At 64.4% G+C, this 57,671-nt stretch carries 22 protein-coding genes (1 of these 22 running past the window's edge); 18 read left to right on the plus strand and 4 right to left on the minus strand.

Annotation, left to right across the window (positions count from 1 at the left end; all coding sequences use genetic code 11):
* The 4 genes from BZL41_RS28795 to BZL41_RS02530 form a co-directional block, all read right to left on the minus strand.
* Positions 1-806 (minus strand): Hint domain-containing protein (locus BZL41_RS28795; protein ID WP_256578060.1); only part of this gene is annotated, 806 nt, incomplete at its 3' end.
* Positions 806-1,597, minus strand: coding sequence for a Hint domain-containing protein (locus BZL41_RS02520; protein ID WP_168190932.1), 792 nt, complete (start codon positions 1,595-1,597; stop codon positions 806-808). The genes BZL41_RS28795 and BZL41_RS02520, both read right to left, overlap by 1 nt.
* 5 nt (positions 1,598-1,602) lie before the next feature.
* Positions 1,603-38,817, minus strand: a complete 37,215-nt coding sequence (locus tag BZL41_RS02525; RefSeq protein WP_095597848.1) for a tandem-95 repeat protein — start codon at positions 38,815-38,817, stop codon at positions 1,603-1,605.
* Between the two features lie 101 nt (positions 38,818-38,918).
* The gene (locus BZL41_RS02530) at positions 38,919-39,884 is read right to left on the minus strand and encodes an efflux RND transporter periplasmic adaptor subunit (protein WP_371916470.1); all 966 of its coding nucleotides are present in this window, start codon (positions 39,882-39,884) and stop codon (positions 38,919-38,921) included.
* Positions 39,885-40,175: 291 nt separating this feature from the next.
* Here BZL41_RS02530 and BZL41_RS27710 point away from each other — a divergent pair, with 291 nt between their 5' ends.
* The 18 genes from BZL41_RS27710 to BZL41_RS28945 form a co-directional block, all read left to right on the plus strand.
* Positions 40,176-40,385 carry a hypothetical protein gene (locus tag BZL41_RS27710; RefSeq protein ID WP_143518007.1) on the plus strand — a complete coding sequence of 70 codons (210 nt, stop codon included), beginning with the start codon at positions 40,176-40,178 and terminating at the stop codon, positions 40,383-40,385.
* A gap of 88 nt (positions 40,386-40,473) precedes the next feature.
* On the plus strand, positions 40,474-41,367 hold the full coding sequence (locus BZL41_RS02535; protein ID WP_095597849.1) for a LysR family transcriptional regulator: 894 nt from the start codon (positions 40,474-40,476) through the stop codon (positions 41,365-41,367).
* 448 nt (positions 41,368-41,815) lie between these two features.
* Positions 41,816-42,034 (plus strand): AlpA family transcriptional regulator, encoded by a 219-nt coding sequence (locus tag BZL41_RS02540; RefSeq protein WP_095597869.1) that lies wholly within the window; start codon positions 41,816-41,818, stop codon positions 42,032-42,034.
* Between the two features lie 36 nt (positions 42,035-42,070).
* The gene (locus tag BZL41_RS02545; RefSeq protein WP_095597850.1) at positions 42,071-42,934 is read left to right on the plus strand and encodes a ParA family protein; all 864 of its coding nucleotides are present in this window, start codon (positions 42,071-42,073) and stop codon (positions 42,932-42,934) included.
* Positions 42,918-43,178, plus strand: a complete 261-nt coding sequence (locus BZL41_RS02550; protein WP_095597851.1) for a hypothetical protein — start codon at positions 42,918-42,920, stop codon at positions 43,176-43,178. Before BZL41_RS02545 ends, BZL41_RS02550 begins: the two co-directional genes overlap by 17 nt.
* Positions 43,171-44,850: a ParB family protein gene (locus tag BZL41_RS02555; RefSeq protein ID WP_095597852.1), complete on the plus strand. Its 1,680-nt coding sequence runs from the start codon at positions 43,171-43,173 to the stop codon at positions 44,848-44,850. The genes BZL41_RS02550 and BZL41_RS02555 overlap by 8 nt, the downstream gene beginning before the upstream one ends.
* 12 nt (positions 44,851-44,862) lie before the next feature.
* Entirely contained in the window at positions 44,863-45,423 is a 561-nt protein-coding gene (locus BZL41_RS02560; RefSeq protein ID WP_095597853.1) for a DUF2857 domain-containing protein, read from the plus strand.
* A gap of 2 nt (positions 45,424-45,425) precedes the next feature.
* Positions 45,426-46,616 carry an STY4528 family pathogenicity island replication protein gene (locus BZL41_RS02565; RefSeq protein ID WP_095597854.1) on the plus strand — a complete coding sequence of 397 codons (1,191 nt, stop codon included), beginning with the start codon at positions 45,426-45,428 and terminating at the stop codon, positions 46,614-46,616.
* Positions 46,617-47,079: 463 nt separating this feature from the next.
* Positions 47,080-50,454, plus strand: a complete 3,375-nt coding sequence (locus BZL41_RS02570; RefSeq protein ID WP_095597855.1) for a DEAD/DEAH box helicase — start codon at positions 47,080-47,082, stop codon at positions 50,452-50,454.
* Between the two features lie 194 nt (positions 50,455-50,648).
* Positions 50,649-51,422 carry a PFL_4669 family integrating conjugative element protein gene (locus BZL41_RS02575; protein ID WP_095597856.1) on the plus strand — a complete coding sequence of 258 codons (774 nt, stop codon included), beginning with the start codon at positions 50,649-50,651 and terminating at the stop codon, positions 51,420-51,422.
* The gene (locus BZL41_RS02580) at positions 51,419-51,934 is read left to right on the plus strand and encodes a DUF3158 family protein (protein WP_095597857.1); all 516 of its coding nucleotides are present in this window, start codon (positions 51,419-51,421) and stop codon (positions 51,932-51,934) included. Before BZL41_RS02575 ends, BZL41_RS02580 begins: the two co-directional genes overlap by 4 nt.
* Positions 51,931-52,329: a single-stranded DNA-binding protein gene (locus BZL41_RS02585; RefSeq protein WP_095597858.1), complete on the plus strand. Its 399-nt coding sequence runs from the start codon at positions 51,931-51,933 to the stop codon at positions 52,327-52,329. Before BZL41_RS02580 ends, BZL41_RS02585 begins: the two co-directional genes overlap by 4 nt.
* Before the next feature lie 663 nt (positions 52,330-52,992).
* On the plus strand, positions 52,993-53,667 hold the full coding sequence (locus tag BZL41_RS02590) for a polysaccharide lyase family 7 protein (RefSeq protein ID WP_095597859.1): 675 nt from the start codon (positions 52,993-52,995) through the stop codon (positions 53,665-53,667).
* A gap of 294 nt (positions 53,668-53,961) precedes the next feature.
* Positions 53,962-55,974, plus strand: a complete 2,013-nt coding sequence (locus BZL41_RS02595; protein WP_095597860.1) for a DNA topoisomerase III — start codon at positions 53,962-53,964, stop codon at positions 55,972-55,974.
* A 736-nt stretch (positions 55,975-56,710) separates the two neighbouring features.
* Complete coding sequence (locus BZL41_RS02600; protein WP_095597861.1) at positions 56,711-56,920, plus strand: hypothetical protein; 210 nt, start codon at positions 56,711-56,713, stop codon at positions 56,918-56,920.
* 25 nt (positions 56,921-56,945) lie between these two features.
* Positions 56,946-57,338 carry a hypothetical protein gene (locus BZL41_RS02605; protein ID WP_095597862.1) on the plus strand — a complete coding sequence of 131 codons (393 nt, stop codon included), beginning with the start codon at positions 56,946-56,948 and terminating at the stop codon, positions 57,336-57,338.
* Between the two features lie 79 nt (positions 57,339-57,417).
* Positions 57,418-57,621 carry a hypothetical protein gene (locus BZL41_RS28940; RefSeq protein ID WP_256578061.1) on the plus strand — a complete coding sequence of 68 codons (204 nt, stop codon included), beginning with the start codon at positions 57,418-57,420 and terminating at the stop codon, positions 57,619-57,621.
* Positions 57,618-57,671 carry the start of a hypothetical protein gene (locus BZL41_RS28945; protein ID WP_256578062.1) on the plus strand. 165 nt of this gene lie beyond the right edge of the window, so 54 of the gene's 219 nt are visible here — the first part of the coding sequence; the start codon lies at positions 57,618-57,620; the stop codon falls past the right edge of the window. The genes BZL41_RS28940 and BZL41_RS28945 overlap by 4 nt, the downstream gene beginning before the upstream one ends.

Consider the following 57,671-nt stretch of genomic DNA (forward strand, 5'->3'; position numbering starts at 1 on the left):
ATCGGCTTGAGTCCTTCCTTCGTGTGGACACGCGTTCCCTTGATGAAGCCCTCGCCGGCCTGGGAGCGGATTTCGTTATTGGTATCTGGCGGCTTGGCGGTGGCACCCGGCACTTTGCCCAACTCGATCAACGTCTGTTCCGTCAGTCCCTCGCCTTCCCGCGCGCCCTCTGGCCCTTCGCAATTCGCACTGCGGACCAAGAATCCCTTCGCACCGACGTAGTAGGTATGAAAATCCTCAACCTCAATGTTGTATACGTTTACTCGTAGATAGGGATCAGTACTTGCAAGTACCTCATCGGGCAGATAGGTATATTTCTTCTTTTCAGACTCAGCGATGACCGAGTAATTGGCATAATCGAAAGCCCTGCCAGGACCCCTAATGCTAACCGCCCCCGTGATCCAGCCAATACCTTCCTGAGCCGTTCGGTATACCGGCTGCACCCCACCGACGAAAGCCCGACCTCCGTCGCTTTGGCGCAGCCAAAGTTGGCGCTGGAGCGCATCGGCTCGTGTCCAGCCAATACCCTCTACCCAGAACGGGTGGCTTCCGGTTGCCACGATGAAATAGAAAGGATCCGAAGATTTCCACCCCTCAGGATGAATGCTGATGCGGACGATAGTCTGCCGCTCGTGCTCGAAGGTCCTGACCACCCGCTTGTACTCAGGACTACCGCCGCCATCTTCGGGACTGGAGAGTATCCAGTCGCCGACTTTGATCTCCTCAATCGGCTTGAGCCCCTCCTTCGTATGGACGCGAGTGCCTTTGATGAAGCACCCGCCCGGCTCAATCAACGTCTGCTTCATCAACCCCTCGCCTTCCCTGCCGAAGAAACATCGGCCCTCAGTTCCCGCCCAGGCTTGACACCTTCCCGTGCTCTCTCAGAGCCCTCGCAATTCGCACTGCGGACCCAGAAGCCATGCTTCCCGCCCACGTAGTAGGTGTGGAAATCCTCGACCTCGAAGTTGAAAACCGGTACCCGCAGATAGGGGTCGTCGCTCGCCAACACATCATTGGGAAGATGGAGGAGTTTCTCCGCCACGGAGTCATCGACAGCAGCGTAATTGGCGTAATCGAATACAGAACCATGCAGCTCAGGACGATTCGCACTGGTGACCCAGCCGATACCCTCTTGCCCCGTGCGGTATACCGGCTTTACGGCACCCACGAAAGCCCGACCGCCGTCACCTTGACGCAGCCACTGCTGGGACTTGAGCGCATCGGCACGCGTCCAGCCGATGCCTTCCACCCAGAAAGGATGGTTTCCTGTCGCCACCACGAAATAGGAGGGATCGGGGAAAACCCAGTCTTCCGGACAAATACTGATCTTGAAAATAGGCTGGGGATCATGCGCGAAGGTCCTGACTACGCGTTTGTATTCCGGCTGGCCAGAACCGTCTTCGGGGCTGGAGAGCACCCAATCCCCGACCTTGATCTCCTCGATCGGCTTTTTACCGTCCTTCGTATAAACACGCGTACCCTTGATGAAGCACCCGCCGGCCTGCGCCGGGTAACGAATGTCTTCGTCAACCTTGGACAGCTTGGCGGCAATGGCGCCATACGGCGCCTTGCCCGGTTCGATCAATCGCTGTGCCATCCGCCTCATCGCCCCTGCCGCCCGATGGGGAATACCAGCCCGGTGATATCGCCCAGGTTGCATTCTTCATCCTGTTGGCGCTGGCCGAGCGGCGGCAGCCAGGTGGCCGGCATGTCGAAGGCGTCCAGCGCAGGCGGTATGGCCTCCCAGTCGATCCGTGGCCGTTCGCCGTTGGGCGCCCTCAGGACGAGGTAACGGTCAGGCTGCGGCGCGGCAGGCTGGCAGGCCAGGGCCGACTGCATGCTGACGGTCGCTCCCGACGCTCTGCAGGCACCCGGCACCACCAGCAGGCCGATGCTCGCGCAGGTGCTTTCCCGGCCGTCCGAAACGGCGTAGGTGAAGCGGTCGGTGCCCACGTAGCCGGCTTCCGGGCGGTAGGTGTAGCTGCCATCGGCATTGCGGGCCAAGGTGCCGTGCGCGGGGGTGCCCAGGGTCAGTTCCAGCGTATCGCCCTGCGCATCGCGCACCAGCGTGGCGAAGTCGATCCGCACGCTGCCGTCGCGCAACAGCGTGAAGCACGCATCGTGCGCCGTCGGTGCGGTGTTGAAGGGCAGCACCCTCACCTCGATGTCCGCCATGGCGACGGCCTGGGCCTGGTTGCCCCGCTCGGTTGCCGTGGCCACCACCCTGAGCACGAAGTTACCGGTGAAGTCCTGGGGCGGCCGGATGCCAAGCCGGTCCAGACGCCAGCTGGTAACGTCGGCCGTGGTCGCGCCCTCCCTCGCGGTGAAGCTGCGTACGCCATCGGTCAGCACAGCGCCCACCGGCACTGCCTCGATCATGAGCGCCAAGGATTCGGAGCCATCGGTGTCATTGAGCGAAGCGCCGATGACGGACAGGCGGATGACCGAGTCCTCCTGCCCAACGTTGGCCGGCAGGGTTTCGGTGAGCGCGATGTCGTCGATCATCATGCCGCGGCCATTGGCGTCGAGCTGCGTGGCTTCGGAGACGATACGGATGGTCTGCATGCCGCCCGTGCCGGTGAACTGGACGCAGCGTTCCTGCCATGCCAAGCCTTGCCAACCGCTGGTGCTGGCATCCCCACCGATGCGCACGCCATCGACATAGATACCGATGCGCGTGTAGTCGGCGCCGTAACCCATGCGGCCGGCGACATCCAGGCTCAGGGTGTAGCGGGCGCCGGCCACCGTCTGCACGCTGCGCTCGATACCCAGGGTCTGGTGCATGTCGCCGGCGGCGCCATTGAGTTCGAGCCAGTTGTGGCCATTGCCCGGCGCGGCGGCAACGGGGCGTTGTACACCGCGCAAATCGGCCATGCGGTCGCTCTGGCTCCAGACCTCGAAGCCGTTGCGGCCACCGGCTGCCGCGTCGGGCTCGGTCACCAGGGTCCAGCCTTCGAGCACGGCTTGGCGGACCAGGGTGGAGTCGCCGCCGGAGAAGTTGGCGACACTCTCCCAGCCGGTGCGGAACAGTTCGCGCGTCATGGTGGGCGGCGTGGTCAGCACCAGCGTCGGCGCATCGGCTACCGGGTTCACCACCAGCCGCACCGTGGCCACACTGGAATCGACCTGGCCATCGTTCGCCCGGTAGGTGAAGCAGTCCTCGCCGCTCCAACCGGCTCGCGGGGTGTAGGTGAAGCTGCCATCCGCGTTGCGCACCAGCAGGCCATGCGCGGGCTGGGTGAGGATACGCAGCGCCAGGACATCGCCATCCGCATCGGTGGCCAGCGGTGTCAGGGTGATGCTGCGGTCTTCGTCCAACATCAGGCACTGGTCGCTGACGATCGGGGCATCGTTGACCGGCAGCACCTCGACGATGAGGTAGGCCGAGGTGCTGGCTTGCGCCTGGTTGCCCTGTTCGGTGGCCGTAGCGACCACCTTCAGGGTGAGGCTGCCGGCAAAATCCTTCGGCGGCGTGAGGCTCAGCCGGCCCAGGTTCCAGGCGGTGACGTCGGCGCGGGTAGCCCCTTCCACCGCGATGAACCGGTGCGTGCCGTCGGACAGCACGCTGCCCACCGGCAACGCTTCCAGGGTAACGGCCAGCGTTTCCGAGCCATCCACGTCGCGCAGGGCCGCGCTGACGGCGGACAGGCGGATGGCCGAGTCCTCCAGCCCGACATTGACCGGCAGCGTTTCGGCAAGGGCGATATCGTCGATCATCATGCCGCGGCCATTGGCATCGAACCGCGTGGCCTCGGAGACGATGCGGATGGCCTGCATGCCGCCCGTGCCGGTGAACTGGAAGCTGCGCTCCTGCCACTCCAGGCCTTGCCAGTCGCTGGTGCTGGCATCCCCACCGATGCGCACGCCATCGACATAGATACCGATGCGTGTGTAGTCGGCGCCATAGCCCATGCGGCCGGCCACATCCAGACTCAGGGTATAGCGGGCGCCGGCCACGGTTTGCACGCTGCGCTCGATACCCAGGGTCTGGTGCATCGCACCGCCGGAGTTGTTCAACTCCAGCCAGTTGTCGCCGTTGCCCGCCATCGCGCCGACCGTGCGCAACCCATGCCAGGCATCCATCATCCTGTCGCCCGTGCTCCAGATTTCGAAGCCGTTGCTGCCGCCACGGCTTGGGTCCGGCCGGGTGATCAGCGTCCAGCCTTCCAGTTCGCGGGCCTGTACCAGGGTGGACGTGTCATTGCGGTCGACCACCGACTCCCAGCCGGTACGGAACACCTCGCGGGCCTGCTGTTGCGGGTCGGTCAGTACCAGGACCGGCGCGTCGGCCACCGGGGTCACCACCAGCCGCACCGTCGCCACGCCGGATTCGGCCTGGCCATCGCTCAGGCGGTAGGTGAAGCGGTCCTCGCCGCTCCAGTCGGCCACCGGGGTGTAGGTCAGGCTGCCGTCGGCATTGCGTACCAGTACGCCGTGCGCCGGCTCATCCAGCACCTGTAGTTCCAGCTTGTCGCCATCCACGTCGACGTCATTGCTCATGGGCCAGAGGACGATGCTGGCGTCCTCGTTCAGGGTGGCGCAGTCGTCGAGCGCCAGCGGCGCATCGTTGACCGCCGTGATGGTCAGGCGCACCACGCCCGCCACGTTGGCCTGGCCGTCGCTCACGTTGAAGGTGAAGGCGTCCTCGCCGTGGTAGTCGGCCGCCGGCGTGTAGGTCCAGGTGCCGTCCTCGTTACGGGTCACCTGGCCGTGGCCCGGCTGTAGCACGGTAACCGTGAGCGGGTCGCCCTCCACGTCACGGGCCTGCGCCAGCAGGTCGAGCACGAGCCGGCCATCCTCCAACAGGGTCGCCGCGAGGGGGCTGACCACCGGGGCATCGTTGACCGGCGCCACGACGATGCGCACCTCGGCCACGGCGGAGTCCGCCTGTCCGTCGTTGGCGCGGTAGGTGAAGCGGTCATCGCCATGGAAGTCTGCCTCGGGGATGTAGAGGAAGCTGCCATCCGCGCTCAGCTCCAGCCGACCGTGTCGCGGCCCGCTGACCACCTGTATCCCGAGCGCATCGCCCTCCACGTCGCGGGCGCCCTGCAACAGGTCCAGGGTAACCGTGGTGTCCTCTTCCAGGATCACGTCGAGGTCCGTCACCTGCGGCGCGTCGTTCACTGGCGTTACGTTCAGGGTGACGCTTGCCGGCGCGGAAGCTAGTTCGCCATCGGTTACCCGGTAGCTGAAGGCATCGGTGCCGTTCCAGTCAGGATCGGGGGTGTAGGTGAAGCCGCCATCGGCATTCACCACGAGCTGGCCATGGCGGGGCCCGGCCACGATCCCAACGGTGAGCGCATCGCCTTCGACATCGCTGGCGAGGGCCAGCAGGTCGATGGCGAGGGCGCCATCCTCCTCCAGGGTGAAGCGGGCGTCGGCCGCTACCGGTACGTCGTTCACCGGGGAGACGGTGAGCGTTACGGTGGCCAGGTTGGATTCCAATTGGCCATCGCCGAGCCGGTAGGTGAAGCTGTCCTCGCCCGACCAGTCGGCGGCCGGCACGTAGCGCAGGCGGCCCTCGGCCGTCAGCGCCAGGGTGCCATGGGCCGGGCCGGTGACGACCACCGGCTGCACGCCCGCCTGGTCGGCGCCGAGGTCGTTGGCAACCACGTCGATGTCCACCGGCGTATCTTCGGTGGTGGCCGCCACGTCGTCACGCGCCTCCTGCGGCATGCCCAGGCGCAGGTCGCGCACGGTGACCTGGCTGCTGGCAGCGGCCGCGCCGCGCCCGAAACCGATCAGGTCGTAGGAGAGATTTACCACGGTGCCCGCAGCGATGCCGGACAGGTCCACCAGCACCGTGCGGCTGCCGTCGGCGTTGCGGATCGTGGTGACGCCCGAAGCCTTGTACTCGCTGCCGTCGGCCTGGAGGTTGAGGAAGGCGTCGTTACGGCTCAAGCCGGTACTACCCAGCAACGACAAGCCGGTGTTGGCATCGATCAGTGCCACTTCGAAGGCATCGTCGGGCGCGCTCTCGACGTCATCCAAGGCGATGCCAGCCAGGGTGAAGGACAGGAAACGGTCGTTCTCGCCGAGCACGAAGACCTGGTTGAGGCGGGTCTGGGCGGTGGCTGTTTCCTTGAGCGTGGCGGTACCGTTGGCAAAGTCGACCTCACCCTCGATAGCCCAGCCCTCTTCGGTCTCGAAGCGGGTGTTTTCCAGTGTGGGGTTGGCTGCCGTAGCGTATTGCGGAACGGGCGCAACGAGAACACGCGATATCTGCGGAGACGTGGTGACGATTCGCCCAATCTGCGCAGCCAACTCGCTTTCATCCACATCGGGCAGACGACGCAGCCCAGGGGTGACCGTCGCGGCCATCTCATCGTGCGCGTCGTCGGAATGCTCCAACCCCAACACGTGGCCCAGCTCATGGATCAAGACACCCAGCAGATCGATCTTGCCTGCTGCCTCGCTATCCGCTTTCGCCAGATATTCCAAGGACGAACCGAGTTGCGTGAACTCTTCGTTTTCCGAAGGCGTACTGTCAACGAACCAGCCCCAGCCGGCTGCATCGGGCGACAGGGTGATGTGGGTACCTGTGGTTTGTGCCACAGCCAAGGCGGGCAACGTGCTAATACTGAACGTGGCGCTGCCTAATTTCGAAGCCAGCGCACCGTGCTCGACCCAAAATTGCTTGGCCTGCTCGAATAGCCGTTGAGCACCAGCCCCATCCAATGGCATCCCAAACGCGTCACTTCCCGCTTCCTCTACACTCTGCAGCCTCGGCTCGGCGTCACCGAACCATTTCTTGATTGCATTGATGATGCCACGGCTCTCTTCCACGGGGACGAGAACGTCAGACTTCTTGAACAGCTTTTCGGCAAGAACAATTTGGCCATGCTCATCGATCGTTCTGGTGAAACCAAGAAGCTCATCAGAAAGTATCCGCTTTTCTCCGGCTCTCGTGCTATTTCCGACTGTGAAGTAGATATTTTTTGAGAGCCAATCTTCACCATACACTGCTTTAATGCTTCCATCATTGACTGCAGTCTTTAGGTAGTCCATGACTGCCTTCATGACACGCTCATTTTTAAACTCCAGAACGTGACTAAAGCCCTCATTCTGCTTCAGAGCAGCGCTCGCGCGACCGATGGCGTCTATTATCTGATCTTGCGCTTTTATCAAATCATCTAAATCGTCGCTGAGAATATCTTCCCAAGCCCCCCAGCCCTTGGAATCAATGGTAGTTTTCGACAAGCCAATAATCGACCCATCCGAACTGCGGATATAGGCCGCCCCATCCCCCAGCCTGATGAAATTCACCCCGCCAGCTTTTGGATTTTTATACAACAAGGTCCGTGCCAGGAAGTAGGATCCATCTTTGGAACGAAGCCCACCCTCTACACCATCTTGGAATGCTACCCATGCCGCATTGGGATTCGAAATAGGCTCATAAACCAGAATCATTCCTTGCGGTTTTTCCAAGGTATCCAACAACCGGCGCACATCCGAGGGCGTAAAGTAAACCTCTAGGTCAGGTGAGGTTAATGTTCCATCCGCTCGCTTCGCCGGTTTCAGCGAATTCTCAAAGCAATTAGTATTATGAACCCAAACCCCCAACTCACCCACATAGTAAGTATGAAAGTCTTCGACCTCAAAGTTGTAGACTGTACACTTATAGGCCCACTTATCTTCAATTTCCGGAGTTTCGTACCGGATACCGAAGTCCTCCACCCCCATAAAGTCGGATAAACTCCGCTCCCGACTCAGTTCCAGGTTTCTGTCACGAAGATCTATTAGACGCCCAAGTTCCGCATCCGGTCCCGCTGCAATCCAGCCCACACCCTCCTGCTTGGTTCTCCAAATCGGATCGACCATAGAGACACGCATCGTCTCTCCATTTGCAAGAAGAACGAGATCCAAATTGGTTAGAAGATCCGCGCGCCTCCACCCAACCTGCTTGGGCATGGCATCCCATTCTGCCTGATCCCACCACTCCTCCTTACGCTGCCCCACAACGTAGAAGGGGTGGCTACCAGTCACAATAAACGTTTGATCGACGTAACGTCCTTCGACTTTCTGGTCACTTCTAACTCTGACCCGATAAACCGCTTTATTTTCATGCTGTACAGTCCGAGTGACACGCTTATAAGCCTGCTCTCCCGTTTCCTCCGGCTGCGAAAGTACCCAATCGCCGACTTGGATGTCCTCAATTGGCTTGAGGCCTTCCTTGGTATGAATCAGAGTGCCTGCCGCGAAGCAGAACTGCTCCTTGGTCAGTGAGCCGTCCAAGGACCAAACACCCCGCAACTCAGCCTGTGCATCTTGAATAACTGCACGATAAAGCGCATCGCCTGCATACTCGCCGGAACGTGCTCTCAACATCTCGTCAAATGTCCGCACCGGAATAATCATATTCAACTGTGCTGCGAGGTTAGCGTCATCCATGGCATTCCGCGCAGTAATAAGAACGTCATTCTTGATCTGGACGGCCTGAAAAGCCTGTTCCATCAGCGAAGCCTTCTTATTCACCAGATCGGGTAGTTCTGATGCGAACGAGCGTTGCCATGCGATGGCTTCGTCTACCACCATGGAAGCCGTTTTCGGAATACTGATCAGTGCTTTTCCAGGAGTTTGCAATACGCCCCCTACGTGGTTGAGGATCCCACCGCCCGTGCTATCGGCTAGCGAGTTTATCAATGCCGTCGACTTGTTCGATATTGTTGGCTGGACGATCTTGGTCAGCGTAGGGTTCAGTTCGTTCGGGCTGTTCCATAGAACCTTATAGTTCCCTCGAAGCTCGCCGCTCATGATCGGGCCGAGCAAGGGAAGTCCTGCCCCCAATGCAGTGGCGACCGTCAGTTCTGTCAGCGCTCTACCTGCATAGGCGCTATCGAGTTTGCCGGGGTTGGTGATTTCGTAGCTGATAATCTCACCCTCCTTCTGAATGATGGTCATCAATCCCGCATCCGCTGCAGAACCGGCCACTGCGCCCCACATTCCAGAACCGAAGCGCGTGCTCAATCCGCTTGCCAGTCGCCCACCAACCACAACGCTCGCAATAGTTGTCGCCCCATCCACCACTGAGGCGGTCCAATAGCTCGCACTACTGATTTTGTCCTCGGAAAACTGTGTATAGCGCTCGGACTGTTTCTCCAGGAAACCCAGCGTGAAAAAGTTCCAGCCGTTATAGAGCAACGAGTTCGCCATGTATTCGAAGGCCGAGTAGTTTCCATCCTCTTTCGCCTGGGCGATCTGGTTGGCGGAGATTCCCAGCATGTCCTTGTAGATATTGTTTTCCCCACCACTTGCGCCGCTTGGTGGATAGACGATCGTCACTTCCCCGAGCCTGGGGAAGCGGCCGGGCACAGTGTAGGCACCGATGCCATAGATCCAGCTCATGCCAGCCTCATTCCCCAGTGTGTCATAGCGTTGGGGCATGGGTATCCGCTCGCCGCCACCATGGGCCGCGTCGAACCGGTCAATAGGTGTGCTGCTCTTCTGGCCGTCCTTCGTCGAGTCCAATGCAGCCTGAATCAGCGCCGAAGCGTTCCAGACGAAGAGCGAATAGTGCATGGCGCCGCCATTGAGCACGTCGTCGTACATCCAGACGTCGGCGTAGAGCTTGCCATCCGACCCCAATCGAAGCTGGTCGACAGCGCCTCCTACGATCGGCGTGGTGGCCCCCAGGTACTTGGGCGTGCCGAATGGGTCTTCAATAACGCCGATCTTGCCTCCAATCTGCTTACCGAGACCGTAGTTCTCGTAGTCCGTATAGTGAACGTCGTTGAAGTTGAAGTTGTAATCGGCCACCAACGCGTACTGCTTGCCGCCATACTCGACCACGACGTTACCCTGGGCACGCTGAATGTTCTGCTGGAACTTCGCATTCAACCAATTCGGGTTGGTGTCTTTCGGCGTCAGGTTGGTCGTGACGATCCTCGCTGTGCCATTCAGGTTGCCCTTGCCATCCAGCCCCATCGTGATGCCAATGAAACCGTTGTCGTAGTCTTTCGAGCTGGAAAGCACGAACTCGCCATCGTTCTTGCCAGCGCTGATCACGTTCGGGAAACGGCCTTTCCCATCAGACAACTTGGAGCCATCGACCACTACGACGGCCTTTGGATCGATGTGTCCGTACTGATCGATCTTGCCGATATCGAGCACATAGACGTTGCCAGGGGTGGGGCGGGTAGCGAGTTTCATCAGGGAGTCGCCGCCTTGCGGGGCCGTCAGCGCCAGGTAGCTGCCATTGTTGATGGCCATGTCCTGGAAACCATAGGGAACGGCACCCGCAAAGTTGATGTTCTGTAGTTCCCGGAGGAACAGGGAACTAAGCTGGTCGATATTGACCCGCATCAAGCGCCCGCCCGTCGCGCCATAACGATTGCCTTCGACCGCATAAAGCCAGTCACCTGCAACGGCCAGGCTCCTCAGCGGTGAACTGCCGCCGGACATATCCAGCGTATGGACGACATCCAGCGTCTGTGTGTCCAACACGTAAACCTGGCCGTTGCTGGCCGCAACGAAGGCCAACGTGCCGTCGTTCGAGAACACGATCTGGTCCTCGTAGCGACCACGCAGATTGAGCGCCCCGCCTTTTTCATCTCGCGTTATCTTGCGAATCAGGGTCTCCACACCCTCGGCATTGGTGCGGATGACACTGATGCCATCCGCCGTGGTCACAAACTTGTTGTCCGTGCCAAGCGACCACGCCTGGACCGGGTTGCTGTCCACGGCAAGGCTGCGTACCGACGAGCCGGCAATGGAAACTCTGGCCGTGCGCTCGACATATACGTCGTGCATCGACAGGGAAACGCCCTCGGGCAGATCGATCTCCAGTTCGGTAGCCGATAGGGACCGGGCTTCGAATCCCTGCCAGATCAACCCACGGTCAGGAGTCGCGCCAGGCTCCGAATAGCGATACAGCTGTTCGCCACGGGGCATCAGCCAGATCTTCAGCGCAAAGTTTTCGGCCGCCTGCGACGGCGGAATGAAGTCGACACCCGAGATTTTCAGTTTGCGGGTTGCGGGGTCATAGTCGAGCCCCGTGATTGTCGGCGTGTATACGGACGTTCTTGGAGCCTCGGGGAAGGTATTGGAAATCTTCGCGAGATCGAAATCCGTATGGGAAACCTCCTTCCTGAACGAGCCTTCCAGTGTGTAGGAGAAGGCATAGACAGGCGCAGCCAGGGAGGCGAGGACGCCCAGGGCGGCAACGCCCATGTACGGAGTGGGCGCCATCGCAATCATGCCCATCTGAGACCAGATGGCATTGAAATTGACCATTGCGCCGGCGACCTTGATTTCCCCGGTCTCCTTGACACTGGCTTCCTTGTCGATGGTCGTGACGACGAAGACACCGCCACTTCCGGAGATGCCGGAATATGGCGGGCTCGCGGTGCGTGCAACGCCATCTTCGCCAATGAAACCGTTATCCACGAGCCACCAGGTCTCATGGCTGACGCCACTCTCATCGGCGATCGTGCCCTTACGCCAGAACAGAACCTCTGTGCCCGCCGCCAGGGTTTTCGGTAGCCCGGTAGCCGGATCGGCGGCGGCGTGAACCTTAACCGCCAGTTGCAGGGGCAATGTCGCTTCACCGCCATCCAGATCGATCTCGAAGGCGCCAAGCGCATCGAGCACAGTCGGTGCGGGCAGCGGCATGCCCAGGCTATCGACGGCAAGACCATTGATGGCAACACGGGTGCCGTCCGGCAGGCTGCCAGGCGCCGCCATCAGGACATTGCCATCGGCGTCCTGAACCACGACGCCGTTCTGGTCGGACACCGTTGCCACTCCGGTGATCGGCTCGACGACTTTGAGCAGAATGTCGTGCTGCATGCCGCCATTGATCACGAACAGCTTGGCCGTTCCGGCAGACTTGGCGTGAATGAGGCCGTCCGGCGAGATTTCAGCGATGCTGGTATCGCTGATGAAATAACGTGTTCCCGCCTCGGCTCTGGAAATGTTGGTGCGGTCAGGCAGCGTGACCTTGAGTTGCCGCTGTCCCTCGGCCGGCAAGGTGATAGCGAGCGGGTAGACATCGACCTCGAAGCCTTTGTCATCCAACTTGGGACGACGGGGATCGGTGGCGACCGTGAAGACATTCACCCCTTCGATACCACGTGCGCGTACCTGCACGATGGCATTGCCACTGCCCACGCCACGCACGACGCCGCGTTCATCCACCGTCGCAACCGCCTCGTTGCTCGACGAATAGGCCAGGTAGGCACCGGACAGCGAAACGCCCTGTTCATCCTCGAAGTCGCCGGTGATGGTCATGGTCCGGGCCATGCCCAAATGCAGGGTGGCCAGCCGCTCGATGTTGATCTGCAACAGCTTGGCGCCACTGACGTTCACCTTGAGTTCGATCGGCGCGCCCGCCGCGAAGCCATCGTCGGCCTGCAGGCGGATGATGGCTTCGCCGCTATAGCCGGCTTCGGGGGTGAAGCGCAGCGTCACGCCGTCCGCATCGAGGGTGGCGGTGCCGTGGGTACTGCCCAGTACGCGCCAGAAGACGCTGTCGCCTTCCAGGTCCTCGGCGATGCTGGCGAGGGCCGCCCGCAGGTCGAGGTCGGTGTGGGTCTTGAGCGCCGCCGGTTGCGTTGGCGCGACCGGCGCCTGGTTGGCGGCGAAGCCGCTGTTGGCGTAGAGCACCTGGCGGTCGGCGGTGTTTACGAGACCGTCGCCGGTCAGGTCGCCCGCGGCATTGCCGTCCTGGCGCATCCGGTCCCACAGCGCGCTGTCGTCGCCATCGACCCGGCCGTCGCGGTTGAGGTCGCCGGCCAGGCTCAGGCGCAGTTGGGCCTCGCCCGCGCCGCTGACGCGAATGAGCTTGACGCCGGCCTCGGTCACGCGCAGCAAGCGGGTGACCTTGCCATTCACGGTGGCGGTCCCGATGACCTGGGCACCGCTGACTTCGATCACCGCGTCGCCGGGAAGCGCGGTTTCCAGCGCCAGGATGACCGCGCCCTGCCCGCCCGGCGTGTGGACGGTGGAGGCGATTTCGCTTTCGCGCACGGTGAAGGCCAGGGTGGCCCCCGGTCCTTCGACCAGTGTGCCAGTCCATTGGTTGGTGTTACCCGTGCCCCAGTTCACGATGGCGCCCAGGTTGGCGGTCAACGGCCCGCCCACGGGTTCGCCCGTGCTGCCGTAGGCGATGGGCGTGCCCAGCCCGGCGTCGTTCAGGTGACGGACCAGGTTGAGCCGGCCCTCCCCGTCGTAACGGTAGACGACGGCGGTACGGCCCTCACCGCCATCCGGCAGGAGGATGCGGGCGATGCGCCCGGCCGGATCGCGCTGGATGTCGATACGTTGGCCCGGATCGCCGCCCTCGGCAGCGATGCCGGCATCCGACACGAGCCACGCCTGACCGTCGGTGAATGCCACACGCTCCACGCGGCCCTGGGCATCCAGGGTGTAGCGGGTGCCATCCGGCGCGGTCAGGGTATAGGAGGCGGGTACCCACGGCAGGCCGGTGGCCTGGTCGTAGAGGTTGTCGCCAAGGCGGACGAGGCTGTCGGGACGCATGGCCCCTGCCTGCCCATGGGCCTGCAGTTGCCAACCCTGGTCGTTGCTGAAGACCGGATGCCAGACCTGCGGTGCGTCCGGTTCCGTGCCCAGGCGTTCGCGGGTGGTGCCCAGCGTAAAGGCCAGGTGCGCCAGGCCGGCATGCGCGTCGGCCAGGCTGGCCGGCACGCTGAGCCAGAGACGAGCACCCTCGCGCCACGGCGCGGTGGCACCGGATGGCAGCGTGGCCGGCTGGTCGCTGGTGAGGCGGGTATCCAGCAGCGGCAGACGCCAGTTGCCGAAGTCGCCACCTCGGGTGTCGGCTTGCACTGCCCCGCTCCACTCGCGTGCGAGTGCCAGGGTGTGCCCACCCAGCGTCACGGTCGCGTCGGCGACCCTCTGACTGGCGAAGGTCTTGGCGGCGCTGTCCACGACGATGCCGGCACCGATTTCGCTGGTCCGGCCGGCCAGGTCCCATGCGCTGAGGCGCAGCTGGTAGACGCCGTTCTGCAACAGGCGCGGGTCCAGCGTGGCCAGGGACAGGGCCTGGTTCACCGAGGTGGCCGGGCTGGTTGCCTCGGCCAGGGTTTGCCAGGCATCGCTGCCTGCCGGTGCGAGCTGCAGACGCCAGCCCATGAGCTGGGTCTCGGCGATGGTGGCGGTGAGTGCCGTCAGGTCGGTGAGTACGCGCGGCTGGCCGTTCGCACTGGCGCCCGCGAGCGCTCCGCCCCAGCCCAGTTGCGGCGCTGCGGTGTCGGCCGGGTCCTTGACGCGAATGCTGTGCGTCTGGGTGCTGGCAAAGCCGTCGCGGTCGGTGGCGGTGACACGCAGCTCGATGAGGCCGGGCTGTGTGGCCGCCAGCCGCAGGCGGCCCGCGGCGTCCAGCGCCACCGGTTCCCAGGTGCCGTTCTCGCCATTTCGCCGCTCGGCGACGAGGCTGGCGATGCCGCTCCAGGCCTCGGCGCGCACGGTGGCGACAATGTTCTGGCCCGGCACGGCGGGCGTTGCCGGCGTGGTGGTGACGGTGATGGTCGGCGCATTGGCGGATGCATCGGCCACCACACGCAGGACGAAGGTTTCACTGCGCTGGCCGCGGCCATCGGACACTGTGGCAGTGACCGTGTGATCGCCGATCTGGCCAGGGCCTGGCGTCCAGGTCAGGCGCCGGCTCTGGGCATCGTAGGCCGCTCCTTCGGGCAAGCCGGAGAAGCCGACGACGAGGGCTTGCGTCTGCGCCGCGCCATCGGGGTCGGCGATGGCGATGCCGTTGCCGGCCCCGCCGGTGGTCACCGGAATGCTGAGGGTGTCGCCGATCGCCACGGCGTGGTTGGTCGCCACGATGGTCGGCGCGCGGTTCACGTCGAAGACCCTCAGTTGCACCGTCTGCTCATGGCTGGCGCTGCCGTCGGTGACGCGGAAGGTGAACGTGAATGCCTTGTCGCTGGCCGTTGCGTTGTCGACGGTGTCCTGGCCCGGCGTCCACTCGAAGTAGCCGGTGGCCGCATCGAAGGAGATGCCGGCCGGCGTGTCTTCGTCGTGGAGCAGCGAGAGCTGCAGGGCATCGAGGTCGGCGTCGGCCACGCGCACGGTGAAGCCGATGGTCTCGCCTTCGCGGGCGAGTTGCAGCGGCATCGGAAGAATGCGCGGGGCCTGGTTGACGTTGGCGACCCGGATTTCCAGCGTGCGGGTGAAATGCGCCGCGCCGTCGCTGGCGCCCACGGTGAAGCGCCACAGCCCCGGGGTACCGGTGTTGCCGTCCTGGGCGGCGAAGAAGTCCGGCGTCCAGGCGAGCGTGGCCCTGCTGCCGTCGGCCGTGGGCGCGAAGACCAGGCCGCGCGGAAGGTCGAGGGCCCGCCAGTCGAGGCGGTCGCCATCGGCATCGTGACCGTAGAGCGTGACGCTCAGGGGCACGCCTTCGGCGGCCTCGATGCGTACCGGCGTGGAGGCATCGGCGGCGCCGCTGTCGGCCCTTTGCTGGCCATTGATTTCCAGGCCCAGCAACGCCGGCGCCTGGTTGGCTTCGCGCACGACGATGCGCAGCGTGTGGCGGGTGACGTTGGGCACCGGACTGGCCGGATGGGTGTAACCGGCATCCTGGGGCGGCAGGCCCTGGTCGGTCACGCTCAGGACGATGTCGCGGCTGCCGATGTCACCCCCGGTCGGGGTCCAGCTCAGCGTGGCATGGCCGTACTGCTCGGCCGGGGTGAGCGCGGCCCTGAGAGGCAGCCCCTCGGCCGCCCAGGTCAACGCATCCTGGTCGAGGTCGGCAGCCAGCAACGCGACCGACAACGGCTGGCCAACGAGGGCCACGACCTGCTTCGGCGCGGCGATGACCGGCGCTTCGCTGACGCTGCGGACCGTGAGGACGAAGCCCTTGGTCTGGGTCAGGACCTGATTCGCGTTGCCATCGCCGTTGTCGCTGGCGGACACCCTGATGGCGTAGTCGCCGCGGTCCCCTTCGCCCGGCGTGAAGCGCAGCACGCCGGTGATCCTGCCGACGCTGTCGGACGGGTTGCGGATGAAGCTGGCGAAGCGTGGCAAGCCGGTGAAGCTGAGCTCGACCGGATTGCCGTCGATGTCGTCGACGCTGATCGGAATCTCGATGACGCCGCCCTTGTCCACGAAGGCATTGGCGATGTCGCCGATCTGCGGCGCGCGGTTGGCGTTGCTGACCTCGATGGGTAGCACCCACTGGCTGACCGCGGGCACGCCGGTGCCATCGCCATCATCGGTGGCGGTCACCGTGAGGCTGTAGCTGCCCGCCTGCAGATAGCCGGGCGTCCAGACGATTTCCAGCGTTTCGGGATCGAAGCTCGCCCCTTCCGGCAGGCCGTCGACCTGGTAGCTGACGGTCGGTGCGCTGGTGTCCGGGCCGATTGCCGGGGCACCTTCGCGCAGACGGACCTTGGGCTCAAAGCCCGGGTTGTCCGGATCGAAGGCAAAGGCGCTGATACGCAGTGGCTGGCCTTCGAGCACATGCCAGGTCTCGGCCGGCGCGAACACCGGTGCGCCGTTGGCGTTGGCGACGTTGAAGACGATCTCGCGGGTGACCGAGGTGGTGGATACCTCGCCATCCGGCGCCGTCCAGGTGGCGATGAGATGGACGGGCACGGTGAAGCTGCCGTGCTGGGCATAGCCCGGCGTCCATTCGAGCCAGCCGGTCTCGGGATTGAGGGACGCGCCGCCGGGCAGCCAGGGCGCGATGTATTTCAGTGCCACGGTGGTGCCGTCGGCCTGGGTGAGGCCGCCCGGCACGCTGCCGGCCAGTTGCAGGCTGTAACGCTCGCCCTCGCGCAGGGTCTGCGGGGCAACGGCGAGCAGCACGGGCCGTGGATGGCCCTGCTCCACCGTGACGGTGAAGCGGCGGCTGACCTGTGCCTTGCCGTCGCTGGCGATGACGGTGATGCCCTCGTAGGTGCCGGCCTGGTCGTAGCCCGGCGTCCAGGTGAGCATGCCGCTGCCGGCGTCGAAGACGGCGCCGGCCGGGAGATTGCGGACGGTCAGGGTGAGTGCGTCGCCATCGGCGTCGGCCGCCGTGACGGGCAGGCGCAGGGTTTCGCCTTCGCGCAGGATCATTTCGCCCAGGTTGGCGATGGTGGGCAGGTGGTTGCCCCCCGCCACCGCGAGCTGGAAGCGCTTGAAGGCGACGCCGCCCCGGCTGTCCTGCACGCGCACGACGATCTCCGTATCGGCGGCGGCATTGGCGGTGGGTGTCCAGGTCAGCGTGGCACGCTGGCGGTAGCCTTCCGCCGCGGCGACCACCTCGGTCTCCGGTGTCAGGGTGACGCCGGCCGGCGCCTGTACCAGTTGCCAGTGGAAGCGCGTGCCATCCGCGTCGGAGGCTTCGATTTCGGCCGTCCAGGGCGTGCCGAGCGCGGCGCCCGGTAGCACGGTGGCAGCGTCGGTGTCCGGATCGTCGATGCCGGCCACGGTGAGTTGCGGCGGCAGGTTGCCCTGCGGGACGGCGTAGACGCCGTGGCCGAGGTTGGCCTTGACGAGGTCGGCAAGGCCGGCGCGCGGCGCGAACACACTGGCCGGCACGATGCTGACGGTCTGGTCGGCCAGGGTCGCGCCGACCGCGAGCTTGCCACCCAGCCCTTGCAGGGCGGCGCTGAGGTCGAGCAGCCACAGCCCGGACTGGTCCGCGCTGGGGACGGCACCCTCGGCGATGACGCCCTCGAAGTAACGGCCCGGATCGAGCAGCAGCATCAACGGCCCCCGGAGGTCGTCACTGCCGACGTTGGTGATGGAAATGTCGTAGCTCACCTCCCCCGTGCCGCGATCGGCACGGGTACGGCTGAATTCCAGCCGCAACTGGCTGCTCATGTCGTTGAGCGCGGTGAAGTGGCTGACATAGACCTGCTCGAGCGGCACTTCGGTGTCGCTGGCGAGGTGCCGGCCGATCTCGAGCTGGTAGGCGCCCGCCTCGAGCCCGGCCACGTCGAGCCAGGCCGTCCGGGTGGCGGCATCCCAGGTGACGGATTGCGGGCGCAATACGGCTCCGCCGTTGGCGCCGAGCACGGTCAGGTTGTAGTTGGCCGGATTGAGGACGCTGCCGGCGTCGCCGGCCGCTCCTGTCCACATGGCCTGGTCGAAGACCACGCCGATGCGGTTCATGGGCAGTGCCACCAGGGCGCCATCGGGCACGGTCACCGCTTGCACCATCGGTGCGCGGCGCGGCGCGATTTCGTCGATACGGCCGGTCTGGGCCACCAGGATGCGACCGTCCGCCGTGGCGACCACGGCTTCGCCGCGGGTGCCTCCCGTGGCCAGTTGCAGCATGCGCCGGCTGTCGAGTTCGATCATCCAGACGGCGGATTGGTGCGGGACTTCCGCGTTGCCGGCCGTTACCGGGCGTTGCCGGCCGTTGCTGGAGGCGATGAGCAAGCCCTCCAGCTCGGTGCCGGCCGCGCCGAACGCGAGGCTGTCGATCAGGCCGGTCAGGCGGTATTCCAGCTCCGCACGGCCCGCCGTGCGGCCGCCCATCGGGAAGCTGACGATGTCGGTGGTCGCGGCCAACGCCGCACCGGCCACCTCGCCACCGCTCCACGTCACGCCCCACAGGCGGCCATCCGGTCCGAAGGCCAGGTCGCCGACACGCTGGTTGCTGAAGTGCTTCCAGGCCTTGGCAAGGTCGGCCTCGGCAGGGTTGAAGATCTCGATGCCGTTGCCCGACGAGACATAGATTTCGCCCGTCTGCGCATGAATGGCCAGGGCGTGGGTCAGCGGGTCGCCGCCCGGCCCCTTGAGGCGCTGGAGAACGGCGCCGCTGCCGGCGTCCACTTGCAGAAGCTCGGCTCCGGTCATGATCCAGAGCTGGCCCCGGGCATCCACCGCCATGTCGAGGATGGGGGTGTCGAGCGTGAACAGCGGCGAGGTGCTGCGCCCGCCCTTGGCGTCGTAGTGGTAGACCTCGTTGCGCAGCGCGCCGGCGCTGGCCAGGAAGGAATGGTCCGGCAGCTCGACCAGCGCCTGGGCGCCGATATCGGCGTCGCTGGCCGCATAGCCATCGGCGAAGCCGCGCAGGCTGAACGGTGCCAGGACGCTGCGAAGTTCGCTGGTCTGTTGCGTGGCGACCTGCCCCGGCAATTGCCCGGTGGCCTGTTCGAACAGTGCGTTCCGCGGATAGTCGCGATCCTGCGGGGCGAGTGGCGTTTCCCGGGTCTGGTCGAGGGTTTCGAGCACGCCGAGATTGTCGAGCACCGCCTGGCGGGCACCGTCGTCCGGCAGTACCGCATTGGCGACCGAGGCGGCCTCGCGGTTGCCCGCCTTGTCGGTGGCCACGGCGAGGAACTCGTAGTGCTTGCCAGCCACGCCGGTGAACACGGCCTGGGTGGTATCCGGGCCGACCTGGCGCAGCCAGATCTTGAAGTCGCCACCGTCCTCCGCGACGTAGACGGTCACGGACTGGATGCCGCTGGCAGAGTCGATAGCCGTCCAGCGCACGTCGAACGTCGGCGCGCCCTGGGTATCGTTACCCAGGGCGGTGACCGCGAGCGCTGTCTGGGGCGCGTGGACGTCGAGCCGCGCCGATACGACCTCGCTGTCGATCGGCGGGGCGGCGTCGATCAGGATGCGCGCCGACGCGGTGATCTCCGCGCCGGAAGCGGCCGTGTCGGCCGAACGGATGGTGTAGCTGATGAAGCCGCGGGTCTGCTGCTCGGCCTGGGTCTGGCTGGCACCGGCGCTGGCGACGAGCAGGCCGCGGGTGGCGTCCTGCATGACTTCGCCCGTGTCCGGGTCGATGGCCTGCAACAGCCAGGTGGCGATGCCGGTGGAAGCATCCACGCCCGCGCTCACGCGCAGGATGAAGCCCTTGGTGGCCGTGAAGTCGAAGTCGCCCTGGAAGTTGGCCCGGTCGCTCGGCAGGTGCACATTGATGTCGCCGATCTTGAGGTCGCCCAGGCGCAAGGAGCGCGGGTCGAGGTTGGGGTCGAGCTGACTGACGATCCGCAACTGTCCGGCCGGGGTTTCGGTCGGGTTGTTGAAGGACACGGTGTACGGCAGCGCCGTATCGCCCGGCAGGTAGCGGTTGCCGTCGTCGCCGAGTACGGGCTGCGGTCCACGCACGCTCACGGTGGCAGCCGTGGCACTGCTCTGCCCGGCCGCCTGCTGCAGGTATTGCGAGAGGTTCAGCGCCTGCCCGGCCACCGGGTTGAAGTTCGCATCGAGCACGCCGATGTGGCGCAGGTACTCCAGTTCGCTGCGGTTGCCGGCGAAGACGTTGAAGTTGATGAAATGGGTGTCATGGCTGGCGCCCAGGTCGAACGCGGAGGCGTCGGCCAGGCGCGGGACCGGGATCTCGGCCATGTTGCCTTCGTTGTCCTCACGCACCTCCACGTATTCGATCGGCGCCTTGGCGGCCGCCGGGTCGCCCGCGTGGGCCGCGGTGTCGCCATACCACTGCTGAACCTTGGCGAAGAAGCCGAGGATATCCGCCTGGGTGCGGTAGCTGTCGCCGCCTCGGCTGAGCAGGATGCCGGTGGCCAGGGTGGCATTGAGGCTGAGTACCTGGGGGTTGTCGCGGATCGGTGGTGCCTCGTCCAGGGGACGCAGCAGCCCCGCGGCCTCCAACGCCCCGAGCCAGCCGTCAATCCATTGCGCCTCGTCGGCCGCCAGCGCAGCGAGCGCCGACGGCGCCGTGTCGTCGGCCAGGATGGCGGCGCGCAGCTTGCGAGCGTGCGCGCTCTGGTCGGCGATGAATTCGTCACGGGTAATCGGCGTGGCGGCACCGACCACGTTGAACCGGAACGGCATGGCCAGGGCCTCGAGCTTGGTGATGTGCTCTTCCGGCTCTCTGGAGATGAACTTGGCGGCCAGCCCCTCGGTGATCCTGTCCAGGTCCTGCACGCCGCCGTCGAGCAGTCCCTGCGCTTTCCAGTCGGGCCGTACGGCGTAAAGCTTGTCGCGCAACCCTTCGAAGTCGTAGGCGAGCCATTCGGCCAGCCCCGGATAGGTCTGGACGTTGAAACTCATGCCGACGAAGCCGCCAGCCGGGACATCGAACGCGTAGCCAGGAGCCAGGTTGAAGCCGGCGGTGTTCTGCACACCGTCCAGCTGCGCCCAGGCGATGTCCGAACGGGAGGTCCCATCGGTGGGCGTGGTTCCGTACTGCTGGGTGTTGCCAGCGGCATCGAGCGTCCGCCCCGCCGGCTGCCCGGCCACATTGGTGCCGAACACCACGTAGGGCAAGTCGAGACCGCCCAGGACGTCGGCGCTGTATCCCATCTCCGGTACGCCGACATCGAAGCGCACGTAGGGCGTGTCGACGTTGGTGAGGCTCTGCAGCGAGACGCTGTAGGTGCTGCCCTCCCCCGGCTCCAGGCTGCGGGTGCCACCGATGCCGATGGTGACGTCGGCCTCGATGCCGCGTTCGACGAGGTAGCGCTGTGCTTCGGTGACGCGCTGGCCGTCCGGATTGATGACGCTCACGTCGTACAGCCCGTGCGGGGCGTCGCGCAGGTCGAAAATGGCCCGGATATGGGTCGCATCGATCACCTGCCAACGCTGCGGCTCGACTTCATGGATACCGGGCCGGGCCAGCTTGACCAATGCCCCCGCCTTGAAATGGGCGCCGTAGATATCGAGCGTGACCCAGCGGTGATTCTCGTCTCCGGTCCCGCCCTGGTCGGGCGTGATCCGGCTGATCGACAGGGGCAGCACGTCCGCGCGAAGCGTGACCGGCGAATTCGCCGCGCCCTCGCGGGCGCGCACGAGAATGTAGTAGTCGCCGGCTCGGGTACTGCCGATGACCGCCTGCTGATCGGCGGCGACGGGGTTGCCATAGGCGGCATCGAAGAGCGAGCCCGTCGGAACGTCGCCATAGCGGATATACAGCTCGTTGCTGCCCTCGAGGGCAGCGGCGTCGAGACTCACCTGCAAGGTTTCGCCGGCAGCGACGCTGACCTTGTAGAGACAGGCCTCGCCCGGGCTCAGGGTGGTTTCCACCGGGCTGGCCATCGCCAACTCCGGTACCGCCACCTGCAGTGTGGCGCCGGAAGCCATCCGGTTGTTGGCCTCGCCCGGAGGCAGGTTCAGCCCGATCGCGGTGTAGTCGATCTTGCCTTCGAAAACCTCGTTATAGAGGTCCGGCCGGACGATGATGCGCCAATGGCCGTCCTTGAGCGGCGGCAGTTTGGCCGACAGCGAGCCGGTGTAGCTGGCCCCGCCCGCCAGATCGCCGACGTGGTCGATCTTGCCGATCAGGATGTCGCCCACGTCCCACGCCTTGTCGGCGGACAGGTAGAGCGCATCGGTCCAGCGTCCGTAGGCGGTATTGATCGAGTCGTTGGTGATGACGTAGTCGACGCGGATCTCGTCGCCCACCTTGGCGCTGGCGGGCAGCGTCACGTTGCTGACCTTCAGGTCCGCCGGTGGCGGCGTTTCGATCAGGATGGGCTGCTCAGCGGCGGTGGCGTTGTTCTGGTCCAGACCGAACTCGCGCACGCGGCCGAACTCGCCCGCGCCCCAGGCGCGGGCCGGGTCGGTCACGACAAAGACGTAATACGGCCCCTCCAGGCTGGTGGGCGCCGTGACGGTCAGGCTGCCGTCGTACCCCGCGCCGGCGGCCAGGCCGCCGTTGTGCTGGACGTAGCCCAGGTAACGATCCTGGTTGACGTCGAGGAAGCGGTCCTTGGACAGGTAGATCAGGTCGTACCAGCCCGCTTGATCGCTCGGCGTATCGCCGCCCTTGTTGAGCACCTGATAGCCGACCGTGAAGCTCTGGCCGGCCAGCACGCTGTTCGGAGCCTCGACCAAGGCCACCTGCAGGTCGGGAGGCGTGGCCAGCGTGATGGGCAGGTCGATGACCGCCGTGTTGTTACCCTCGTCGCGGAACTCCGGCACGCTGCCGGAAGGTTCGCCAAGACGGGCGAGCCCTGGCAGCCCGTCCCGGATGGTGCTGGGCTCGTTGTTCCACGGGTCCTTGAATACCGGCGTATCGGTGCGCACGATCAGCTTGAAGTCGCCACTGATGGATTCCGGCAGCCGGAAAGTGGCCGATGCCGTGTAGGACTCGCCGGGCTTGAGGGTTCTCTCGCTCACGCCGATCGCCTTGGCCTTGAGCAAGGTTTCGGTCTGGGTGCCGCGATCCACCAGCGGGTAGTCGCTGAAATCCAGAGAACCGTCGCGCGACAGGTAGAGGCCGTCGTACCAGTTGCCGGTGCGCGTTTCCCGCGTGCCACGGTTGGTGACCGTCCAGGTGACGGTTACCGTCTGGCCCGAACGCGGGGCCGGATCGGACACGACGATGCTGTCGACCTGGAGGTCGGGTTCACGGTAGGCGATGTCGATCCCGCCGCGGGAAATGTTGTTGTCGTTGCGCAGGCCCTCGTAGACCGAGCCAGGCCGCTCCTGTGTCCCGGCATAATGCTGCGTCGCCGAATCGTTCCGTCCACCGCCCAACAATTCGCCCTTCGGGCGCCCCTTGCGGTTGAGGCTGTCGTTGGCGTCGTCGGTGATGACGTAGAGGTAGTAGTTCCCGTCCGTGCCCGCCGGCAGGCGCACCTTGGCGGAAACCGTGTAGCTGCCGCCCGCGGCCAAGCCGTCCACATTGGCATGAACGAACGAGCCCAGGAAGGTGGCTCGCGCGGGAATGAACTCGGGATCACTGCTCAGGTAGACCGCATCCACCCAGCTCCGCGTGCCGGCCCAGACCGCGCCACCCGCGTTGCTGACCGTCCAGGTGACGGTCGTTTCCTCGCCGGAGAAGGCATTCGGTTCGGTGACGACTTCGGTGACCCGCAGGTCCGCCGGGTTCACCCCGACGAGGGACGCGGCGGCACCGGCGTTGTTGTTCTCATCGGTCTCGGCGACCGTCTTCGCCGCATCGGTGCGAACGACGAGATAACGGCCCTGGAGCGAGGGGGCGAGCTGGACGGTCTGGGTGACGCTGTAGCGCTCACCGTTGCCGAGTCGGCGATTCTGGACATAGTCGCCCAGGTGCCAGATCTCCCGGGCGGCGTCCCAGTCCGGGTTGTCGGTGAGATAGAGGGCGTCGGTCCAGGTGCCGTCGAACACGTCGCCCCGGTTCTGCACCGTGTAGCTGAAGGTGTAGCTGCCTCCGGCATCGGCCGCTTCGGGCGCGACGACCTCGGTGACGGCCAGGTCCGGCGGCGTGATGCCCAGAATGCTGATCGACCGGGCCTTGTAGTTGTTGTTGTCGATCTGGGTGGCATCGTCCGGGTTGATGTTCGAGGCCAGGGTGTCTTCGAGGATGACGTCGTAGGTATCGCTCCATACGGTGATGAAGTATTCGCCCGAACGTACGTTCTCCGGAATCTTGACCTGCGCCGTACCCAGGTAGTCCTCCCCTATCGCCAGGTTGCCGACGTGGGTGAAGGAGCCGAGCAGGATGTCGCCCTTGTTGGCGCCCGGACGACGCGCATCGTGGGCGAGCCAGACGGTGTCGGTCCAGGTGTTGAGGCTGGCCGCTTCGCCGCGGGTGGCGGCGCTGCCGCGGTTGGTGACCGTGTAGCGGACTTCGATGTTGGCGCCGTGCACGGCCTGGTCGGGCGCCACGACGTTGCTGGTCACGAGGTCGCCGAACGGCACCGGATCGACATAGAACCGCGCCGCCCGGATGTTGTTGGCCTCGTTGGGATACTCATCGATGGCGTTGTTGCCGTCTGCCACGACGATCAGGTAGACGTCGCCACGGTAGCGAATGGGGATGTCCACCATGGCCGTTTCGTTGCCATAGGACTCCGACGGAGCCAGCGCGGCACCATTCTGGAACTGGCCGACCAAAAGGTCGTCGGCGCTCAGCGTGGCGTCGAGCGACAGGTAGACCTTGTCCGTCCAGCGCCCGCTGGTGGCCACAGCCCCCATGTTGCTGATGGTGTAGCGGATACCGGCGGCGGTGCCGGCCGTCACGTGCTCGGGCACGCTGACGCTGGCGACGCGCAGGTCCGGCCTGGCCAGCATGCTGACGGCGGTGGTGTCGGCGGACACCAGGGCATTGTTGTCGCGCGCGGCGCCATGCTCGTAGGTCTGGCTGCCGCTGCCGCCCAGGTTGGCGTTGGTAACGACCTTGATCCGGTACAGCCCCTCGATCTTGGCGGGCAGGCGCACCTGTTCGCTGCGGGTATAGCGGATACCCGGCTCCAGCCCCCGGTCGTAGGTGAAACTTCCCAGGGAAACGGCGTTGCCGCCGTTGACCGGTACCAGCCAGACGGTATCGACCCACAGGCCGGTCGCCTCGGCCTCGCCCCGGTTCTGCACCGTCCAGGTGACATCGACCAGCGCCCCTTCCTGGGCGGACGCCGGCAAGCCAATGCTCTCGACCACCAGGTCGGGCGACTTGGACAGGGTGACGGGCACCGCGGCCGAGCTGCCGGTGTTGTTGGCGCTATAAATGAACTCGAACGGGCCGCCCGTGCGCACGTTCAGGTAGTAGTCGCCTTCGATGCCTTGCGGCAAGGTGACGTCGATACTGCGGCTGTAACGGTCGCCGACGGCCAGTTGGCCGGTATGGCGCGCCGAACCGAAGGTGGCGACCACGCCGCTGCCATCGGGGTTGCGACTGAGCCAGACACTGTCCGACCAGTCGGCGCTGTTGGTGATGCCGATGCCGTTGTTCACCACCTCCCAGCTCACGCGCAACGAGCGCCCGCTGGCGGCGTCGCCATCGACCGTAACCGAGGCGACCTGCAGGTCGGCGTAGGGGATCGGCATGACGTCCACATCGTGGCCGAGCCGCGCCACGTTGTTGGCTTCGGAATGATTCTCGAAGACCGCGGCCCTGGCATCGGTGACGACGAAGAGCTTGTAGCGGGCCGACGTGCCCGCCGCGAGCAGGATGCTTTCCCTACGGCTGTACGACTCGCCGGCGGCCAGCGCCCCCTCATGCAGGAACTCGCCGAGCACCTTGTCGTCGGCATTGCCCAGGGTCTCGTCCTGGGACAGGACGATCCGGTCCACCCAGCGATCGGTCTGTCCCGCGCCGGTTCCCCGGTTGCTCACCGTCCAGTCCACCGTGAGCGTCGCCGGATCGTCGATGACCCGCTCCGGCGCGCTGACGGCCGTAACGGTCAGGTCGGCGTAGGGCGCCAGCTCCGCGGTGAGCTGCACCGCTCGCCGGTTGTCCGCGCGATCTGCATCGTCAAGCACCCGGTTGGTGTCGTTGATCACCAGGAGTTCGTATTCGCCGTGGAAGTCCAGCGGGATATCGAAGTCGGCACCGGCCCGGTAGTTGCCGCCGGCGGCCAGGCCGTCAACGTGGGCCACCTCGGCCACCTTGCGCTGAACGCCGCCTTGGACCAGATAGACGCTATCCATCCAGGTGCCGGTTGCGCTGTTGCCGTGGTTCTCCACCGTCCATTGCACGTGGACCGTGCTACCGGATACGACCAGGCTCGGCCCTTGTACCTCAGTGACCGCAAGGTCGAGTCGGGCGACCTGTACGGGCGTTTGCGCAACAGCCTGGTTATTGCTTTCGCCATCGCGCTCGTAAAGGGTGTTGTCCGCGTCGGTCCGCACGACCCAGCGGAACTCGCCAACCGGGAAGCCGGCCGGCAATGTGAAAGTGACGCTGCGCTCGCGGCTCTCGCCAGCTCCCAGAGGCTCGCCCTGGAGCACGCTGGCAACCTCGTGCAGACCCTGGTCGCCACGGTCGATGTAGAGGCGATCGCGCCAGGCGCTGCCGGTCGCCTGACCGCCCTGGTTGGACACGGTGTAGCTGACGGTGGCCTGGTCTCCCGGACGCAGGCTGAGCGGGCCCGTCACGGCCGACACGGTCAAGTCCGGCACGGGTGCCAACCCCACCTGGAGCCTGGTCGCGCTCGCCAGGGTGTTGTTTTCCGTTCGTCCGAGTTCGGTCACCGTGCGGTTGGTGTTGGTGTCGACCAGCACGTAATAGGCACCGCTCAGGTCACGCGGCAACGTCAGCGTGGCGCGGCCCACGTAGGATTGTCCGGCTGCCAGCAGGCCCGCATGGGTAACGGACCCCGCGAGCACGATATCGTCCTCGCCGCCGAGCAGCGGGTCGGCCGACAAGACAATGCGGTCGTTCCACAACGACAGGTCGGTCGTGGCATTGCCCTCGTTCTTGACCTCCCAGGTCACCAGAATGCTTTCGCCGCTCTGGGCGAGCGTCGGCGCGCTCAGCGTCACGACGCGCAGGTCGGCGTACGCGGCGGCCAAGTCGATGGCCCTGGCCTGGCTGGCGTTATCCGACCGGGTGTCGGGCTCGAGCACTTCGCTGGCGGTGTCGGTGCGCACGCCCAGGTAATAGCGGCCTTCCGGACGCATGGGGACGCGGAGGGTCGCAGTCTGGGAATAGGATGCTCCCTGGGCGAGGCCGCCGCTGTGGCGGACGGTGCCGATCACCACATCGTCGGCGTTGCCGATGATCGCGTCGGTACTCAGGATGATCTGGTCGTTCCAATCCCCTGTGGTGGCCGCCTGGCCACGGTTGGAGACGGTCCAATTGACCGTCACCGACTCGCCGCCGACACCTGTCGCGGGCACGCCGACCTCATCGATTCGCAGGTCGGCATAGGGCGTGGCAGCCGAGACGATGCGGGTATTGGCGCCGTTGTTGGTTTCGGCGTCGTTGTTGAGGTTGGTTTCGAACAGCACGCCAAACCCGGCTGAATTCTGGTCGGCCGTCACCGAGATGCTGATGTCCCCCGCCCCCTTCAGGCCATCGGGCAAACGGAAGGTGAAGCTCCGCTCGCGCCATTGCCCCGGCTGAATGGCGCCGAGCAGCTGCCCCTCGACGATCTGCAGCGGATCGTAGGCCAGGCTGGTATCGAGCAGGGTGATGCTGCCCGTGGTGTTGAGCACGACGATGCGGTCATCGAACGCATTGCCGGTGGCACTGCTGCCGAGGTTCCAATCCTCCCATCGCACGGTCACCAGGCCGCCGGCCTGGATGGTTCCTTCATCGATCCGCAGGTTGCGCACCTGCAGGTCGGGACCCGCGCTGCGGCGCAGCTCGGTGAGGTTATTGCTCTCCCCGGTGCCCGAGGCATTGGTTTCGACCACCTCGGAGGCGCTGTCCGCCAGCACGCGGATGGAGAACTGGCCGGACGACGAGACGCCCGTTGGCCACGCGAACTGGGCACGGCGTTCACGCTGGGCATCGACGGCCAGCGGGCCGGCGGAAGCCTCATCGCGAACGGTGACCGTGGCCACAAGCTCGTTGGTGGACAGGTTGCGCACTTCGAGACGCTCGCTCCACCCCTCTTCGACCGCCTGGGTTCCCCGGTTGGCGGTGGTCCATGTCACCTCGACGGCCTGGCCCGGCTGATAATTGCCGTCCGGCGTCAACGCCAGGTTTTCCACCACGAGGTCGGCATAGGCGGCCAGCGCCACATCCACCTCCGCGGTCAGGGCGTTGTTGCCCTCGCCGGTACCGGTGGCATTGCCTTCACGGATGACATTGTCCGCGTCGGTGATCACCGTGAATGCGAGCCGGCCCGCCGCGGCTACGCCGCCGGGCAATTGCACCACCGCGCTGCGGGTGCGGCTTTCGCCCACGGCGATGCTGCCGGATTGGAGGGCGTCATACGGCACGGTGAGGTTGGCGACCAGGGCGCCGGTATCGAGGTTGCGTACCAGTATCCGGTCGTTCCACTGGGTGGTCGTCGGTTGGACACCACGGTTCTCGACGACCCAGCGGACCTGAACCGCCTGACCGGTCAACAGGTTATCCGAGGGATCGAGGGTGAGACTGTTGACCGCCAGGTCGGGCGCCGGGCGGACAACCAGGCTGTCCAGAATGATTGGCGCCTTGTCCGGTACCTTGACCACGTTAAACGCGACGCTGGCTTGCGGCCGAGTTTCGGTGTTGAGTCCCTCCAGCAGCAGCGTATAGGTACCGCTCATGCTCAAGGCTTGCGGTTCCTGGTCGTAGCCGGTGAACAGGTCGCGATAGCGCCACCTGCCAGCGCTCGAATCCCAGATTGACTCGGAACGGCTCTGGCCCATGGTGCTCGATAAAACCACCCGTCCCGACGGATCGAGCAATGTCCAGCGCGGCACGCCATGGGAAGTACTGGTGTCCATGAGCTCGGAGCGAGTCGTGAGCGCATCGAAGTAATAGCGCTCACCCGCCGTCGCTTCGAACCGGTACAACTGCACGCCATTCGACGGTGTCAGGACCGTACTGACCGGAGCGCCGGGCACGATGGCCACCGCGGCACTCGCATCGAGGACACGGAACAGGTACGGCACGGCGGTGGCAGACGGGTTGTCCAGGGTAAGCACATAATCGCCCGCCGCCAGGCGCGAATGGGCGTCATAGTTGCTCAGCATCGACTGGTCGAAGACCACGCCGTCGGAACGTTGCAGGCGCCAGCGCACGTCTCCGCTGGTATTGAGGTTATCGAATACCAGGGTTGCGGCCTGATCGAGGTGTAGCGCGTAACGCACGACCGCGCTCCCGTTCAGGGTGCCGCTCTGGGTGGTGTTGAGAACGATATCGCCCCGATCCTCGGCCTGGACCATCGAGAAGGCATAACCCTGCGCCGTCGTGCGGGAGCTGTCGCCCTCGATGGCCAAGAGATAGGTACCGGTCATGGTGAGGTCCAGCTTGACCTGATCCAGCGATCGCCACTGACTGACGAGGGTGTTGCCTTGCGGATCGATCAGGCGCCAGTAACCTGAAATCGCCTGCTGGCTACGGAGATAGTACGTATCGCCCGCTGTCGCATCGAAGCGATAAAGCTGGGTGGCATTGCCGGGGCTCAGGGTGCCGCTGATGGAAGTGCCTGGCGTCAACGTCTCGGCAGCGCCCGCCGTCAGGATTCGGAACTCGTAAGGCAACGAGTACCACGTGTGCGTACTGAACACGCGCAGCGTATAGTCCCCGGCCGGCAATACGGTAATGGGATCGCGCCCGTTCTGGTAAAGCGATTGGTAGAAGATCTGGCCATTCGCACCCGTCAATGTCCAATAGGCGTAGTTGTCAGCGGTACCGCCGCTGCTGGTCCTGCGGGCATCGAAGGCAAGTACGCCGGGCTGATCGAGGCGCAGGTGATAGCTCGTCGGCGCATAGGCAGTGGCCGTGCCGCTGTAGACCGTATCGAAGGCCACCTCGTTGAGACTGGCAATGAAACTGTAGGAAACCGCAGGCGCGGCCTCGTCGAGGCCATCGATCACCAGATAGTAAGTGCCCGCCCCCTCACCCGTGAGGCTGACAAGGTCCGAGGCAACACCAAAATCGCCGGACGCTTTCCATGATCCGCTGTTGCTATAGAGCGTCCAGCGCACATTCTCGGAACTGGCCGACTGGGGAATGAACCTGAAACTCTCGTTTGCCAGGGCGCTGAACCGGTAGACGCGGGAGCCGGAACCAGGCTCCAGGGTGCCCTCGACGACTTGAGCCGGGACGATCGGCAAGGCGGCCTGCGCCAGCTCGAGCAATTGGAAGGTGACGACGTCATCTGGCGCAGGCGCTGTGTCGGTCGCGAATACCAGCGTATAGCTTTCACCCGCCTGGACAGTAATCAAAGTGCCGTTCGAATCGGACATGGTCCCGCTGATGCGCCGGTTACCCTGCTGATCCTCGAGATACCAGCCTCCCTCCCGGCCGTTCAGCAGGTCCAGCCACAACAGGCCGTCTCGATCCGCCTGGAGCCGGTAACGCAGCGTGCCGTCCCCGGCCAGTGCATCGGTCACCGTCGAACCCAGCGTCAACGGTCTGATGGATGCCGAAGCAACGGCGCGGAAGACCAGATCCAGCGGGGTCGATGAAACACTCGAATCGAAATCCGTGTCCGCGAGAAGGTAATACCTGCCGTCGGCAGGCAGGTCGCGCAAAACGGAAAGACCGTTCGCCCCGCTGCCACCGTCGATCCTGTTTCCATTGGCATCGATGACGACAGGGCGAATGCCAGTCCCGGAGCCGTTCGCACGCCCATAGACCAGGCTGTCGGCCTGCGAGGCATTCACGGCGACGATCGCGGTGCCGCCGGACGGCACTTGTACCTGAACCGCGCCATTGGCGTCGGCCTCGATGGCCGCCGCCAGATCGAGCAGGCGCATACTGACCTGCTCTTCGGAGAAGGGTGTCCCTTTCAATACCAGCGTGTATTGACCCGCCGCATCGAGGGCCAGGAGGCCGGCTTCGGGGGCATAGGCATGACCCGAGGCAATCCGGCTCCCCTGACTGTCCCAGACCTCCCATCCACTGACGGAAGCCGGATTCAAGAGATCAACGTAATACTGAACCGGCCCGTTGGTCTCGAAGCGGTAGCGCAGAGTGCCATCGGCGTCGAGCGACCCGGTTGCCGCTTCACCGAGAGCGGGAAGCGCCGGCGTGGCGAACGGTGTGGCGATACGCACCGCAAACACCTGATCGGCCGGAGCATCCTCATACCAGGCCGTATCCCAAATGAGCGTGTAGGTGCCAGTACTCGGCAGGTTGCGGAAGGTGTACCAGTCATCCAGGCTGTTGGACAGGAAAAACGCCTGGCCAGCCGGATCCAACAGGTGGAACGCACCGGCGACATCGACACTGCGCGGCAGATAGACAAAGCTGTCCCCTGCCTTGGCGTCGAACTGGAAGAGTTGCGCCACGCCTGTGGAGGCGCCTCCCACCGTGGTATCGGCGTCCAGCGCGATAGCCGACGCCGCGTTCAGGTCACGAAGTTCGAGCGCATAGGATGACCCGTTCCAGCTCTCCGACTTCAGCGTCAGGACATAACTCCCCGCGTCGAGATCGAGCAGCGGACCGTTCCGGGAAGCGGACCGCGCATCCTCCCAGCTCCCCGCGCTCACCGGCTCGCCATCCCTTGTCAGCGACCAGGACATCGCTCCCTGAAGCCGCGAAGGATCGAGGAATACCCGATGCGCTTCGGTCAGCGTGAAGTGGTAGCTGTCCGTGACCGTCGCATCGACAGTCCCTGCAACCCGGTTGCCAAGCTCGATGGGGAGCACCCGCTCACGCCACTCCCGCAATTCGAGCCGCGCATCGGTCGGCACCGATGCGTACGCTTCGGAAAGCCAGAGGAAGTATTCGCCAGCCCGCGAAGCCGTATAGGCGCGATAGCTTTCATCGTTGGCGTAGATCCAGCTGAGCGTGCTGTTGGGCCCCAGAAGCCGCCAGCTCGCATTACCGGGGGAGCGCATGTAGATCGTCTCCCCGGCGGCCAGGCTCACCTTGTACAGACGCGCACCGGTGGGGACGATATCGCTCCCTGGCTGTACGACCTGCGCGTGCGCCTCGTCCTCAACGCGTAACTCGACCTTGGCCTCGGTTCCGTATTTGCTGTTGCTCACTGTCAGGGCATAGTCGCCTGCCTCCAGCCAGATCGAGCGAGCATACCTTCCTGACATATCAAACGATCCGGACGTCAGGCTGCTTTGCACGCCTTGCAGACTCCAGGGCAGGTAGCGGTCATCCGCCGTCTTGCCTGAAACGGAGTACCAACCCGCGGAAGCGACACTGAACCGGAAACTCGTGTTCGCTTTGGCGGGTATCGCGACGGACAGCGCCGCTCCCAACTGCAGCGTTTCCCCTTCCGGCCGCGTATCCACATGCCGCGCCAGGTCAACGACGAAGCGGTAATCCAAAGGCTGAGCATTGCCCAGGTAGCCATCCAACAAGAGCAGGTAGCGTCCGGATGCATTGATCGAAATCTCGGACACGGCTCCATCGGACTCCGACCGGGTGTATCCGGCTGAATCGATCAACCGCCAGCGGATGCGGCCCCCTTCGATGGCGTCCATCGTCAAGGCGATCTGATCCCCCGCCCGTGCGGTGAAGGCATAGCCTACGGCCTGGGCACCCGGCATGAGCGTACCCTGTTGCGCCTCGCCGTATGCCAGCTCATGTTCCACTGTCTGCGGCCGGGCCATGAGGCGGAAGGCGAAAGGCGCTTCCGCCGCCTCCCCGCTCGTGGTGGGCCTGGAAAGAATCAGGCGATAAGCGCCCGCCTCGACCGGTATGAAGCGGCTCCACTGGCTCGTATCCGAAGCGAAAGAGGCGCTGGATACGTACTGCCCATCAAGGGCGTTGACGAGCCGGTAGCTGAAGTCGGCATTGCCCTGCAAGGCATCGAACAGCAGCGATGTGGGCTCGGTGAGATTGAACGCGTACTCGGCCACATTGCCCGCCAAGGGGAAACTGCCGGATACCACCTCACCCACGTTCAAAGGGGTGGGAACGATCGGCCGGACAGCCACTTCGTAGCCAACGGGCTCAGCACTGCTCGCATCGCCACTGCGGTAGAGCACGAGTACGTAACGCCCGGATTCGAGCTCGCCGGTATCGCGGGACGCTCCGCTGCTCGCATTCAGTTGGGTGGTGCCATTGTGATAGAGCGACCATGCCATCCCGGCGGCGTTGGTCGCTGCCAGAGCCACGCTGACTCGGCCAGGCTGTACTATGTCGAAGGCATAGGCCACCGCTTGCTGACTGTCCGTCAAGGTCCCCTGCGCGCCCTCGGAAGCGAGGGCTGGCGCATCCATATCGAGCAGCCGAACCCGGTAGGCCCCTCCAGCGGAATTGTCACTGGCGAACGTCAGGACGTAATCGCCCGCCTGGAGAAGCGTAGCGTCGACCGGAAGGGTGCCGTCGTTCAGATACCGCCAACCCGCCCCACCCAGCCCCGAACCGGCAGGCGCAATGCGCCAGCGCACGCCACTCTCGCTGCCCTCCGAAACCACCAGCAGACGCTTGGCGGTGGCAAGATCCAGACGATAGCTGTGGTAGTCGTAGGGCGCGGCAAGTCCGCCGCTCACGACGTCTCCGACGTTGGCGTCATGCATGACCTCGCGGGCCAGGGTCGCGGTCAGCGTGTAGCTGACACTTCCCAGAGAGGCAGCGGCGTGGTCGACCAACACCCAATACTCGCCCGCCGTGGAACCGGTGTTGAAAGACACGGCGGTGTCCGAAGCCCCCACGACTTGGCCGTTCGGGGCAATGACCATGACCCGGCCACCCTCGCCTTGCGCACTTACGTACCATTGTTCTCCCGCCCGCGCCTCCAGACGATACAGTCCGATGTCGCTGGGTCCGGTCAGAGCGCCGGCAGTAGCCGTGGCATCGGCCAGGCGAGAGGCGCTACCCACATCGCTCAAGCGCAGAGCATATTGGCCGGGAACCTCATTCCGTCCCGTATTGCCCGTGATCACCAAGCGATAGGTGCCAGCCGCCAGGTCGAGAATGGCCGGCAGCCCCTGGCTGCCCGAGTACCCGAGCGCGTTGCCCTGGGCATCGGCGAGCGACCAAGTGAAGCGATCGGTCAGGCCGCTGAGCGCCAGGCGTTGTCTGGTCGCCAACGAGAATGTCCAGGTATCGGTCACCTGGGCCGCCGCCAGGCGTCCGTCGTTGTTTTCACCGAGTAACAGCGCGTGCTCCTGATCGCGTGCCAGGTTCACCGTGAAACTCAGGTCGGTATCCGCCGGGACAGGCAGACCCGCCTGCACCACCAGGTAATACCGCCCCGCCGTGCCAATCGCCTGGTTGTAGCCATGGCGACCATCCTGCCACCCCAGGACGCCTCCGCTGGCGTCCAGCAGAGCGACCTGCAGGGCCATCCCCTCGTCCAGCGGGCCAGGCTGGTACGCCAGGTAGTCGCCAGGGCTTCCTTCGAAGGCGTAAACGAGCGTGCGCCGATCATCGCCCAATGATGCGGATTTCGAGCCATCGAGAGATTCGGTGGTCAGGGCGCCGAGATCGAGCAGACGAAAACGCAACGCGCTCGCCGCATGGCTGCGCGAATAGACACGAAGCGTATAGGTTCCCGCCACCGCCAGCTGCATTGCCGCACGGTCTATCGTGAAGTCGCTGCTGCGCAGGGTGCCGTTCGGCCCAAGCAATTCCCACAAAAGGTCGCTGTCCGCGCTCAACCCTTCGAACAACACCGTGGTCGGCGCCTCGATGTCGAAGGTGTATCGGTTCTCTTGCGCGGGCCGATCCAGGGCATCGCTCACCAGACTGGACAACTCGAGGGGCAGTGTCTTGATGGAGGGTTGGCGCAACGCCATGTGATAGCGTTGAGTGTCGGTGCCGTCCCCTTTCAACGCCAGGTAATAGGATCCCGACGCCAGCAAGAAGGGAGAGGAGTCTCCTTGTGTATTGCCCCCCGCTTTCCATTCGCCGGAGGCATCGTAAAGCGTCCAACCGGCCCATGGGTTGGCTTCGCCGATGTCGTCCCAGATCAGCTCCACGGGGCCGGTCACGTCAACCCTGTAGGTTTGCCCATTTCGGGCGGCGGAGAGCTCCAGCTCGGTTTCCGTATCCACGGCAAGGGAAGGCAAGGAAGCCACATCAGTCACTCGCAGACTGAAGCTTTCCGTACGCAAGTCGCTTGCGGAAACGGAAAGGTCATAGTTCCCTGCCGGCAAATCCAGAAAGCGCGGCCACCCGTTGAAGCCGCGGTTGCTCACTTCGCCGCCTCGGGGGCCGCTCAGGCTCCAGCCGAGATTCTGACCGTTCCCGGTCTCGATCAAGAGGCGCGTCGGGGCGGTCAAGGTGAAACTGTATTTGACGATTTCGCCAGGCGTGGCGATTTCCCCGTTGACGTCCTGGTTCAGGGCCAACACCGCCGTCGACGTGGTGTACGGCTGCAGGTTGAACTTGACCGCGCGTGGCTGGGTGGCCGGGGAATTGGACGTTACGGCCGGAAAGAGCGCCAACAGGTATTCGCCACTGGCGTCCAGAACGATATCCGGCTGGTCGTAGGAGGTTTCACCGCTACGCAGGACACGTCCGAAGGGATCGATCAACGACCATCGGACGGCTTCATTGGTCGCGTAGTAGTTGTTCAGGCCATCGAAGTAATACCGCTCCCCGGCACTGGCATTGAACCGATAGAGTCGGGATTCGCCAGCAGGCATCGTGTCGCTGATCGGCGTGCCGGGGAGGAGATCGACGGCCGCCACCCTATCGATCATGCGGAACCGGTAACTGGCGGAGACATCTTTGGTATTACGCAGCAGCAAGGTGTATTTGCCCGGCGCAAGCGCGTAGCTGTTCGCATCCTGGGTCAGCGAGCTCCAACCCACCGCGGTGCCGAGTGGCCCCTTGAGCATCCACTGCAGGTTCTCAGCGTTGCCTTGCTCGTTGTTCAAGGCATCGAACACGACGGTCGAGGCTGAGTTCAGCGTGAAGGTGTATTCGGCGAGGCTGTATCGATCATCGAGCACACCGCCGAATTGGTCATTCATGACCAGCGAATCGACGGTCCGCTTCTGCTGCCCCAGTGTGAACGTGACATTGCTGCTACCGGAAGCGTAGTAATCCCCTTCATTCAGCAGCGTATACGATCCGGTCACCGGAAGGACGAACGAGGTGCCGACGCTGTCGCTGTCAACCGACGCGACCTTGCGGCCATAGGGGTCGACCAGGGTCCACCGTGAACTGGAGGAACTATCGCTCCAGTTGAGAACGACCGTGGCATTGGCCGTCGCCTCGAAGCGGTAGCCCAGCGTGGCGTTGCTCGGTGAGCGCGTCACGGTCATCTGCTGACCCAGTTCGAGGGCGGGCAGCGCTGCCGCATCGAGCACCTGGAACGCATAGGAGCCGCTGTTACTCAGCCCTCCGGAATACGACGCGCCCTTGATGGTCAGGGCGTAATCGCCGGCAGGCAGGTTGAACACCGGGTAACCGTAACTTCCATCGCTGCTGTACAGCGACCGTTGCTCGACCTCCGCTCCCCGTGGCCCCACCAGGGACCAAATGGCGCTGCTGCTGGACTGATTCCGGGTGTCCAGGACCAGCAAGGTGTCCGCAGCCAAGGTGAAGCGATAGGTCTGTGTCGCATCCCAGGATGGCAGGGTACCGGCCACCACGGTCCCCAGGACCAGCTCCTGCCCCTCCGGCAAGGCGGGCTGAGGCTCATTGCCCGCGGCATTGAGCTGTATCCTGTAATCGACCGGCGCCACATTACCCACCTGCCCCTCGACGAGCAGCGTGTAAATTCCGGCGGTCTTCAGCGTCACGGCGGCGCGGTTTGTGGCGAGATTGTTGGAGCCGTCGACGTCACGGCCGAAGCGATCGATCAGTCGCCACGTAGCGCTGCCGCCGCTGACGCCATTCGATTGGAAGGCCAGTCTGTCTCCTGCGGCCACTTCGAAGCGATAACCCTGTACCGCATTCCCCGGAGAGAGAGTCCCCGCGATCTCGGTGTTCAGATTGATGGCGGGCTCGGTCGCCAGATCCACCAGACGGAACGAGTAGGCACCGGTTGCGCTCCCGGTGCCGGCCACCACCAGACGGTAACTACCAGCCGGCAGGTTCAGCAGGCTCAAGGCCGAGGCCGCGTCGCTCCGATCGAAGCGGCGCCGCGCCACCTCCTCGCCACGCGGCCCGAGGAGCGACCACACCAGATCGGAGCGATTGGTACGCGAATCGAACGCCAGTTGAGTGGCCGCCGACAGTTCGAACGCGTAGACCGTGGCTTGACCGGCTGTCTCGACGTTGCCGGAAACCACTTCGCCAAGGGCCAAGGAGGAGATGACATCCGGGACCCTGTTGACGGCGAATCGATAATCGACCGTCGCATCGACCGTGTTACCATCCGCGCCATCCATCACCAGCCAGTATTCGCCCGTGGTGTCGACGGTCAACGGACTATCCGCCGTCATCAGATCACTGGACGCCACCTGCACTCCGAATGGATTCACGAGCCGCCAGGACAACGCCCCGCCGGCCAGGGAACGTCCCTCCACGAAGACACGCTCGCCGGCATTCAGTGACATCTTGTAGAGCGCCGTTCCGCGCGCAAGATCAAGCGTCCCGGCGACTTCACTACCCAGCGTGAGCGATTGGGCCGATGCGCCGGTCAGCAACCGGAACGGGAACTCGCCCGTCGCTCTCAACGATGAGGGATCGATGGCTAACGAATAGGCACCCGCCGACAACCGAAGCCAGCCCAGCCCATCGGCATAACGGGTAACCGCGGTCGAGCTGCTCACGTTCGAGGCCTTGGTGCCTTCCGGCCCGGTCAACGTCCAGCGAACATTCGCATGGGTGAGCCAATCGAAGAGAACCGGAGTGTCTTCGGACAATTCGAAAGTGAATTGAGCCACTTGCCCGATCTGGTCGATACGCGCGCTTACTACGGTGTCCAGCGACAGGTCTGCTTTACTGTCGGGCACTTTGTGCAGTGTGAATTCGTAGTCGGCCGGCGCCGAATTGTAAACGGGCCCCTCCAAAACGAAGAGATATTCCCCGCTGTACTTCAGGCTGAAGGTGTCCCGGTCCGAAGAGAGGTAATAGGTGCTGTCCTCCTGACGGCCATAAGGATCAATCAGATGCCAGCTCGCTCCGCCACCCGAAGTCGAACCGGACTGGAAATAAAGCTGGTCTCCGGCAGTAGCCGTGAAACGATAGACGGCGGACTTGTTGCCGCTGTCGAGAGTGCCTTTTACTTCCGAGCCCAATTCCAGGTCGGCCGCAGCCTCCGCATCGATGATGCGCAAGGCATATGCCCCCACCGCGTCGTTCTGCCCATCGACGGTGATCCGATAAGTACCCGGTGCCAGTTCGAAAACCGGCGAGCCGGCAGAGCCATCATCCGTGCTACTGAAGCTTCGGCTGGTGATCTGACCTGTGGGTCCTTCCAGTTTCCAGTTCAGATCGCTGCGATTGGTCAAGCTGTCGAAGACGACCCGGTGCGACTCCTCGACCGTGAATTCGTATTGGGTCTTCTCCCCCGGAACCGCCAGCTCTCCTTCAATTACCATGGCAGCCGGATTGACGTCGCCAGAGAGCAAGACGCGCGGTTCCAAGCTCTCGAAGCGGACGCCGGGCCCCTGCGCGGTCTCCCCATTGGCCCCGGACGATTGAGCCGCCAAGCGTTCCTGGCGCGACCGACGGTAGTTCGAAAGAACGCTGCCGAGAATCGAAGCCAAGGGCGACAAGGCGAAACGCTCGCCCATACGTTGACGATCTGCAGACTTGCTCATATCAGGGCTCCCAGAGAGAACATCAGGGGAAAAGACGTTGAAAAATGACCAGCAATGGGGCTTGAAGAGGCCATTGCTCTTGGATTCGAAGGTTCATTCCATTACGGAGGAGACGCGCCACCCTCCCCGACGGGGGCAGGGAAACGCGCCGTGCAGGTCACGCCTGCGGGTATTTCGAGATTCGGATTGGGCAGTTCCAGGAGCACGACGAAGGTGCCGCTGGCGGCATTCAGCAGGCGGTCGACCGAGCGCACCTGGGCGACATAGCGCTCCTTGGAAGAAAGCTCGGGAATGACATCGACCTTCATGCCGGTATGGATCTGGCCAAAGGTGGTTTTCGGCATCACCACCTGCACACGCAGCGGATCGAGCTGGGCGACCCGCAAGATGCCTCGCTTTCCGGCCCCCGGCTCCACGACCTCGCCGGCAAAGGCCAGTTGCTCGACAACGACGCCGTTGAATGGACTGCGAATCGTTCGTAAGGCAAGGAGGCTGCGCTGTTGCTGATGCTCAAGCTTGGCGAGCTGGCGGTTCTCGGACGCGACTTTCAGCTCCGCCTCGGCCAGGCGCAGCTCGGCCTCGGCGTCATCACTCTGCTGAGCCGGCATCAGATTTTCCTCTGCCATGGCTTGCAGGCGACCGAACTTGCGCTGGGCGAACTCAATCTTGCTTTTGGCGAGTTGCGTAGGACCGACTTGCTCCGACTTGAAGCGAGCCAGCTCCGTTGCGGCAATCTCCGCGTTCGACTCCAAATGGGCCAGGACCTGGCCTTCGCTGATTCGGTCCGCTCGACTGACGAGAACCTGAGCCAAAAGGCCTGTGATGGGCGTGCCCAGATCGACCGTCTGGTTCGGCTCGATCAAGCAGTTGAAGGCGTATGTGGGTGAGATACTTCCAAGACAACAGCAGGCAAGAAAGGCCTGGAGCCACGTCGTCACGGCCAAGCGTCGAGCGCTGCATGACCTTGGACCACCCGGTTTCCGTGACTTTCGCTTGAGTGAAGCGAAAAAACGCACCGGCTGACCCTTACACGACCCCATCCTTCCCCCTTGAGCAACCATGCCCATAGTGCCCTCCCAGCACTTTCGGTGCGTCACCACGCACTCATCCTCGCAGCATCCTGGCGCAGGATCCGCTCCCCCAATTCAATGGCGGGCAGTTATACCGATGTCAATGTAATGTCATCAACACAAATTGCTGAACATCGCTTACAAGCGTGAAGCATCGCACGCTGGGTATTCCGCTCTCGAAACGACAGCGGTTGCGGCAGGCAATGGCGTAGTACCCGGGCTCATCTCGACGGCTCGACGACCTGCAGCCCACACAAAGTGACACGACGCACAAACCAGAAGAGTTTATTGATCTGGATCAATAAACCCGCACAACCAAGACTCCAAATGCGTCTCAACTTCCCAAAAGATCAGAACTTTCAAGCCGCGATCGGTCAAAGCGAGCACGTTGCAGCCAGCTACGGGCTGCGCCCGCTGAAACAAGCAAACCACAGCCCTACACGAGGAAGGTGCATCGCCATTCTGGCGTGCCCCGCCATGGCGGGAATCGCCGTGTGAGCGATATCAAAATCCAGGGACCCATGCACCGTTTTGACAGGCAAGGAATCGCCGTTGGATTCGCCTACAGCAAAAGGGAGCTGACTCCATGGAACTACGCCGTCTTCGCTACTTTGTCGCCGTGGCAGAGGAAAAAAGCGTCGCTCGGGCCGCATCCCGCATTCACATCGAACCCTCCCCCCTGGCTCGCGCCATCAAGGATCTGGAAGCCGACCTCGGCGTACAGCTGTTTCACCGCCGCCGGGGAAACAACACCTTGACCTGGCCCGGCGAGGTGCTCTTGGAGGAGTCGCGCCGTCTGTTATCGGCGCTGGACAACGCGCGTTCGCGGGTAGCTTCCGCGGCGAAGGGCTATCGGGGCCTCTTGCGTGTCGGCATCGCCGATAGCCTGGCTCAACCGCAGATGACCGCCCTTCTGGCACAGTACCGGGAGGAAGATCCCCATACGGAAATCCGGCTTCGCGAAATGACGGTCTTCCAGATGCTGAACGCCATCAGCAACGATGAAATCGACGCTGGCTTCACCCTGTACCCCAAGCTGAGCCCCGGCTACGCCAAGGAAGAGGTCTGGACCGATCGGCCTGCCGTGGCCATTCCGGCGCGGCACCCGCTGCTGGCGTCGAGTCATGTTTCCTTGCAGCAAGCGCTTCGCTATCCATTGATCCTTTGTCATCCGGACCAGTGCGCGGGCGGCCACATGCTGATCAATCGCTGCCTCCATGAAACCAAGCTCTCGCCAACCGTCGCCGAATATGCCTCCGGCCACGAGTCCATGATGATGTTGGTGGCCGCCGGCTATGGCATTGGCTTTGGCCTGGAGTCCCAGATAGCGACGCATACCCGGCCCGATGTGGTGATACGACCGGTCGATGACCGTTTCTCCGACATCAAGACCTACATCGTTTACTCCGACAGGCCAATACCTCAGCACGTGCAAAAGTTCATCGATCGGGCCAAGGCCGTCGGTGCCAGCCAATCCTGAGCGGCAAGCCCCTTCGCCGGTCATCCGCTGCGGCATTGCACCGGGCATTGTTCAGCTCCTTGATATTTTTTATGTCGCACAGGATGACGTGATCGGTATGAACGAATACCGCCAATGCCTGGGTTGGAAACTGAGTTCCCGGCCACTGGCACTCTGTGGATTCTCTTGCCTGCTGGGGCCGAGCGTCTGGATCAGGCTTTCGGCTCATCGCAGCAGTTACAACACCGGACCGAATCGGTCCCGTCAATCCATATGCCACCCCGAAGCAAACGGCTGACTCAGATCGACTCCATACGACGACCGACCGGCGGCACGATTGAAACGGCATCGCAAGAACAAAAGTGCCGTCTGCGAGACCATATTTTCAATGTACTTGAACGTGGGTATCGACCTATCACTGGGGCCTCTTCCCCAGACCGATGCCACCGAGCGTCAAGGAGTGATCACCGTGTCTCAGGAAATCCTCCCCCTCGCCACTCCCGTTGAGCGCTGCGTGTACCGCCGGCCCAAGGTCGAAGCCCTGACCGGCCTTAAACGCTCGCACATCTACAACCTCATGAAGAAGAAAGAATTCCCGCAATGCTTCCGCATCGGTCCCCGCGCGGTCGGCTGGGACTCGCTCGAGATTCATGAGTGGATCGACGAACGACGCAACCAGCGCCACTGACGCAGCCCACATCCCATTCGTTCGAGGAGCGGCGCCATGCGGGTGCTTTCGATCATCTCGACCAAAGGCGGCGTGGGCAAGACCACTGCCGCCGCCAATCTGGGCGGGTTTCTCGCCGACGCCGGCTTGCGGGTGCTGTTGCTGGACATCGATGTGCAGCCCACGCTGTCCAGTTACTTCACCCTCGCCCACCGCGCGCCGGGCGGCATCTACGAGTTGCTGGCGCTCAACGAGCAGGACCGGCAGCGCCTGGTTTCGCACACCTGTGTCGAGCGACTGGACGTGGTGCTGTCCAACGACGACCGCGGGCAACTGAGCACCTTGCTGTTGCACGCGCCGGATGGGCGGCTGCGGCTGCGTAACCTCTTGCCGGTCTTCGCCCCGCACTACGATCTGATGCTGATCGACACCCAGGGCGCGCGCAGCGTGCTGCTGGAGATGGCGGTCTTGGCCTCGGACCTGGCCCTGTCGCCGGTCACGCCGGAGATTCTCGCCGCCCGCGAGCTGCGCCGCGGCACCTTGCAGCTGATCGAGGACATCGCGCCGTTTAGCCGACTCGGCATCACACTGCCGGCGCTGCACCTGCTCATCAACCGCGTGCATCCGGTCTCGGCCAATGCACGGGCGGTCCAGCAGGCCTTGCATCAGATATTCCGGGATCACGCCGGCGTGCACGTGCTGGACACGGCCATTCCCGCTGGCGAGGCCTACCCACGTGCCGCAACCCGGGGGCTGCCCGTGCACCGGGTGGAGTACCGGCGCCCGACCGGGCGGGTCGCGCCGGCGGCTTTGGAAACGATCCGCGCGCTGGCCTGCGAGCTGTTCCCGCAATGGCAATCGCAGCTCGCCGATGTGAAGGGCAAACCGCGAGGAGGCATGCCGCATGCCCACCCCGCGTGACCTGTATCGCGGGCACCCACGCCTGCGGCCACTGATCGAGTTCGCCCTGAGCGAAGGCTGGCATGTCGCGCGGACCAAGGGCGGCCATCTGAAATTCACCAAGGATGGTTTGCCCTCGGTCTATACCAGTGCCACCGCCAGCGATCACCGCGCGGATCGCAATGCGATGGCGCGGTTGCGTCGCGCGGAACAGAACGCCAACTCAGCGACCGGCCCCAAGGGAAGGAAGCCTCGGCATGACTGACCGTACCCAGGACATGGCCGACAAGCTGCTGGCCGACGGCTTTACCCCCACGGGTCCGGAGGTCGAGGCGCTGAGCGATCCCATTGCCGATACGCCGATGGTCGTCACGCTGGATAAGTTGCGCCCCTACGAGTACAACCCGCGTGTCACGCGCAACCGGCTCTACGACGAGATCAAGGCGTCCATCCTCGAACGCGGCCTGGACGCGCCGCCGTCGATCACCCGCCGCCCCGGCGAGTCCTGGTACATCATCCGCAACGGCGGCAACACCCGGCTGTCGATCCTGCGGGAATTATGGAGCGAAACGAAAGACGAGCGCTTCTTCCGCATCCCGTGCCTGTTCCGGCCCTGGACGGCACGCGGCGAGATCATCGCACTCACTGGCCATCTGGCTGAGAACGAGCTGCACGGCAGCCTGACCTTCATCGAGCGTGCGCTGGGCGTGGAAAAGGCCCGTGAACTCTATGAGCAGGAAATCGGCCATCCCCTGACCCAGGCCGAACTCGCCCGGCGTCTGACGGCCGACGGCTTTCCGATCCAGCAACCGCACATCAGCCGTATGCGCGACGCCGTCCAGTACCTGCTGCCGGCGATTCCGAACCTGCTCTATGGCGGCCTGGGCCGTCATCAGATCGAACGGCTGGCGGCGTTGCGCAAAGCCGGCGAGCGCGCCTGGAAACAGCATGCCACCGACGCACATCCTGAGACCGATTTCGAAGGGCTCTTTCATGACGTCCTGGCGTTATTCGACGGCACGCCGGACACGTTCGCGGTACAGCGGGTGCAGGACGAACTGGTCGGGCAGCTCGCCGATCGTCTGCAGGTCGATTTTGAAGTGCTGAGCCTGGACATCGAGAAGAGCGAAGTCAGCCATAGGGTGCTGACCAGCGAGCCGACGCCACCCTCGCCGGAGCCTCCGCAGCATGCAGCGCCCCTGCCGCCCTCCGCCGTTCTTACTTCTGACCAGACGCCATCGCCCTCGCCTGCCGAGTCGACGTCACGGCCCGTCACAGTGTCCACGACGCAGGGAGATGAGTCGGCTTCGACGCCCACGCCGGCTCCCACCACCGGCGATACCGATCCGCTGCGGGAGCACATTGTCTCGCCCGCGCCCACCACGGACCGGTTGCAGACGATCCAGCGCCTGGTCGCCGAACAACTGGGCGACCCGCTGCCCAGCTTCGAAGCCAATGTGCTGCAAGCCATTCCCGTGCAGGCCGGCGGGCTGTATCCGATCTCCGACGTCTGGTACATCGAGCCGGGCCTGGATGCCCCCGATCCCCTGCGGGTGCATATCGCGCAGTTCGCCCAGGAGATCGCCGAGGAAGCCGGTCAGGCCGTCCAGGTCGAAGTGACTGGCCACGGCCTGGGATTTACCTGCCGGGTCGATGCACCGGAGGTGGAAAGGTTGCCGTTCATTGCCCGCGCCGTTCTCATGCTGCTGGATGCGCTCAGCCACGGCTGCGAGGCGGCCTATTCCGTGCCAGAACCAGCCGAACCCATGCACCTGGAACACACCCTGGGACCGCTGTTGCACGGTCGCGGCGACGATCCGCTGTCGGACCGCCTCAGCGACACCGGCCTGGTGAAGTTCTTTCGCCTGCTGCGGCTCACGCGCCGGCTGTTGGAATTGGAAGCAGGCGTGAGCCCCTCTCCCTCCGCCCCCACATGAGGCCAACCACCCATGTCGGACCCGCATCCGCTCAATCAAGCCGTGCTCACCCAGGCCCTGCATGATCTGCGCAACGGACAACTGCGTCGGTGCAAGAACCTTGGCTTCGACGACCGCGATCTCGAAGCGCTGAAGCATCCGAAACTGATCAGCGTGCTGCTCAATGCGACGGTGTGCTGGTGCTCGGTGCAAGTGAACAAGCCGGTGCTGCGCCGGCTCCTGTGCCAGGTGCACGACATCGAGAAGGAGATCGCCACCATCGACCGCATGCTGCGCCTGGGCGCCAGCACCGAGATGGTCAGCAAGTACTTCGGGCTGGCCCACCAGGAGATCGCGCTGCGCCGGGCGGTTCTCGGCCTGCCGCGACGCAAGGGACGGTATCCGGCCCTGACGGACGAACAGGACGGCGCCCTGTGGTCGTACTGGAAACAGGCGCGGACCGAACGCGATATCGCCCTGGATGACGAGATGGCCATGCTCGAACTGGCGATGGACATGGCCGAGGAATTCCACGTGCCCATGTCGGTCGTCTGGGCCACCCTTCGGAGTTGGATCGACCAGGGCATGGTATAGCCATGGCGGCACCCGGATCTGATGCAAGCCAGGGTCCGGTGGCGCTGACAACGCTGCTCGACGCCGCCGCCCGACAGGTCCCGACGGTGGCCAGCGGCACGTTGCGCAACGATGGTTTTCTCTTCAGTGGCAACCGCCACGAGACCGTACCACGCAGGCTATTCCTGGACACGCGCCTGACACCGCTGGAGCGCAATGCCTGGCAGGTGTTCCGCTTGCTGCTCGCCGACGATGGCATCACCGCGTTTCCCACCTACGACGCGCTACGTCCGTATCTGGCGTCGATGCCCTGCACGCCCAATGCCTCCTATGAAACCGTGGCCCGCGCCCTCACCCTGCTACGGCTGACCCGCTGGCTCAGCCTGGTGCGCCGCCGCCGCGATCCCAGGACCGGGCGCATCCTGGGCAATCTCTATGTGCTTCACGACGAGCCGCTGACGCCGTTCGAGGCGATGCAACTCGATCCGGACTACCTGGGGCTGGTCAGCCAGGCGCTCACCCATGCCAGCAAGGCCATCCAACGCGTGGGCGCGCATACGCTCAAGGAGATCGGCGAGGACCCGCTGCTCAGTGGCCGCACCCTGCCCACCCGTATCCAGGTCCTGGCCCAGCGGCTGGCAGGCGAGTACGGCAGCACCGACGAAGGTTATCCACAGCCGCCGGCGCCAGGACAATCCGAAGACGGCGAAGACAGCCTTCTTCGGAATGCCGCAGCGCCGGCTTCGGAATCCGAAGTGGACCGCAAACCCGCGCCAGACAAGGCGCTTCGGAATCCGAAGCAGGACCGTACAGTACGTACTAGTAATAAAGAAAAAGTACGTACTGTACCGCGCACGCACGACACGCTTGAGCTGGACCTGCCGCCGCGTTTTCTGGCGTTGAAGGACGAACAGCAAGCCGGGGCCCTGGTGACCCTGCGGCAGGTCGAACCGGCGCTGCGTCAGGCGGTGGTCGATGAATGGGCGGCCCGCTGCGACGGCGGCCCCGTGCGCAACCCGGCCGGCTATCTGTTCGGCATCATCCAGAAGGCGATTCGGGGGGAGTTCAAGGCTTGGGCCGGGCAGCCTGCGCCCCGTGCACCGTCGGAAGCGCCGCCAGCCAAGGCCACAGCGCCACCACCGCCCAAGCCCGCCGATCCGGTCGCGGTCCAGCGGCATCTCGCGGAACTGCGCAGTCTCCTGCGCCTCCGATGAGCGGATCGGCAGCGTTATACCCCGGGTATAATTTCGAGAAGACCTTGTCGGAACGGCCCTTCGGAGCACCGAGGCTGGAACAGCATGGGACGGGCCGACAATTATACCCCGGGTATAAATCGACCCATTGCCCTGCGGGAGCATCGCACGATCCGGGCAATATCCGGCGGAGCGGCGCAGCCTCCCGCGCCTCCGGCGGCGGATCGACAGCGTTATACCCCGGGTATAATTCCGAGAAGGCCTTGTCGGCGGGCGACCTGAAGACTCTTCGCAGCACTTCAGGTTGGAACGGCCAACAATTATGCCCCGGGTATAATCGGCCCACCGTCCTGCGGACCATCGCATGGTCCGCAGCGATCCGGGGGCGCTATGATCGAGGCTCATTTCCACCGTCACCATCAGGATCGGTAAGGGCTCAAGCAGTCGCAGGGAACGCGCCGATTTACTTTCATGGAGTTCGATCTTGAGCAATCCGGCCACTGAGTCCCTTCGCGTCCTGAGCTTTTGGCGCGATCTGGAAGTCTTCAACATCCCGACCGCCCCCTCGAAGCGGGACGCCACCGAGCAGACCAGGATCACCACGCTCCGGCGCGGCGCCCACCTGCCCTGGCAGCGCGTCGATTTCGCACCGACCGAAACGCACGGCTACGTGCACGTCGTCTACCTCGGCGTTGCCGACATGGAGGACCTGTCGCGCCTTTTGCTGAAGGCTCTGTTTCCGGAACGCGACTTGAGCGAGCGGGAGCGTCAGCGCGCCACCGGTAACGGCTGGCTGGCCGCCTTCGTCGTCGATGAGCACGGCTGCCCCAAGCCCGACAGTTACCTGGCGGCCAGCTTCGCCCACGGCGTGGAAGCGCTGCGCCAGACCGGCTCGCTGGAGAACATCAACGCGCGTCTGACGCGTGCGCAGGAGGAGTTCGCCCAGCGTTGCCATCGGCTCGCCGATATCGACGAAGCGGAATCGACGGAGGCAACTGGCAAGGAACGTCCCACCACACCGCTGACGTGGGACGAGCTGGATACCGAACTGCACCGCGTGCGTCAGTTGCTCGGCGATCCGGCCGACGACGCGGCGCTGGATTGGCGGATCGTCGTGCGCACCAGCCGGGTCAAGCGCCGCTACCTGAGCGACAACCTGCAGGCCGCGACGGACTTCCTGAACTCGTTCTACCTGGACGACCTGGACCGTCTGATCGTCCAGGCCAAGGCCGGCCGGCCCTTCGGCAAGGCCCTGGACGCCTACCTGGGACAGGCGCTGGCAAACGAGCGACGGACCGACATCCTGGTGCAGCACGGCGCCATGGGTCAGTTGGTGAGCGCCACGCGGTTGCCCCGCGCGCGCTGGCCCGCCGCCTCCGAACATCCGTTGGTCCTGGCGCAGCAGGCCGCCGTGGCGGAGGTACTCCATACCCTGGGAACATCCCCGGGTGTCATCGGGGTCAATGGACCGCCAGGAACGGGCAAGACCACCCTGCTGTGCGATGTGATCGCCGAGATCGTCACCGAGCGCGCCCGCAAGATCGCCGCCCTCGAACGTCCCGTCGCGCTGTTCGAGGAGAAGGTCAGCGTCGCCGGCAAGAACTTCTACCCGCTCAAGGCCTCGGTGGTCGCCGGCACCTCCATCGTGGTAGCCAGCACCAACAACAACGCCGTCAAGAACATCACGCAGGAACTGCCGGCCCGCAAGAAGATCGCCGGCGAGTACGGTCTCGTCGGCTACTTCGCCGAGGTCATGGACGAGATCTTCAAGGCCCAGAAGGTGCTCGACGACGACGAGAAGCCACTGGCGGGCTGGGGCGTCGTGGCGGCGGCGCTGGGCAATGCAGGCAACCGCCGCTCGTTCGCCCAAGGCTTTTTCCGCGACGAATACACCCCACGCACCGAGGTGGCCAAGGATGCCGGCGACGCGGCGGAAGCGACGACGGACGAGTCCGGTGACGCACCGGCAACTCCTTCCTCCGTGACGGCTGCACTGCCGCCGTCGATGAAGCAACTGCTGGAGGCGGCGTCCCAAAATGACTATCAGCGCTACCAGGACGAATGGCAGGCCGCCAAACGCCGCTTTCTCGAACTGCTGTCGGACTTCGACCAACACCGCGACACGTTGATACGCGCCGAGCACGCCGCCCTCCAGTTGGAGGCCGGGCTTAGGCGGTTGCATGCGCTCCAAGCGGAAATCGACTGGGCCTCGAAGGATGTCGCCAAACGCGCGCGCACCCTGTCCCGGCAACAGGATGTGCTGTCCAGCCAACGCGCCATGCTCGAGGCGCATCAGGCATTGCTGGCCCAACGGCAAGCGGCCCTGCGGCCGAGCCTGTGGGATCGCCTGCAGGCCTTGTTCGGGCGAGAGACGGCGCGCATGGCCGCCTTGCGCCAGGCCCTGGAGGAGCCGGCCAGGCAGTTGGCCGAATCCTCCTCGGCCTTCGCCGAGCAGGCCAAGAAAGTGGCCCTGACCCGCGCGGAGCTGGATCGTGGCCACGAGCACCTGAAGGCCTTGTCCTCCCAGCACACGCAGCTGGAGAACGAACTCCAGCGCCACCAGAAAGCGCTGGATGCCGGCCACGCCTTGGGCGCCCGGCACTTTCCGGACAACCGGCTCTGGGGGCGGCCCAGCGAGGAGCGCCACCGCGCCAGCGTGGCCGCCTACCCGGCCCTGGACCACCTGCGCGCCCGCATCTTCCTGCAGGCGATGGAGCTGCACCGGCTCACCATTCTGGCCAACGCCGGCAAGTTCATCGGCAACCTGCGCGCGGTGAACGGCATGTTGATGGGCACGCTGCGGGACAAGCTGCCGATCGAGCAGCGGCCGTTGCTGTGGGAGGCGTTCTTCTTCGTCGTGCCGGTGGTGTCCACCACCCTCGCCTCTTTCGACCGCCTGTTTCTCGGCATGGGCCAGGACAGCCTGGGCTGGCTGTTACTGGATGAAGCGGGCCAGGCCACACCGCAATCGGCCGCCGGCGCGATCTGGCGCAGCCGCCGGGCCGTGATCGTTGGTGACCCGCTGCAGATCGAGCCGGTCTTCACCGTGCCGCTCAGCCTCGCCGAGGACCTGCGCCAGCGGCACGCGGTGGCGCCCATCTGGTCGCCGGTCGACGAGTCGGTGCAGACGCTCGCCGACCGCATCACCCCGTTCGGCTCCTGGGTCGAACTGGCCGCCGATGCGTCCCAGGGCAACGCGCCTGAGCGTCTGTGGACCGGCATGCCGCTGCGCACGCATCGCCGCTGCGACGACCCGATGTTCTCGGTCGCCAACGAGATCGCCTATGCCGGGCAGATGGTGCAGGGCCGGGTGGATGCCCAGGGGCGTCCCAAGCCCACGGCCTTCACCTGTGTGCTGGGCGACAGCGCCTGGCTGGACATCCGCTCCAGCTGCGTCCAGCACCCGGTGTCCGAGGACGAAATCGACCACCTGCTCGCCTGCCTGGAGCAATTGCGCCAGACGCCCGCAATGATTCTGTCGGGTTCGCCGGACAAGGCGGACACCCGAGCCAAGGTGTTCGTCATCTCGCCCTTCCGCAAGATCGCTCAGGCCTGCAAGAGCCGCATCAAGCAGGCGGGCTTCAGCGGTATCGACTGCGGCACCGTGCATACCTTCCAGGGCAAGGAGGCCGACATCGTGTTCCTGATGCTGGGGACGGCGCCCGGGGCGGAGGGCGCAGGCGCACGCGCCTGGGCGGCGGGTAAGCCGAACCTGCTCAACGTGGCGATCACCCGGGCCAAGTGCCGCCTCTACGTGCTGGGCGATGCGCGGCAATGGGGCGGACTGGATTACTTCCGTCCGTTGCGCGACGCGCTGCCGGTCCGGCGTATCGGCTCGACGGAGCGCTCCTTGTCATGAGCCGTGCGGCGGTGGTTCCGGCCCGCTGATGGAGTGGCCTTTCCTGGAAGGCCCGACGATTATACCCGGGGCATAATCTGCCCGACGCGCCCCGGAGCCGTTGAATCGGGCGGCGGCGCGCCGCGGTTTATCGACTGACAGCCTTCCCTGGCGGGCCGATGGTGGCGACTCGTTTACCGACACGAGTCCCGCCCATGGCCGACCTGCAACTCAACCTCGGGTCCCTGCGCAGCGCGATGGCGCTGACCCTGCACACCCATCACGCCTCGCGCATCTGGCATGGCCGCCCGCCGGCGGAAGGCCGCCCCGGCATCATCGGCTTGAATGGCTTCATCAGTCTGATGAACAAGATGAAGCGTGGCGCCGAGCAGGACGATCCCTACTCCGACTGGTGGATGCTGCGCATCGAAGAGAAGCTGGCCGACACCAAAGCGCGGCTGCAAGCGCTGCGCGAGCAAGTCGATCAGGCGCTGGCCGATGTGCCGGCCGCGCTCAGCCTGGGCGAGAACCTCAACGTCCAACCGATCAAGCTGCCACTGTTCGTCAATGCCCAGCTCGGCTTCATGGCCGTGTATCTGCTGGCCGACTACGACGAGTTGGCGCGACGCCTGATTCTGGCCCACCACACTGCCCTGATCGACCGCGGCACCCTGGATCGCTGGCTGCGGGAAGGCGCCCATGCGCTGCGCAGCCTGTTCGCCCTGGCGCAGCGGTATCGGTACTCCGGCACGCAGCGCGACGACTTCGCCGCAAACAATGCCGCCGCCCGCCAGGCGCTGGAGAAGTACGGACCGCTGCCGCAGGACGTGCTGGAAGGCACCCGGCGTTCGCGCTTCGCACCGCCGGTGGTCCGCCGTTCCGGGTTGCGCGCGGATCACGCTGCCAGCGCGGACACACCTGCGGCAGAGGTGGAGACCGCATCAGACGACGAATCCGTGGAACCCGCCGACGAGGACGACGCCCGATGACGCCCCGACATTTCCGTCCCCTGGAACAGCCGGACTTCCAGCGTCTGGAACACGCAGGCTACCTAAAAGGCCTTTTACAGCCTTTTAAAGGTAAGGGGGCATTGGAGGTCTGGGCCAACCGATGTCTGGCGCTACGCGACGAATTAGCGCTGTTGGCGGAGCGCCGGGTGTTGCTCCAGGCGCAGCGTGAGCCCTTCAACCGCTTCGAGGTGCAGCTGGCCCAGCAGGTCACTGGCGCAGGGACGACCTTTCTGCGCTGGCGCAACCTGGACCGTTCCCGGATGGGCGTGGCGCTGTGGGAGGACCTGATGCTCCACCCCGCTACCCCAACGCCGCTGCTCGACGACCTGTATGCGCTGGAGCTGCAGCGCATCGTCTTGAACATGCAGATCAGCCTTACCCACACCATCGCCCGCCAGGCCCTGGACTGCGCCAACAAAGTGGTCCGGGCCGAGGCGGTCTACCACCGGCGTATCCATGGATGCGTCAACCAACCCAAGGAGTCTCTATGAGCACCGTTTTCATTGGCGAGGGCAACATCGGCTCTGCGCCCGACTACCGCGAGTTTCCCAACGGCAACGAAGAGCCACGCCGGCTGCTGCGCCTGAATGTCTATTTCGACAACCCCGTGCCGACCAAGGACGGCTACGAGGATCGCGGCGGCTTCTGGGCGCCGGTCGAGCTCTGGCACCGGGATGCCGAGCATTGGAGCACGCTCTACCAGAAAGGCATGCGTGTGCTGGTGTTCGGTCGCGAAGAGCGCGACGACTGGGAGGATGACGACGACAACAAGCGCACGACCTACAAGATCAATGCGCGCAGTGTCGGCATCCTGCCCTATCGAATCGATGCGGTGAGCTTGGCTACCAAACCCACGACTTCCGACAGCGAGCCGGTCACGCCATAGCAACCGCGGGCACGGCCGTTGCCATGCCTCGGCGCTATCCCATGGGCAACAGCGCCGGGGCGTGCCTGCAGACGTATGCGCAGGACGTTACGAAGACAGGATGGCAGCCTTCCATCACGTGCATACCGAACACAAACCGTTTTAATGCCCTCCCTGTGAACAAGGACGCGTCCAGGCCCAGCAAAACTGTCGATCAGTTCTCCTTTCAATTCTCTGTAACGCCCATTCCAGAGCGCCCCAACAGCCACCGTTCGTCGGGAAATCCCGTGATCGAAAAGGGAAGTCCGACGGCCGTTTTGCCGCTTCGCTTACAAATAAATGGCGCCAGTATTTTGAATTTTTTTCCTTATCGAACAAACCAAGCGGTCAAGTCACTTCACAATAGCCACTCGCCATCAAACAATGGCACATCAATGGCAAACAACCCTGTAAATCAATTTTTTGACGCCAATATCACGTCAAAAAAGTCTTTCACCTCACATTCCGTAGGCCTTATAAAGCGACCGCGAGACGGCGTCCTGGATGCCATCGGACAAAGAACCCTTTTTGCCACACCCTCTTCTGTTCGTGTGTCACCGGCCGGATTGCCGAGTAAAGCTCTTTACTGACTCGTGGATTGAGATGTGCCCCGACTGAAGCAGTTTCTCCTTGGGAGAATCAGTCATGATCGACCTCGCTATCTGGAACCTGACCATTCCTGTCGGTGTCCCCTCCACCACCATTGAAACCCCGGTTCTGGTCGGCGGTTATCAGGACTACTACTTCAAGAACGACGCGAACAACACCGTGTTCTTCTGGGCACCGGTCAACGGCACCACCACCGAGAACGCCAAATACCCGCGCAGCGAACTGCGGGAAACCTATGCGGACGGCACCTTGCACAACTGGGTCCACACCGCCGCGGACAATTTTCTCAGCGCCGGCATAGCGGTCAGCCAGGTTCCCTCGACCGGCAAGATCGTCATCGGCCAGATCCATGCCTTCAAGAGCAGCAAGCCGCTGCTGAAGCTGGAGTATCAGTACAAGAGCACCTATGGCTACGGGAACATCGTCGCCAAGGTCCGCCATACCCCGACCGACGACGTCGCCCAGGTCATCACCGTGCTCAGGGGCATTCCGCTGAGCCAGCACTTCGACTACGTCATCAACCTGACCCCGCAGGGCCTGTTGAGCGTGACCGCGAACGACACCACCTGGACGACCCAGTTGGATTCGAGCTGGGCACCGAAGCCTCTGTACTTCAAGGCCGGCGTGTACACCCAGGACAATACCGGCTATGAGACCGAAGCCGGCGCGGCGATCTTCGACAGGCTGCTGGTCGAACATCGACCGCTGTAGCCGATGCGGATGCAGCGAAGCCGACCGTTTCCACACGCCGCTCACGTGAATCCAAACGACCATTGGATTCACGTGAACCAGTCGTCCAAGACCGTCCAGGGCGTTCCACTCGCCACCTGAAAAGAATCTCCTGTAGCCCGATCGCCTGACCACGCGTGGTTACGACTCGGCCAGTTCAACCCCCACTGATCGCAATGCGGGCGATCCCAGTCCCGTTTCCCTGCTGCCCTCTTCTCCGGCGCACGCCACCCTCATGACCCATCCACGATGGATGCCATGGCGAGGAGGCGGCACATGCGCGTGTTTCTCTGCGAGAAGCCTTCCCAAGGCAAAGACATCGCGCGGGTCCTCGGCGCCTCGCAGCGGGGCTCCGGCTGCTACCAGGCCCCCGGCCTGGTCGTCACCTGGTGCATCGGCCACCTGATCGAAGCGGCCCCGCCGGAAGCCTACGGACCGCAGTACAAGTCCTGGTCCCTCGAGCAGCTTCCTATTCTTCCCAAGCAGTGGCGGGTCGAAGTCAAATCGGCCACGGCCACGCAACTCAAGACCGTCCAGCGCTGGATCGGCAAGGCCACGGAGCTGGTGATCGCCACGGACGCCGACCGCGAAGGCGAGATGATCGCCCGCGAAATCCTCGACCTGTGCGGCTACCGCGGTCCCGTCCAGCGTCTGTGGCTGTCGGCGTTGAACGATGCCTCGATCCGCAAGGCGCTCGGTGCACTGAAGCCCGCTCACGAAACGCTGCCGTTGTACTACTCGGCCTTGGCGCGCTCCCGCGCCGACTGGCTGATCGGCATGAACCTCAGCCGGCTGTTCACCGTGCTCGGGCGGCAGGCCGGCTACGACGGCGTGCTGTCCGTGGGCCGAGTCCAGACGCCGACCCTGCGTCTGGTGGTGGACCGCGACCGGGCCATTGCGTCGTTCCTTTCCGTGCCCTATTGGACGATCGAGGTGGCACTGTCCCAGGCCGGGAAGTCCTTCGTCGCGACCTGGTTGGCGCCAGACGATGCGGTCGACAGCGAAGGCCGTTGCCTTCAACAGCCGGTGGCCGAGCAGGCGGCAATGCGCCTTCGAGCCGAGCACAGCGCCCAGGTGCTGTCGGTCGATACCGAGCGTGTGCGCGAAGCCCCGCCCTTGCCGTTCGACCTAGGCACCTTGCAGGAAGTCTGCTCCGCTCAACTTGGCCTGGACGTGCAGGAAACGCTGGACATCGCCCAGGCGTTGTACGAGACGCACAAGGCGACCACCTATCCCCGCTCGGACTCGGGCTATTTGCCGGAGAGCATGCTGGCCGAGGTACCGACCGTGCTCGATGCGCTGCTCAAGACCGATCCGAGCCTTGGGCCACTGATGGGCGCGCTGGACCGGACCCAGCGCTCGCGTGCCTGGAATGACGAAAAGGTCAGCGCCCACCACGGCATCATTCCCACGTTGGAGCCGGCTGACCTCTCGGCCATGTCGGAGACGGAACACGCGGTATATCGGCTGATCCGGGCTCGCTACCTTGCGCAGTTTCTACCTCACCACGAGTTCGACCGCACCACCGTGTTGCTGTCCTGTGGCGGCGAGTCGTTGCAGGCGATGGGCAAGCAGGTGGCAGTTGCCGGATGGCGGCAGGTGCTCGACGGTAACGACTTCGGCGACTCGCAGGAAGGACCGGATCGGCGCAGCCAGGTGCTGCCCCCTCTCGCTCCCGGCGCCCGCTGTCCGGTTGCTCAGGTCGATCTGAAGGCTCTCAAGACGCAGCCGCCCAAGCCCTATACCCAGGGCGAGCTGGTGAAGGCCATGAAAGGCGTCGCCAAGCTGGTCACCGATCCCCGGCTCAAGCAGAAGCTCAAGGAAACCACCGGCATCGGCACCGAGGCCACGCGCGCCAGCATCATCAAGGGCCTGTTGGGCCGCGGCTACCTGCTCAAGAAAGGCCGTGCGGTGCGCGCCTCCGAGGCCGCCTTCACGCTGATCGACGCGGTGCCGGCAGCCATCGCCGATCCCGGCACCACCGCCATCTGGGAACAGGCACTGGATATGATCGAAGCCGGCCAGATGACGCTGGACACCTTCATCGAGAAGCAGTCGGCCTGGGTCGCACAGCTGGTGCAGCAGTACCGGCACGTCACCCTGTCGATCAACGTGGCTCCGACGCCCAACTGCCCGCTGTGTGGCTCGCCCATGCGCCGGCGCACCGGCAAGGACGGTGTGTTCTGGTCGTGTAGCCAATATCCGGCCTGCAAGGGGACACAGCCGCTTGAGTCGGCGGCGTCCTCACGCACCAAGCGCAAGCGCCGCAAATCGTCCCCCGCCCGTTGATCCCCAACACGACCTTTCGCGCCAGCCTCCAACACCATGGTGCGGATTGCCTCCCACCTCCCCCGGTGGGCACCCTGCGCGTCTTTCCTTCTGCCTGACGTGCCGTCCCGCGCAGCGCGTGTGCCCGCGGGGCGAGAAGAGCGCTCCTCCTTATCCACGCTTCGCGTGGCGCCTTTCATCGCTTGAATTTCCGTCCTCTCGACGGGTCTCCTGGCCGCTTGCTCCCTCTACGCGAGTGGCCAGGAGACCCGTTGGGTCGACGGTACTCAGTACCGGCGCCCGCCGGTGAAACAACGGGCTCCTTTTGTGCGCGGATGTGCGCCAGCGAATTCCGGCCCCAGCCACGACACGGGCCGGGTGCGATGACTGCCTTTCGAACGGCTTTGACGACGGCCGACACCGAAAGCGGACCACGGGTGGCCTCTTCCTCACCGCCGAAGGCCAAGCGCCTTCGGCACCCTTCTCGACTGCATCAATCGGGACCTGTTCCAGTCCCCATTCCGGCTCGCAATACACCGCCCGCCCCTTGAATCTGCCGTCATGCGTCGCTGGAACTCTCAGCACCATGCCCAGGCAGCTTCGGTCTTCAAGGCTGCGTCATGGCTATCCATGCCGACCGATCCCACCCGCATTGCATGCGGGCAGTCGCCGCTTTTCGGCGACAGCGTTTTTTCTCGAACCGTCGCGGGAATGCCCTTCCCGCCGGATGGGTACCCGCCCCAACCACGGAGGCGCCATGTCCCGCTCAGCCGTCGGCCAACTGGCCCAGGCCTGTCTCGGTGTGACCCTGCCCCTGCAGGTGCTGCACAGCCCAGCCGGCTACTACATCGGCACGTCCGACCACGACGGTCCGGCTTCCCGGGAATCCGTCGAGTACTTCCCCACTCTCACCGCCGCTCGCCATGCCCTGGACACAGGCGCCTGGACCCAGCGACCGACGCCGTAATCATCCGCCCACCCTGGAGACATCCATGAATCCTGCATCGAACTCCGACATCTTCGAAGACATCCGTCAGGCCGAAGCGCATTTCGCCCAAGCGCCCCATGCGTTCTTTCAAGCCTGGAAGCACGGCGTCGAACTGGTTGGTCCTGAACTGTTCGGCGACGGTACGCCCCAGGGCCTGGACGCCGCGATCAGCAAATGGGATCTGTGCCCGATTCTCGCCGACATCAACCAGGCGATCGGGCCGATGAGTGCGGGTGAGAAGGTCTTTCTCGCCGCCATGACGAGTTTCTACAACGCCGAAATCGGCGGCGCGTTGCTCAAGCGCGTGGGCGTCCACGGCTTGGCTGATCTGGGCGGGCTGGACCTGCAACGCCGCAAGGTCATCGCCACGCTGATCCTCAACTACCACGGCTGGTAAGCCCTTACCGGCTTTCTCTTCCCACCAGGGACCTGCGTCCCTGTGGGGCCAGGTCCCGCCTTGCCTCAGGAGTGACGCCATGCCCCCGATTCCTGCAATCGGCTTGCTCGTCCACGACGATGACGTCGAAGCGGTCGTTCTCGAAGGATGGCCGGAGGGTGTTCCCCCGCCACGCTTCGTCGTGTTCGACTTCGCCGGTCCCGACGTTTCCGACAAGTACGTCCTGCACGTGTCGAGCGGAGCACCGAACGCCGGCTTGGTCGGCCACGAGTTGTTCCCATGACCTATCAAACCGGCGGCCACCATCCCTCGCCCAACGAAATTCTGTCGCTG

The sequence above is a fragment of the Pseudomonas sp. PIC25 genome, from assembly GCF_002286785.1.
Classification (GTDB): domain Bacteria; phylum Pseudomonadota; class Gammaproteobacteria; order Pseudomonadales; family Pseudomonadaceae; genus Pseudomonas_M.

Excerpts from the sequence above, each read along its gene's own strand:
- BZL41_RS02565 (WP_095597854.1), top strand. The coding sequence starts at position 45,426 with ATGGCGGCACCCGGATCTGATGCAAGCCAGGGTCCGGTGGCGCTGACA.
- BZL41_RS02535 (WP_095597849.1), top strand. The coding sequence starts at position 40,474 with ATGGAACTACGCCGTCTTCGCTACTTTGTCGCCGTGGCAGAGGAAAAA.
- BZL41_RS02575 (WP_095597856.1), top strand. The coding sequence starts at position 50,649 with ATGGCCGACCTGCAACTCAACCTCGGGTCCCTGCGCAGCGCGATGGCG.
- BZL41_RS02580 (WP_095597857.1), top strand. The coding sequence starts at position 51,419 with ATGACGCCCCGACATTTCCGTCCCCTGGAACAGCCGGACTTCCAGCGT.
- BZL41_RS02605 (WP_095597862.1), top strand. The coding sequence starts at position 56,946 with ATGAATCCTGCATCGAACTCCGACATCTTCGAAGACATCCGTCAGGCC.
- BZL41_RS28940 (WP_256578061.1), top strand. The coding sequence starts at position 57,418 with ATGCCCCCGATTCCTGCAATCGGCTTGCTCGTCCACGACGATGACGTC.
- BZL41_RS02520 (WP_168190932.1), bottom strand. The coding sequence starts at position 1,597 with ATGGCACAGCGATTGATCGAACCGGGCAAGGCGCCGTATGGCGCCATT.
- BZL41_RS02600 (WP_095597861.1), top strand. The coding sequence starts at position 56,711 with ATGTCCCGCTCAGCCGTCGGCCAACTGGCCCAGGCCTGTCTCGGTGTG.
- BZL41_RS02525 (WP_095597848.1), bottom strand. The coding sequence starts at position 38,817 with ATGAGCAAGTCTGCAGATCGTCAACGTATGGGCGAGCGTTTCGCCTTG.
- BZL41_RS02545 (WP_095597850.1), top strand. The coding sequence starts at position 42,071 with ATGCGGGTGCTTTCGATCATCTCGACCAAAGGCGGCGTGGGCAAGACC.
- BZL41_RS02560 (WP_095597853.1), top strand. The coding sequence starts at position 44,863 with ATGTCGGACCCGCATCCGCTCAATCAAGCCGTGCTCACCCAGGCCCTG.
- BZL41_RS02585 (WP_095597858.1), top strand. The coding sequence starts at position 51,931 with ATGAGCACCGTTTTCATTGGCGAGGGCAACATCGGCTCTGCGCCCGAC.
- BZL41_RS02530 (WP_371916470.1), bottom strand. The coding sequence starts at position 39,884 with ATGGGCATGGTTGCTCAAGGGGGAAGGATGGGGTCGTGTAAGGGTCAG.
- BZL41_RS02590 (WP_095597859.1), top strand. The coding sequence starts at position 52,993 with ATGATCGACCTCGCTATCTGGAACCTGACCATTCCTGTCGGTGTCCCC.
- BZL41_RS02595 (WP_095597860.1), top strand. The coding sequence starts at position 53,962 with ATGCGCGTGTTTCTCTGCGAGAAGCCTTCCCAAGGCAAAGACATCGCG.
- BZL41_RS02555 (WP_095597852.1), top strand. The coding sequence starts at position 43,171 with ATGACTGACCGTACCCAGGACATGGCCGACAAGCTGCTGGCCGACGGC.
- BZL41_RS02550 (WP_095597851.1), top strand. The coding sequence starts at position 42,918 with ATGCCCACCCCGCGTGACCTGTATCGCGGGCACCCACGCCTGCGGCCA.